We start from the raw sequence: 57,671 nt of genomic DNA, 5'->3' as shown, positions 1-57,671 counted from the left end.
TGGCGGCGCTGTTGTCCGAGCATGCCGATGTGGCCGTGCTCACCGAAGTGGAACCGCGCACTGGCTTGCACCTGCAGCCGTTGAGCGAGTCGCGGATTTGCGCCCTGGTGCCGGCCGGGCACCCGTGGACGGCCGAGAAGGCGGGCATTCGCCTGGAGCAACTGAACGAGGTGATCATGGTGCTGCGTGAGCCCAGTTCCATCACTCGGCGCACCTTCGACAACGCCTGCCTGGCAGCTGCGGTGCAGCCCAAGGTGCTGCTGGAGCTGGACAGCCGTGAAGCGGTGACCGAAGCCGTCGCCGCCGAGCTGGGGGTGGGGGTGGTGTCGTCGATGGAAGTCAGCCAGGACCCGAGGGTGCGTGCGGTTGCGCTGCAGGGCGAGGGGCTGGTGAACCGGCACATGCTGGGCTGCATGGAGCGGCGCCGATCGCTGCGATTGATCCAAGCCTTTTTCGAGCTGGCGCCCTGACGGTTTTTGGTGGAACGATGGGTTTTTGCGCTATAAACTCTGCCCCCAAAGCGCCGGCCAGTAGACGTTTGGGCGCGATGGATAGAAGAGAGTGAGTCATGGGCGCACAGTGGAAAGTCAAACATAAAGAAGCGGCAGCCAATGCCAAGGGCAAGATCTTCGGCAAGCTGGTGAAAGAAATCACCATCGCCGCCCGCAACGGCGCCGACACCGCCACCAACGCCCACCTGCGTCTGGTAGTGGAGCAGGCCAAAAAGGCTTCGATGCCCAAGGAAACCCTGGACCGCGCCATCAAGAAAGGCGCTGGCCTGCTGGGTGAAACCGTGCAGTACCACCGCGTGACCTACGAAGGGTTCGCGCCGCACCAGGTGCCGCTGATCGTTGAGTGCGTGACCGACAACATCAACCGCACCGTGGCGGAAATCCGCGTGGCCTTCCGCAAGGGCCAGCTCGGCGCTTCCGGCTCCGTGGCCTGGGACTTCAACCATGTCGGCCTGATCGAAGCCTCGCCGGACACCCCGGACGCCGACCCGGAAATGGCTGCCATCGAAGCCGGCGCCCAGGATTTCGAAGACGGCGAAGAAGAGGGTTCCACCCTGTTCATCACCGAGACCACCGACCTGGATGCCGTGCAAAAAGCACTGCCGGAACAGGGCTTCACCGTGCTGTCGGCCAAGCTGGGGTATATCTCGAAGAACCCGGTGAGCGGCCTGACCGACGAGCAGATGGCTGAAGTTGAAGCCTTCCTGGAAGGCCTGGACAACCATGACGACGTGCAGGACATGTTTGTCGGCCTGGCGGGCTGATCTGTAGCTATGAATGTGATCTAAATGTGGGAGCGGGCTTGCTCGCGAAGGCGGTGTATCAGTCAATCATTCGGGCGACTGACACTCCGCCTTCGCGAGCAAGCCCGCTCCCACATTGGTTTAGGGGTGTTGTATAGAGACAAGGGTGGTTTCGATTTCGCTGAAGGCTGGTCGTGCGAGCACATCCGGCTGGCAGCACCGTTCCTGCAATGTGATCAGCGCTTGATCGACCGACCCCGTCTCGACCCGCTCCAACAATTCCCCCAGCAACACCCCGAATGCCCTGACCTCGATCCGCTGCAATGCGCGGGTTTCCTCGGTATCCGCCGTGGCATGGAACGACGCCGCGCCAAAATCCCCCAGCAGGCAATCGCCGGCTTCATTCCACAGGATGTTGTGGCCGTAGAGATCGCCGTGGGTGATGCCATGCCGGTGCAAGTGGGCCGCCACCGAAGCAATCCCCCGCGCCATGCGCAGCGCTACTTCGAGACTAAAGCGACTACCCGGCTCATAAATGTCGCGGGTGCACGACGCCAGGCTCGGCAGGGCCGCGAGGTTGCGGTAGCTTGGGTCGATCAGGTCCATGACCAGTGCAGCCTGGCCCTCCGGATGGCCGACCACGCGGCCTTCGACCTTGATCAGGTTCGGGTGCAGCCCGGCCGCGATGCAGGCCTGCATTTCGTGCAACGGCGAGCCATCGCTGGTGATCGTGCCTTTGTACAGCTTGACCGCGACCGGCTTGGCGGCGGGCTTCCATAGCGCCTTGCGGATAATGCCCGAAGCGCCTTCGCCCAGCACCTCGGCCAGTTCCAGGTCCGACCAGGCAATATCCGGCGTCGCGTCATCGGCCGACACGTCCACCGCCATTTCCACCGGGTTGCCCGCGTAGGCCAGCCAGGTCAGGCTTGGCAGCGTCAACAGCCACTGTGGCAACTGGGTAAAGCGATTGGAGGCGATGCGCAGCAGTTCCAGGTTCTTGCAGTTGACCAGGCTCCGGGGCAGCGCCGTGAGCCGGTTGCCGGCCAGCATCAGTTTTTGCAGCAAGGGCCGCTCGCCCAGTTCGTCCGGCAGTTCGCTGATGTGATTATCGGTGAGGATCAGCCAGCGCAACAACGGCGGCAACGCAGCGGCGGGCACGAGGCTGATCTGGTTAGCCTTGAAGCCGATCATGCTCAAGTTGGCGCACTGGCCCAGGCATTCCGGCAGTTCGGTAAAGGCGTTCTCCGAGCAGAACAGCACGCGCAGGTGCGTGAGGCGGTGCAGGTCGTCGGGCAGGCGGCTCAGGGTGTTGCCCGTGAGGTTGAGAATTTCCAGCGAGTCGGCCAGTTCGAAGATTTCCGGCGGGAATTCAGTCAGTCCGCAGGACAGGTCCAGGCGTTTGATGCCGGCCAACTGGCCGGCCTTGAGTTGGGCGAGGGTATTCATGAACGGCGCGATCACTCGGCAAGGGTGCGTAAATGGCGCTCATGATACCGGGTCGGGCGAGTGTTGCGGGCTCACCGATTGCAATTGGCCCAGGCGGCTGGCGGTGCGGGCCAGGTCGATGGCCTGTCCCTCCAGCGACTCTGCCAAGGGCTGCCGACCGATCAGGGTGAGGCGCTTGTCCTGATCGTAGAGCACGTCCACCAGGTTGATGAAACGCTGCTGCACAGCAATCGGGCTGTCGGCCAGGTGCGGCAGCCCGTCGATGATCCAGTGGTCGAAGTCCTGGCACAGCAGCAGGTAATCCATCACGGCAGTGAGCTGCTCACACAGATCATTGAAGGTAAAAGCGAGGGTGCGCCCCTGGCGGCTGCGGCAGGTCAACTGGCGGGTGCCGACGGGCAACGGTTGCGGCGGGCAATCGGCGGCGGGCAAGCCAAGGGCTTCGCGCTGCGCCAGGCTGCCGGGCCACACGTACTGGCCGCCGGTGAAGCGCTGCTGCGCGTGGGCCTGGGGCAGGCTGCGAAAGTCTTGCGGCGAGCTGACCTCCAACACCTCCATGCGCGCGGCGATCAGGTCGATCACCGGCTTGAACCGCTGGTGATACAGCGGGTTGGGCAACAACCCTTCGGGCGCGTAGTTGGAGGTCACCAGCACCAGCACGCGGCGCTGGAACAGCGCCTTGAACAAGCGGCTGATGAGCATGGCGTCGCCGATGTCGTGGACATGAAACTCGTCAAAGCACAGTACGCGACAGCCCGCCAGTAGCTCATCCAGGGTGACACCCAGGGCATCGTCATCGGCCTGATGCTTGAACATGCCCCGGTGCAATTGGGCGAAGAACGCGTGGAAGTGTACGCGTTGTTTTTCGGCAATCGGCAGGGCCTGGAAAAAACCGTCTAGCAGCCAGCTTTTGCCACGCCCCACCGGGCCGTGCAGGTACAGGCTGCGGGTGGGCTGGCCCGCGAGCAGGTGCCCGGTTTCGCGGGCCAGGGCGGCAATCGCCTGGGTCTGGCCCGCGCTGAGGGTATAGCCCTGTTGTGCGGCCTTGGCCTGGAAAAACGCCGGGATCGGCGACGCAGCCAGGGCTTCGGCGGGTTTGCCGAGCAGGCGCCGGATAAGGGAAAGCACGGCCAATACACGTCACTCTGTCTTTCGATGGTCACCTACTTTAGGGCGCCCGTCACGATTTGACCAATAGAGAAGGGTGCCACCACCTATCTCGAAAAGGCATGGCGCAACGCTGAATCCGCCGAGACTGGCAGTTTCCCTCTGAATGGCTAACCTCATACACAGCAGTCACCCCTGTATAAGGAATTGGGGCAGTGAAGGGACGAGCGGTATTGGCAGTCATGGGCGCGATGCTCTGCAGCACGGCTTCAGGTGCGCAGCTCCAGGTGGAGGTGCGGATCGACGTGCAGCGGGGTTGCCAGTTGGTGGGCACCACCCGCAGCGCTGGCATCGAGCAACTTGGCGTACTGGATTTTGGCAGCGGCCCGCGTCTGGATGACCCGGCCGGCCCCCTGAGTGCGGCCCTGATCAGCCAGCGGCAACCGCGCCTGGAATGCAACCCCGATACCCCTTACCAAGTCCGCGTCGACGGCGGCCTGCATGGCGGCACGGGCGAAGTGCGCTACCTCGCCGCCGCAACGCCATCGTCCAGCAAACCCATTCCCTACCGTCTTTACGCTGACGCCGCGCGGCGCATTCCGCTGCCGGTGAATGAGCCGCTCAGCGGTCGTGTGCCTGATACCGGGAGCGTTGACCTGCCGCTGTACGGGCGCATCGAGCCGCTCAAGGAAATTCCCGCCGTTGGTCGCTACAGCGACCTGCTCAAGGTGACCGTCACATGGTGAGTCGCAGCCTGGCCCTGGCGGCGTTCGGCGGCTTGTTGCTGCTCGCCGATGACGCCTGGGCGGCGGTCGCCAGCGGGCAGATTCATGCGCGCCTGGTGATCACCGCCAGTTGCCAGGTCAGCAGCGTTGAAAGTGCGCCGGTGAGTCCCACAGGTGGCACAGCGCTCCTGGACTTCGGCAGCCAGGGGCCGACCTGGAACAACACCTTGGCGGCGGGCGTCACCGACGGCGACAAGGCGCCGCTGTCAGTGTCATGCAACCCTTCGGTGGTCAGCAGCTTTACCGTGACCATCGACGGCGGCGCCCACGGTGACGGCACCACGCGGCGTCTGAGCAACGGCACCCAGACCATACCGTATCGACTTTCGGCCGATCCGTTGGGACACAGCACCTACAACATCGGCCAGCAGCGAAATTTCGTCGTGACCCGGGGCGCGCAGATACCCATTCCGGTATTCGGCTCGGTGGTGGCGAATACCAGGGCCTTACCGGCCGGCATCTACACAGACACCCTGACGGTGACTCTGGATTGGTAAACCATGAGGATGGATATCATGCATGTACTCGTATCGCGTTTAGGCGTTTGTGCGCTGGGCCTGGCAATGGCCTCCAGCCTCAATGCGGCCACCACCGTGACCGGCCAGATCACCTCCAGCCTGACGCTGATCGCCAGTTGCCAGGTCAACGGTTCTGGCGCGGCCAGCGGGTTGAACTTCGGTAGCCTCAACTTCGGTACTACCAACAGCCTGTTCACCAATGCCGACGCCCAGTTGCTGGGCGGTACCGGTACGGGCGGAGCGTTGTCGGTGCTGTGCTCGGCGGGGACTGCGCCGACCATCAAAGTGCGTGCGGGGGCCCATGACAATGCCTCCGCCGGCGGTACTCGGGCGCTGGCCGATGGTCTCGGCAACTTTGTGCCCTATGACTTCTACACCGACAGCGGGCATTCCTCGCTGCTGGCCATCGATGGCGTGATCGCCCTCGCCACCAGCACCGGCGTGGCGCAAACCGTGAATCTCTACGGTCGTGCGGTGGGCAAGGCGGGGCTGCCGGCGGGCACCTACACCGACACCGTGGCCGTGGAACTGACGTTCTAGCGTCATGACCCGGTCAGGGTGGGTGAGGGCGTTGCTGGTGTGCGGGCTGGTGGTGCCACTGCCGTTGTCGGCGGTGACCAGCCAGAGCTTCCAGGTGAGCGCCACTGTCACCCCCGGCTGCCTGGTGGTGGGGGGCGGCTCCAACTATGGGGCGCTGACCTATGGCAGTTATTCGGCGCTGTCCACCAGTACGGTGAGCGCCGCCCTGATCGGTGGTGTGACCCTGCAATGCACGCCGGGGGTGACGCTGAGCATGAGCGTCAACGGCGGCCTGCACAGCAACACCGGGCGCAATTTGCAGCTCAATACCGGCACTGCACGGGTGGCGTATCAGTTGTTTCAGGATGCAGCGTTCAGTCAAAGCCTGGGGATCAGTCAGAGCGTCAACGTGACCTACAGCGATGCAAACAACATCAGCCTGCCGATCTACGGGCGGGTGCAGTTACCGGGCAACCAGCCTGGGGGGACGTACAGCGACACGTTGCAGGTGCAATTGTCGTGGTAGGGCTATGGGTATGAGGAGTGGTTTTATGTGTTCACCTTCCCGGCGGTTGTGGGCCGCGGGTTTTGCTGTGTTGGCGGGGGCATTGAGCAATGTGGTGGCGGTGCAGGCGGCCAGTTCGGTGCTGATCTGGCCGATCGACCCGGTGCTGGAGGCCGACCAGCAGGCCAGTGCGTTGTGGCTGGAAAACCGTGGCACGGAGACGGCCAACTTGCAGATTCGTGTATTCGCCTGGAGCCAGAACGGCTTCGACGAGCAATACCAGAACCAGCGCGACGTAATAGGCAGCCCGCCGGTAGCGAAGATCGAGCCGGGGCAGAAACAGCTGGTGCGCCTGACGCGCACCCGTGAAGTGCCACCCGGGCAAGAGCTGGCCTACCGTATCATCATCGATGAAATCCCTTCGCCCTTGCAGGTGCCGACCCCACCGGAAGGCAAGAACACGGCGGCGGCGATTCGCTTCCAGATGCGCTATTCGGTGCCGTTGTTTGCGTATGGCGCGGGTCTGTGGAGCAAGGAAGACGCCACGCGCCAGCGCGATCCCAAGGGCGCCGGCAAACCGGATCTGAGCTGGCGCAAGGTCTCGGTTGCCGGGCGCAGTTACATCGAAGTTCGCAACCAGGGCGCCGTGCATGCGCGACTCACCGACGCGTCGTTCAAACAAGGCGGTCAGACACGACCTGTGGCGGACGGCCTGCTGGGCTATGTGCTGCCGGGCGCGACGATGCGCTGGCCGGTGCCGGAGGCGGTGTCAGCCGACCAGCCGTTGCAGGTGCGGATCAATGGCGCGGCACAGGTGGAGGCCCTGGCGCCGGCGCGATAACGGAGTAGGCAGCGGGACGGGGTAAACCCGGGTTCAACAGGATGGAGATGTCCATTGAAGGACACAACGCCATGTGTGAGTCGTGGTCGGGCTCGTTGTATGTGGCCGTCGGTGGCAGTGGTGAGCGGGCTGTGGGGCGCGATGTTGGCGCTTCCGGGGGTGGCTGGCGACCTGCCGCCGCCCCCGAGCAGTATGGAGGCTGTCGCCGATGCACAGCTGTTTCTGGAACTGGTGGTCAACCAGATGGACACCGGCCGCGTCATCGCGGTCGATCAACGGGCGGGCGAGCTGTATGTGCCCGTCAGCGCGCTGCAGGACGTCGGCATGAAACTGCCCGGTGATCCCACCGGCAGCATCGCTCTGGACAAGCTGCCCGGCCTGCACAGTGACTACGACAGCAACGGCCAACGCCTGTTGCTGGATGTGCCGCCGTCGTGGTTGCAGGAACAGTTCATCGGCAACCGCAACACCTACCCGCGCACTCAGGCCATGAGCAGCTTCGGTGCCTTGCTCAACTATGACCTGTACTTCAACGACACCGACGAAGGTGGCAGCTACCTGGCCGGCTGGAACGAAGTACGGCTGTTCGACACGTGGGGCACGTTGTCCAACACCGGGCAATACCGTCAAACCCTGTCGGGCAATGTGAGCAACAGCACCCTCGACAACGGCTATCGCCGTTATGACACGACGTGGCGTTTCTCCGATGACGAACGGATGCTCACTTACGAGGCTGGCGACGTGATCAGCGGGTCGCTGCCCTGGAGCAGTTCGGTACGTCTGGGTGGGGTGCAGTTCTCGCGGGATTTCGCGGTGCGACCGGACCTGGTGACGTATCCGTTGCCGCAGTTTGCCGGCGAGGCGGCGGTGCCCTCGTCGGTAGACCTGTTTATCAATGGCTACAAATCCGAGAGCGCCTTGTTGCAGCCGGGGCCGTACACCCTCACTAACGTGCCCTTTATCAACGGTGCCGGCGAGGCGGTGGTGGTCACTACGGACGCCTTGGGGCGCCAGGTGTCGACCACGGTGCCGTTCTATGTCACCAGCACTTTGCTGCAAAAGGGGCTGACGGATTTCTCTGTGGCGGCCGGGACCTTGCGCCGCGATTACACCGTACGGGATTTCGCCTATGGGCCGGGCGTGGCCAGTGGCACCTTTCGCTATGGCTACTCCGACAACCTGACCCTGGAAAGCCACGCCGAAGCGTCAAGTGACCTGACCCTCGGTGGCCTGGGCGGCAATCTGCGTCTGGGCAACTTCGGCATCCTCAATACAGCCCTCAGTCAGAGCCAGTTCGACGGTCGCAATGGCCAGCAACTGAGCCTGGGTTATCAGTACAACAGCACGCGCTACAGCCTGTCGTACCAGCGTGTGGAGCGGCACAACGAATACGCTGACCTGACCTTGGTGGACACCCCTTACGCGAGCCTCAGCAAGCGCAGCGAACAGGTTACGCTCAGCCTCAATCTGGAACGTTTCGGCAGCCTGGGCGTGGGCTATTTCGACGTGCAGGCCGCGGACGATTCGCGCACGCGTCTGCTCAACCTGAGCTGGAGCAAGCCGCTGTGGCGCAATACCAGTTTTTACCTGTCGGCCAACCGTGAGGTCGGCGACAGCAACTGGGCCGTGCAGGCACAACTGGTGATCCCGTTCGACCTCAATGGCAGCCTGGCCCTGAGCAGCGAACGCAGCAAGGACGGTGCCAGTCGCCAGCGCATCAACTACAGCAGCTCGGTGCCCAGCGAAGGCGGGGTGGGTTACAACCTCGGCTACGCCCAGGGCGACGGGCCGACCTATCGCCAGGCCGACCTGACCTGGCGCTTGCAGTCGGTGCAGTTGCAGGCCGGTGTATACGGCAGCAGTGATGCCGAGACGCGCTGGGCGGATGCCAGCGGTTCGTTGGTGTGGATGGGCGGCGATACCTTCGCCGCCAACCGCATCAACGATGCCTTTGTGGTGGTGAGCACCCAGGGTTTCGCCGGGATTCCGGTGCGCTACGAGAATCAGTTGGTGGGCCAGACCGACCGTAACGGGCACCTGCTGGTGCCCTGGAGCAGCGCTTACTACCGTGCCAAATATGAGATTGACCCGCTCAACCTGCCACCGAATATCCAGAGCCCGAACGTGGAGCAGCGGGTGTCGGTGCGCCGGGGCAGCGGTTACCTGCTGGAGTTTCCGCTGCGTCGGGTGATCGCCGCGAGCATCACCCTGGTGGACGGCCAGCACCAGGAATTGCCCTTGGGCAGCCTGGTGGTGCACGAGCAAAGCAACACCCAGGCGGTGGTGGGCTGGGAGGGTCTGGTCTACCTGGAAAACCTGGCGGCCCACAACACATTGCAGGTCACGATGGTGGGCGGGCGTACCTGCCAGGCGACCTTCGAGATGGACGTGCAACAACCGGACGTGCCCCTGATCGGGCCGTTGGTTTGCCAATGAGCGACTGAACAAGGAGCGGGCGAGTGAGGGGCAAGGGATGGCTTTACAGCGTGTTGGCGAGCGCCAGCCTTGGGGTGTCGGGGCAGGCGATGGCACTGTGTTCGGTGGTGGCGACGACACCGGCCAGCTTTGGCTCGGTCAGTTCGATCAACGTGCGCACGGCCTCGCAAGGCAGTTCGACCCAGAACGCCGGCTTGAGCTGCGGGGCGTCGCTGATCGCGTTGGGCACCAGCGATCACTTCTACCTGACCATCAGCTCGCTGACGGGTGGCCTGGTCGGCCCCACCGGTGATGTGATCGGCTATACGGTCTACGGCAACAACACCACCAACTTTCCGATCAATCGTAACAGCCAGTTCGACTTCGGCCCCAATGGCCTGGCTACCGCTGCCGGGCTGTTGAGCGGGCCGGGCAACAAGACCATGCCGCTGTACTTCGCCAGCATCACGGGCAGCAACGTGGCGGCGGGGGTCTACACCGAAGTGCTGAACCTGGCCTGGAGCTGGGATTACTGCATCGGCCTGGGGGTAGGGTCCTTGTGTGTGCTGCGTGACAGAAACCTTACGCCCCAGACCCGCACGCTGACGGTGAGCATGACCGTCACCAACGACTGCCAGATCACCGCGCCCAACATCAGCTTTGGCAGCGCACCGGTGATCAGCGCGTTTACCCCGGTCACTGGCCAGACCATCAGCATCTCCTGCACCAAGGGCAGTGCCTACAGTGTAGGTTTGAGCGATGGCCAGAACGCGGTCAGCGTGGGCGGGCGCCGGCGGATGATTTCGGGCAGCAACTACCTGGCTTACGACATCTTCAAGAGCGCCGGCACCACGCGCTGGGGCAGTGTCGGCGCTGCACGGCGAGACAGCTCCACCGCGGAGGTCAACCCGGGCAACGGCCTAGGCACCGGTAGCCAGGTGTTCAACTACAACGCCAAGATCTACACCGACCAGGCCACGCCGCCGGGCGGTACCTACCTCGACAACGTGGTGCTCGACGTGGGGTTCTAGAACTTGATCGTCTGCTTGATCAGCCGCGCGGTCGGCTCGTCATTGGGGCTGACCATCGCGTAGTTGTAGCCGGCGCCGGACCAGTATTCGGCCTGCAACCCGTCGGCGCTGCGGCTGCCTCGGGGCAGGAAGTTATTTTCCGGACCCGGTGGGCGGATGTAGAAACTGATCTTGTGGCCTTCACGGTTTTCATACATCACCATCGCCGCCGCCCCGGATTCGGTGGTCAGCAGGCGCCCGCTGACCGGCGTGAAACCGGAGGCGCTGAGGTCGGGAAGGCGGTGGGCCTGGTTGAAGTAACGGTCGAGCCAGGCCTGCATGTTGCCGCTGCCCTGGGTGTTGTAGTCGGCGGGCAGGATGCCGTCCTGAGCAAACAGGCGAAATGCCTGCATCGCATCGGCCATTGGCAGCATCGGCGGTTGAGTGACCTCGCGGGCATGCCAGCCGCCAATGCCGCCGAGGCTGACGGCGATCAGCAACACGGCGGCCGTTGCCAGGTGGCGGCGGGACTGGTGCCGGATACGCTGGCGAATCAGCGCAGGGTCCAGCTCAGGGTTGGCCGGTTGCTGCAAGGCACCGCTCAATGACGCGCGCAACAATTGCGCATCCTGTTGCCAGGCCTGGACCTGGGCGGCGACGTCGGGGTGGGCGGCCAGGTAGGTTTCGAGCACACGGCGATCACTCTCCAGCAGTTGGTGGTCGACGTAGGCATGCAAATCGCGTTCGCTGGGGGGCAGGCTGATCATTTGAGTATCCGCAGGGAAGGACTGGCTATTTCGCCATCACTGAGTTGACGCAAGGCTTGGCGCGCCCGGGACAGGCGCGACATCACGGTACCGATGGGCACGTCGAGGATCTCGGCCACCTCCTTGTAGCTCAAGCCTTCGACCGACACCCACAGCAGCAAGGCGCGCTGTTCGGTGTTGAGCTGGTCGAAGGCTTGCAGGGTCGATTGGGCCATCACCGTGCGTTCGACCGACGGTTGCGCGTCATCGCGGCCAGTGAAGAATTCGAGCATGCGCGCATAGCGCCGGCTGCGACGGTGCGCATCAAGGAACTGGCGGTAGAGGATCGAGAACAGCCAGGCGCGCAGGTCGCCTTCGAGGCGTTTGTCGGCCCAGCGGATGATCGCCCGTTCCAGGGTCGATTGCACCAGGTCGTCAGCGCTGCTGGTGTTACGGGTCAGGGACACGGCAAAACGCCGCAACCTGGGGATGAGTTCACGTAACTGTTCGTCGAGTTCATGCATGGTCGGCTGGCTGATCACTACGCTGGGACTGGAGAGACGTCCGGCGTTGAAGGTTATTCCCCGCTCCTAAAAATAAATCCGGGGCCAGGGAATAGAGCAGATCGGCGTTCGTCTTAATGCTCCGACCTTATGTTCCACCCCTAAGGCCTTTGGCCCTGGAGTTTCTTCATGGTAGATCACTCATCACCGCCTCGTCCTCCGTTGAGCACGGCGAGCCTGATCGCACGGCTCATCGGTATCGGCGCCGTGGTTGCGGTTGTTGCCGGGGCATTTGCCTACGTCAACGGCACACTTGACCCACAGCGCCTGCGGCCCAAGACCCTGGTCAATGCCCTGGAAACCAATAACGGTATCCACCCGGGCTTCCGGCGCAACCATGCCAAGGGTGTGTGTGTGGCAGGTTACTTCGAGAGCAGCCCAGAGGCGCGTGCGTACTCCAGCGCCCAGGTGTTCAGCGAGGCCAAGACCCCGGTGATCGGTCGGTTTGCCTTGCCCAGCGGTAACCCTTATGCACCGGACAGCAGCGTGCCGATCCGCAGCTTTGCGTTGCAATTCAGCCAGGCCAACGGCCAGCAGTGGCGGACCGGGATGAACAGCATGCCGGTGTTCCCGGTGGGCACGCCGCAGGCGTTCTACCAGATGCTGCAAGCGGGCGCGCCCGACCCGGCCACCGGCAAGCCGAACTCGGCGAACATGCCGGCGTTCTTTGCCGCGCACCCTGAGACCGCGCCGTTTTTGGCATGGGTCAAGACGGCCAAGCCGTCCGCCAGCTATGCAACGGAAACCTATAACGGGATCAACGCGTTTTTCCTGGTGGGCGCCGATGGCAAGCGCCAGGCGGTACGTTGGGGCGTCGTGCCCCAGAGCCTGGACGCGCCGGGTGATGTAGCACCGGCGGGCAGCGACTTCCTGGAAAAAGACCTGGTGCAGCGCCTGGCCTCGGGGCCGTTGCGCTGGCAGTTGAACATGACGCTGGCCAACCCTGGCGACCCACTGGACGATGCCAGCAAAGCCTGGAGCGGCGAACACAAGGTGTTGAACGCCGGCACCCTGGTACTGCAGAGCAGCCAACCCCAAGCGGACGGCGATTGCCGTGATATCAACTTTGATCCACTGGTTTTGCCCAGTGGCATCGAAGCCTCCAACGACCCGCTGCTGGCCGCACGCTCGGCGGCGTATGCCAGCTCGTACGTGCGCCGCGCCGGTGAAGTCAGCCCCTTGCACAGTGCCCCTCAGGAGTCGAAGCCATGAATGGTCAACCGCGGTTTTTTGCCCCTCTGGCGCGCCTGCTGCACTGGCTGATGGCGTTGATGATCATCGCGATGCTGTTTATCGGCGCGGGCATGGTGGCATCGGTGTCGGAGCGCCATGAGTGGCTGATCCACCTGCACAAACCGCTGGGGATCGCGATCCTGGCTCTGGTGATCGTGCGGTTGGTGGTGCGCTTTTCGACGCGTCAGCCGCCGTTGCCGACGGACTTGCCCCTGTGGCAAGTGCTGGCAGCCAAGGCGTCCCACTTAGTGCTGTATGCGTTGATGCTGGTGTTGCCGGTGCTGGGCTGGGCGATGATCTCGGCGGCGGGCGACCCAGTGATGCTCAGCAGTTCGGTGCAATTGCCTGGGTTGGTGGGGGCCAATGCGCCGTTGTTTGCGGTGTTGCGCAAGGCTCATGGCTTTCTCGCCTACCTGTTGTTCCTGACGGTGTTGTTGCACCTGGCGGCGGCGTTGTTCCACGGGCTGATTCGACGCGACGGTGTGTTGCAAAGCATGACCGGCAGCAAACGCTGACCGTGTAGGCGCCGGCTTGCCGGCGATGGCGTCCTTGAAATTTCTGCCGTTATCAAGGACCGCATCGCCGGCAAGCCGGCTCCTACAAGGGGTTAGCGCAGGGTGGTCACGATGTCGGCGACGGTGCTCAATACGTCCTTGCCCAACTGCTTGGATCGTTCACCGGACCAGCCGGTTTTCGGGTTGGGGGCGTCGTCGTTGTCCTTGAAGGGCATTTCCAGGGTCAGGGACAAGCAGTCGTACTTCTCGCCAACGGCGTTGCAGGCCAGGGTCATGTTGGCTTCACCCGGCAGGTCGCGGGTGTAGCCGTGGGTGGTCTGGAAGTCGCGGGTGAGGGCGCTCAAGTGGCTGCGAAAGTGTTTTTCCAGCGCCTCGATGCGCGGGGTGTAGCCGGGGTTGCCTTCGCAGCCTGCGGTGAAGACGTAGGGGATTTCTTCGTCACCGTGGATATCGAGGAAAAGGTCCACGCCGTACTTGTCCATTTGCTCCTGGGCGAACAGCACTTCCGGGCTGATTGCCTGGCTGGCGCTCTGCCAGGCGCGGTTGAGGTCCTGGCCCATGGCGTTGGTGCGCAAGTGGCCGTGGAAGGCGCCGTCCGGGTTCATGTTGGGAATCAGGTACAGGTCGGCCACGGACAGGAGTTTTTTCAGTTCGGCGTCACCGTCCTGTTGCAGGCGCTCGATGATGCCTTCCATGAACCACTCGGCCATGTGCTCGCCGGGGTGTTGCTGGGCGATGATCCACACGTTACGGCGGCCTTCGCCGCCTTTGCCTCGGCGCAGCAGTGGGATGTCACGGCCTTCGGCACTTTTGCCGGTGGCCAGCAACTGGGAGCCAGCACGGTTCAGGGCCTGCTCGATCAGCCAGTCATGACGCTCGCGGCTGTAGGGCTCGAAGTAGGCGAACCAGGCACGCTTTTCACGGGTTTCCAGGCTGATGTGCAGGGTCTCGCCATCAAAGCGCGTGGGCACACGGAACCAATTGATGTGGTCGTAGGACGCCACTGCGTTGTAGCCACTCCACGCGTGCTTATAGGAAGACTGGCCCGCATTGCTCAAGCGGAAGGTGTGGGTGTGGCCCACGTGCATGCCTTCGGCCTTGAAGTGGAACCATTGGAAATGCGGGCTGCGGGTGTCAGGTTTGATCGCCAGCAGCAATTGATAGGCGTCGCTGGCATCCAGGACCTGGATGTTGCCGCTGTCAAAGTCGGTGCTGATCTTGATGGAGGTCAAGGCCACGGTCATGGTCGGTTCGCCTGGGTAGCTGTGTTGTGGCAGATATCTTACACAGGAGTCAGGCGAAATCTTGATGCAAAATTGTTGCACGGGGGAGGGGGGCGTCGTCCTTGACGCGACAGCAGCTTAGAATCTATGAGATTGATTCTCAAGCGCTATTTCTTAAAGATCCGGGCTAGAGCGCTCGTTCGGCTTTCTTTTGGCGATGGTCTTTTGCTACCATGCGCGCCATCAAGCAACACACAGTCTTCATTAGCCTGAAGCCACGCCAGGGAAACTGGCAAAAAAAAGACCCGGCCAAAGAGCCGGGTCAAAAACCGTGATTAGCCTGATGAGGAGATATTCCAAGAGTCCGACCTAAGGTCCCTTGGTCTATCGACTGATCTCGCGATCAGCTACGTCCAATAATAATCATTATCATTTGCAAGTCAAATGTTTTTATCCGTGGGATAGAAATATTTTTCTTTCGCGCCCGTTACACGTTTGCCGGTGCCTGCTGCGCCTGCAACGACCGCTCCACCATCGCCTTCGCCATATCGATCAAATACACCGCTGAAAATGCCAGGTCGCGTTGATTGCCGTGATGGTTGCTCGCGGACTCATAGGCCGTGGCCGCTGCACTGCGCAGCAGGTCGGAGGCATGCACCAAGGCTTCCTCCTGACTGATGCCGGGCTTGATGGCAAACAAGGTGTCGTCTGGTATGGGGGCCGACATGTCTTCTTTCAGGTAATAGTCCAGTGCGCGTTGGGCGGCACCGCTGTTGCGCATGTCGTGCAACTCATCGTTTCCAGCGGTTTCAGGCAATAGGTACGGGCTTGTCGTCATAAGGATCGGTACTCCGGTGGGGTGTCGAAAACCATATGACCGATGATAGTACGTATCGTATTTATGTCGTTTTATGGATTACTACAAACTGTTTATTGCCCTGAAAAATACGCGACGTATTGTCAGGCCCCATGGATAACTGGATAGCGTTGGTCAAGGCCAACATGAAAGACCGCAAGGTCACGCAGGATCAACTGGCTGAACGCCTGGGCATGTCCCAGGGCGGTGTCGGCCACTGGTTGAACAAGCGCCGCGTGCCGAGCCTGGAAGACATGAACCGGCTGTTGCAGGCCTTGGGGCTTGGTGACCTGGAAGTGGCGCTGGAGATCCGCGAACGAAGCGCCCCGCACGAGCCGTCACCGGCGAAACACTACAACCCGTATTTCCGTTACCCGGTCAGCGACTGGAAAAGCCTGTGCGAAACCCGTGAAGAGCGCGCCACCTATGACACCCGGCGCTTCGAACTGACGGATCAGCGCTGCGCCGGCGCGGCGTTCTGGCTGCCCGTCACCGGCGACGCCATGGCTGCCCCCAGCGGCTTGAGCATCGGCGCCGGCATGATGATCCTGGTGGACCCGGCCGTCGAAGCCGAGCCCGGTAAGCTGGTGGTTGCGCAATGGGCCAACAGCACCCGCGCTACTTTCCGCCAGTTGAGGGAAGAGAGCGGCCAGCTTTACCTGATGCCACTCAATCCAACGTATCCCAAGCAGCTGTTCACCGACGACTGCCGTATCCTCGGCGTCGTCGTGCAAGCCATGGCCAAGTTCTAGCCCGCCGTTTCCAGCTCCACCAGTGCGCTGCCTTCGGCGACCATTTCGCCTTCCTGGCAAAACAGTGCCTTGACCACCCCGGCCTCGGGCGCGCGAATGCTGTGCTCCATCTTCATCGCCTCCAGCACCACCAGTTGCGTGCCGGCTTCCACGGTTTGCCCCACTTCAACCAACACGCGCACGATGCTGCCGTTCATGGGCGCTGTGAGGCCGCCCTGGTGAGACTGGTTGGCCTCGACTGCGGCAATCGGGTCGAACAGGCTGATGGCGTGCATCTCGCCGTCCCAGCGCAGGAACACGCTGCCCTCGCTGCGCACGGCCAGAAGGTCGCGACGCACGCCTTGGCGCTCGAACGACAATTGCTCGCCGCGCAAGGCGAAGGCATCCCCCTGCAACGTCACCAACCGATCCTGCCCATTGCAGCTCAGGTGCAGGGAAACCTCCGCGGGTAGCCCCGCCCGGAACCCTCGGGTATCCGCCCAAGGCCCATCACCGGCCGGTAGGCTCTGCATAAACGCGGCGCCCGCCGCCTGCCAGAACTCATCGCTCAAGGCACCAACGGCCGGCAGCAATTGGTCCTGGTAACGCGGAATAAACCCGGTATCCAGCTCGGCGCTCGCAAAGGCCGGATGGCCGATGATCCGACGCAGAAAGCCCAGGTTGGTCTTGAGCCCGCCCACGGCAAATTCATCAAGCATGCTCAGTAACCGCAGGCGCGCCTGTTCACGGTCCTGGCCCCAGGCGATCAACTTGCCGAGCATTGGGTCGTAGAACGGCGACACGTCGTCTCCCTGCGCCACACCGCTGTCCACACGCCGCCCGGGGCCTGGGGCAGATTCGCGGTACAGCGCCAGGTGGCCGGTGGCTGGCAGGAAATCATTCGTCGGGTCTTCAGCGTACAAGCGCACTTCAATCGCATGGCCGATCAGCGGCACCTGCTCCTGGGTGATCGGCAGCGCCTCGCCCTGTGCGACACGGATTTGCCAGGCCACCAGGTCCAGCCCGGTAATCGCCTCGGTCACCGGGTGTTCCACTTGCAAGCGTGTATTCATCTCCATGAAGAAGAATTCGCCACGGGCATCCAGCAAGAACTCCACGGTGCCGGCGCCCACATAGCCGATGGCCTGGGCGGCGCGCACGGCGGCCTCACCCATGGCTTTGCGCTGCTCGACGCTCAGGCCCGGCGCCGGGGCTTCTTCCACCACTTTTTGGTGGCGACGCTGAATCGAACAGTCGCGCTCGTTGAGGTACAGGCAGTGTCCGTGCTGATCGGCAAACACCTGGATCTCCACGTGGCGCGGCTTGAGCAGGTATTTCTCCACCAGCATTTGCCCGTTGCCGAAGGACGACAGCGCCTCACGCTGGGCGGAGGCCAGGGCTTCGCCCAGTTGGCTGACCTCCTCGACCACCTTCATGCCCTTGCCGCCGCCACCGGCCGTGGCCTTGAGCAATACCGGGTAGCCAATGCGTTCGCAGGCGGCACGGAAGGTGTCCAGGTCCTGGGCTTGCCCGTGATAACCCGGCACCAGCGGCACACCCGCGGTTTCCATCAGCGCCTTGGCGGCCGATTTGCTGCCCATGGCATCGATGGCCGAGGCGGGCGGGCCGAGAAAGATCAGGCCCGCCGCTTCAATGGCGCGGGCGAAGCCGGCGTTTTCCGACAAGAAACCGTAGCCCGGGTGGATCGCCTGGGCGCCACTGGCGTGTGCGGCAGCGATCAGTTTGTCGATTTGCAGGTAGCTTTCAGTGGCTTTGCTGCCGCCCAGGTCCACGCGAATATCCGCTTCGCGGCTATGGCGCGCGTCGCGGTCGATGGCGCTGTGCACGGCCACGGTGGTCAGGCCCATGGCTTTGGCGGTGCGCATCACGCGGCAGGCAATCTCGCCACGGTTGGCCACCAGCAGGGTGGTCAGTGTGCTCATGAGCGTGGCTCCTGTGCTTGCCAGATGGGCGGGCGTTTTTGCAGGAACGCGCGCAAGCCTTCCTGGCCCTCGGCGCTGACGCGAATCCGCGCAATGGCGTTTTCGCAATAGCGGCGCAGGGCGGGTGTGAGCGCGCCGTTCCCGACTTCACGCAACAGGTCCTTGCTGGCACGCATGGCGGCCGGGCTGTTCTGCAACAGGTTGGCGACCCACAGCTGCACCTGCAGGTCCAGCTCGCTGGCGGGGTAGCTGTCGGCCAACAAGCCGATTTCCCGCGCGCGTTGGCCGTCGAAACGTTCGGCGGTCAGGGCATAACGCCGCGCCGCGCGTTCGCCGATGGCCTGCACCACGAACGGGCTGATCACCGCCGGTGCCAGGCCGATGCGTACCTCTGACAAACAGAACTGCGCGTCATCGGCGCCAATCGCCATGTCGCAGCAACTGATCAGGCCCAGCGCACCGCCGTAGGCCGCGCCTTGTACCACCGCCAGCGTAGGGATCTTCAACTTGGCCAGGTTGTACATCAGCTCCGCCAGTTCGCGGGCGTCATCCAGGTTGGTGTGGTAATCCAGCTCGGCCGATTGCTGCATCCAGGCCAGGTCGGCCCCGGCGCTGAAATGCTTGCCGCGCCCGCGCAGCACCAGAAAGCGCAGGGACGGATCGCCCTGCACCTGGTCGAGGGCGATGATCAGTTCGCGGATCATCTCGGCATTGAACGCGTTGTTCTTGGCTTCGCGACTGAGCCACAGGGTGGCAAAGCCACGGCTGTCGGTGATCAGTTCGAGGGTGTTGAAATCGCTCATGGGGTACAGCTCCATTTACATGCGGAACACGCCGAAGCGGCTCGGCTCGATGGGGGCATTCAGCGAAGCGGACAGGGCCAGGGCCAGCACGTCACGGGTCTGCAGCGGGTCGATCACGCCGTCATCCCACAGGCGGGCACTGGAGTAGTAGGGGTGACCCTGGGTTTCGTACTGGTCGAGGATCGGCTGCTTGATCGCCGCTTCTTCCTCGGCACTGAACCCGTTGCCGGCCCGTTCAGCCTGTTCACGCTTGACCTGCACCAGCACGCCGGCGGCCTGTTCGGCGCCCATCACGCCAATGCGTGCATTCGGCCACATCCACAAGAAACGCGGGTCATAGGCGCGGCCGCACATGCCGTAGTTGCCGGCCCCGAAGCTGCCACCGATGATCACGGTGAACTTCGGCACTTTGGCGCAGGCCACGGCGGTGACCAGCTTGGCGCCATGTTTGGCAATGCCTCCGGCCTCGTACTTCTGGCCAACCATGAAGCCGGTGATGTTCTGCAGGAACAGCAGGGGAATCCCGCGCTGGCAGGCCAGTTCGATAAAGTGCGCGCCTTTCTGCGCGGCTTCGGCAAACAGGATCCCGTTGTTGGCAAGGATCGCAATCGGGTAGCCGTGCAGGTGCGCAAAACCACACACCAACGTGGTGCCGAACAACGCTTTGAATTCATCGAACACCGAACCGTCCACCAGCCGCGCGATCACTTCGCGCACGTCGAACGGCTGCTTGGCATCGGCCGGGATTACCCCGTACAACTCTTCGCTGCTGTACAGCGGCGCCACCGGCGTGCGTTGCAGCAGTTCGCCCTGTTTGCGCCAGTTGAGGTTGGCCACACTGCGTCGCGCCAGGGCCAGGGCGTGTTCGTCGCTGTCGGCATAGTGGTCGGCCACGCCGGAGATCTTGCAGTGCACATCGGCACCGCCGAGGTCTTCGGCGCTGACCACTTCACCCGTGGCTGCCTTCACCAAAGGCGGGCCGGCGAGGAAGATGGTGGCTTGCTGGCGCACCATGATCGCTTCATCCGCCATGGCCGGCACGTAGGCACCACCGGCCGTGCAGGAGCCCATGACCACCGCGATCTGCGGGATGCCCTGGGCGCTCATGTTGGCCTGGTTGAAGAAGATCCGCCCGAAGTGCTCACGGTCCGGGAACACTTCGTCCTGGCGTGGCAGGTTGGCGCCGCCGGAGTCCACCAGGTAGATGCACGGCAAGCGGTTCTGCTCGGCGATGGTCTGGGCGCGCAGGTGTTTTTTCACGGTGAGCGGGTAATAGGAGCCGCCTTTGACCGTGGCGTCGTTGGCAACGATCATGCATTCGACGCCTTCCACACGGCCGATCCCGGCGATCACCCCGGCTGCCGGTACGTCTTCGCCATACACCTGATGGGCGGCCAGTTGGCTCAGTTCCAGGAACGGCGAGCCCGGGTCCAGCAGGCGGTTGATACGTTCGCGCGGCAGCAGTTTGCCCCGCGAGGTGTGCCGCTCCTGGGCCTTGGCGCCGCCCCCTTGCTGCACGTGGGCGAGCAGGGTGTGCAGGGCATCGACCTGCTGGCGCATGGCGGCGCTGTTGGTGGCGAACTCCGCCGAGCGTGGGTTGAGCTGGGTGTGCAGGGTGGCCATGGCGCGCTCCTTCAGCGGGTTTCGTTGAAGAGTTCGCGGCCGATCAGCATCCGGCGAATCTCACTGGTGCCGGCGCCGATTTCGTACAACTTGGCGTCGCGCAGCAGGCGGCCGGCGGGAAACTCGTTGATGTAACCGTTGCCGCCGAGAATCTGGATGGCGTCTAGGGCCATTTGCGTGGCGCGTTCGGCGCTGTACAGGATCACCCCGGCGGCGTCCTTGCGTGTGGTTTCACCGCGCTCGCACGCCTGGGCCACGGCGTAGAGGTAGGCACGGCTGGCGTTGAGCTGGGTGTACATGTCGGCGACCTTGCCCTGGATCAGCTGGAATTCGCCGATGCTCTGGCCGAACTGCTTGCGGTCGTGGATGTAGGGCACGATCAGGTCCATGCACGCCTGCATGATCCCGGTGGGGCCACCGGAGAGCACCACGCGTTCGTAGTCCAGGCCGCTCATCAACACTTTCACGCCGCCGTTGAGGGTGCCGAGGATGTTTTCTTCGGGTACTTCCACGTCATCGAAGAACAGCTCACAGGTGTTGGAGCCGCGCATGCCCAGCTTGTCGAACTTGTTGCTGCGGCTGAAGCCCTTCCAGTCGCGCTCGACGATGAACGCCGTGATGCCGTGGGCGCCTTTCTCCAGGTCGGTCTTGGCGTAGATCACATAGGTGTTGGCGTCGGGGCCGTTGGTGATCCAGGTCTTGCTGCCGTTGAGCACGAAGCGGTCGCCGCGTTTGTCGGCGCGCAGTTTCATCGACACCACATCGGAGCCGGCATTCGGCTCGCTCATGGCCAGGGCGCCGACGTGTTCGCCGCTGATCAGTTTGGGCAGGTACTTGAGTTTCTGTGCGTGATTGCCGTTGCGGTTGATCTGGTTCACGCACAGGTTGGAGTGGGCACCGTAGGACAACGCCACCGAGGCCGACCCCCGGCTGATCTCTTCCATGGCCACCACGTGGGCCAGGTAACCCAGGCCCGCGCCGCCGTATTCTTCCGGCACGGTGATGCCCAACAGGCCCATGTCACCGAACTTGCGCCACAGGTCGGCGGGGAACAGGTTGTCGCTGTCGATCTGTGCCGCGCGAGGTGCGATTTCCTTGGCTACGAAGTGCTGCACCTGTTCGCGCAGCATGTCGATGGTTTCACCGAGGGCGAAGTTCAGGGACGGGTAACTCATGGACAGGCACCTTAATGTGGGCGTTGTTTTTGTGTGGGTGGCGCGCCAGGGGAGGGCGCTCACCTTTACGTTAACGTAAGCTTGCGTTACGGCGCTGTCAATCGTAGTTTACGTTTACGTCAACCTACAAAAAAGACAACAGGGGTCGTTATGGATCAACCGAATCAGAGCTACAGCCGTGGCTCTCAGGACAAGACCTTGCTGGCCATGACGATTGGCCAGGCGTTCGATCGCACCGTTGCGCAATTTCCCGAGGGCGAGGCCCTGGTAGTGCGCCATCAACAATGTCGCTACACCTGGCGGCAACTGGCCGACGCCGTTGACCTGCACGCCCGTGCCTTCCTGGCCCTGGGTATGCAGACCGGTGATCGCCTGGGCATCTGGGCGCCCAACTGCGCCGAGTGGTGCATCAGCCAGATCGCCAGCGCCAAGCTCGGGGTGATTCTGGTCAACATCAACCCGGCGTACCGCAGCACTGAACTGGACTACGTGCTCAAGCAGTCCGGCTGCCGGTGGCTGGTGTGCGCCGGTTCGTTCAAGACCTCCGACTACCACGCCATGCTGCAGGCACTGAAACCGGACCTGCTTGGCATCATCAGCCTGGACCCCAACCCGCCCGAAGGCTTCATGCCCTGGTCGCAGCTGGCGGCGCTCGGGGCAGGCGTCCCGCCCCAGCAACTGCACACGCGCCAGGCCAGCCTGCACTTCGATCAGCCCGTCAACATCCAGTACACCTCCGGCACCACCGGCTTTCCCAAGGGTGCCACCCTCAGCCATCACAACATCCTCAACAACGGCTACATGGTCGGTGAAAGCCTGGGCCTGACCGCCCAGGATCGCCTGGTGATCCCGGTGCCGCTGTATCACTGCTTCGGCATGGTGATGGGTAACCTGGGCTGCATCACCCACGGCACCACCATGATCTACCCCAATGACGGCTTCGACCCATTGCTCACGCTCAGCGCCGTCGCCGAAGAGCGCGCCACCGGCCTGTACGGCGTGCCCACCATGTTCATCGCGATGCTCGACCACCCGCGCCGGGGCGAGCTGGACCTGGCCACCCTGCGTACCGGCATCATGGCCGGCGCCACCTGCCCCATCGAGGTGATGCGCCGGGTCATCAGCGAGTTGCACATGGCTGAGGTGCAGATCGCCTACGGCATGACCGAAACCAGCCCGGTGTCCCTGCAGACCGGTGCCAACGACGACGTGGAGCGACGCGTCACCACCGTCGGCCGCACACAGCCCCAACTGGAAAACAAAATCATCGACGCACAGGGCAACACGGTTGCGCGCGGTGAAATCGGCGAATTGTGCACCCGTGGCTACAGCGTAATGCTCGGCTACTGGAACAACCCCGACGGCACGCGTGAGGCCATCGACGCGGCCGGCTGGATGCACACCGGCGACCTGGCGACCATGGACGAGCACGGCTACGTGTGCATCGCCGGGCGCAACAAGGACATGATCATCCGGGGCGGCGAGAACGTGTACCCGCGTGAGCTGGAGGAGTTTTTCTTCACTCACCCTGCGGTGGCGGATGTGCAGGTCATCGGCATTCCGGATGAGCGTTATGGCGAAGAGATCGTCGCCTGGATCAAGTTCCACCCTGGCCATGTGGCCAACGAACTGGAATTGCAGACCTGGTGCAAGGGCCGCATCGCGCACTTCAAGACGCCCAGGCATTTCAAGTTCGTGGATGAGTTCCCCATGACGGTCACGGGCAAGATCCAGAAATTCCGCATGCGCGAGATTTCGATTGAGGAGCTGCGTAACGACTGCTGAATCGCGGTACATGTCTACTGCTGCGTGATGAAGGGCAGTGCCTAAAGTGGCGCATTCTTTCGCCACTTGAAGGCCATGGCTATGACCAGTACCCCTATTGACCCTCCCACGCGTCCGGTTGCAAGCGAGACCAGCCCTCACGGCCGCGTGATACAGGACAACACCCCCGCCTGGTACACGGACGCGCTGGATGAGCGCAAAACCGAATTGGCCTCATTGCAGTTGAGCATCCCGGACTGGTACACAAATGCCTCAACGGATGCGAAAGACCGTATGAGGGTGATCCATCAGCGCAGCCGGTACTCCTTGAATCAACTCGACCAGATGTTCAGGCCATTGAAAGGGCCGGCCGAGTATGCCGAACCGTTGTTGGTGGCTGCGATTGAAAAGAAATTCGGGGAGCGCCTGGACGTCAGACAAGTATTTTTCGCCCGCAAGATGGAGCAGAAAGTATGCGAAACCGATCCCCGAGAGGTCTCGACCCGCCAGGTCAGCGAGTTGGCACCGCAATTCTATTTCTACCGGGGGATCAGCTTGCTGGGGGCTGCGCTGAACAATTTCACCCAAGAGGAAGCGAGTGAGCCGGTCTGTGCAGATTGTCACCTGGTCACCCTTTACGACTTTTCCAGCGCTTCACGCACCCGGCTTCCTGCTCCAGGCAACGTCCAATCGGTCAGGCTGAGTATCAAGGCGTATGAATTCGCCACACTGTGCAGGGAACTGGATCTGGGCAGCTCGTACAGCGAGTATGTACGAAGCTTCATCAATAGCCGGATACGTATCACCAGCACGGAAGCGGGCATCGGCAAGCTGTACAGCACGTTGATCCTCAGCCACCGGCATCAGTTGGAGTTGGCGGCAGAGATTGCCTTGATGAAAGGTGATATCCAGCCCGATGGCCACCAATTGATCATCGATCTTCTGCGAAGCCAGTCACAGGTGAAATGGGCGGGTGAGGAGGTCAAGTTTTCACCGTTTCGGTTATTCGCGTTCGACATCGAAAACATCCTGATCATCGGTCCGGTTGCATGGCGGGCGAACCTGAGGAATGCCGAATTGGTCTCCCGGCCGTGTATTGTCTACATCCCGGGGGACCCCCAGCATCCCCTCAAGTCATATGACAATATTGCCGCGTTTACCGACCACCTGACGACGCGTCTGTGTCGGGTCCAATACCGCACTTTCTTCAGCCAGTTCGTGCCGCTTTCCAGCCAGGATGCATTCTTCACTCGGCTCAAGGCCTTTCTGGATCCGGAGGCCCGTCACGCCGACGATGGGGACTTTGCGCCCGCCCAAAAGGGGCGGGTCAACCGGCATGGTAGCTACGCCTCTTCATGGCGTGATGTGTGGGCAGATTGCGCGGTAAGGCGCATGCAACTGACCGTGGAAAATGCTCGCGCCAGTGTGGTGCCTACCCGGGATGTGGATGAGCGTGTCTACAACGCCTGGTTGTGGTCGTTCGGCAGTCGTGCGCTGGACATTCTCAATCTTGCCTCGTTCGTGGTGCCTTTCCTGGGGGAGGCGATGCTGATCGTCGCCGCCGTGCAGATGACCTACGAGCTAGGCGAAGGCATTGAAGCCTGGTCACAAGACGAAACCAAAACCGCCTGGGCACACTTTTCGGCGGTGGCGCTCAACCTGGCGGGGCTGGCCGTGCCACACGGGCTGATGGCAGCCAAAGATGCCCCTTTCATCAAGCGCCTGGTGCATGTGGAATTCGGTGGACGCAAGCGCTTGTATGCATTCGACCCCGCACACTACCTGCACCGGATAACGCTGCCTGAGGGGCAACGACCCGATACCCAGGGCCTGTATCGTCATGAAGGCGAGCTGTATTTGTCAGCAGGCGGGGGCAATCATTACAAGATCCGGCCCAGCGGCGAGCCCAATGAATTCAGACTTCTGCACCCCGATGGCGATTCACGTTATGCACCACGCGCTCGACACAACGGGGAAGGGGCCTGGGTGCACGAGTTCGAGCAGCCTTTGACATGGGATCGCAAGACTCTGTTACGGCGCATTGGCCATTCGGTCGATCACTTGAGCGATAACCAATTGGAACTCGCCAGGGCGTTCAGTGGTGTGTCGAATGATGAGTTGCGAAGTGTGTTCATCGATCATCACGCGCCCGCGCCTCTGTTCAAAGACATGCTTCGACGATTTGAGTGCGACAACAAATACCAAAGGGTTATCGACCAGCTAAAGCACCCGGACCCTGTGGTTTTTGGTCGGATCGACTGGCGGATGCAAGTGCAGTTCTTGATGGAAGGCGGCCTGTGGCCCGAGTCGCGGGTATTGGTAGCGTTGGACGCAGAGGGGCATCAGGTATGGCGCTCAGCCGTCCCGAAGGACTCCACTCAAGTTGTTGAGCTGACGCACGAACAACTCGACAGTGGTCTGCTGTTCCGGTCCTTTGTCCAGCAATTGACGGAGCCTGAAATGCGTCAGTTGTTGGGTGAGGATCTGATGACAGAGCGAGAAGTTAGCGAACTTTACCTGCGTACCCGAGACGTTTCAGATGATGATTCGGTTGCGCGTTCCCAGACGCGGGAAGATGAAAGCGCCGACCCGTTGAGGCAGCACTTACGCAGGCCGCATGCAAGGTTCGTGAGGTATCGAGACCGTTTGCTGAGCGCGGCCAATAGCAACAGAAGCCGGCTGGTCAAGCGCGAGTTATCAGGGGGTGATGTGTCTAACGACGCCAACATTCAACTGATACAGCGCGACTTTCCTGGCTTGCCTAAATGGGTAGCCGAAGAAATTGTGGCCCACGCCAACGTTCGGGAGCTGGCTCGCATGAAGTCTGCGTCGCGCTTGCCGCAGCGGTTGGCCGAGGAGGCGCGCGTGTACCTGCAGAAGGCGCGGGTCATGCGGGCGCAGGCTGATCTTCTATTCGACAATCAACTCACATTGGACGGTGTGCACTTGGCATTGCACAAGATGGCCTCTATTCCCGGGCTGCTCAAAGAGACGTGCATCGAGCTTCGCGCGGGCACCTACGATGGCGCTTTGCTGGACAAAGTGGGTGATGTCGGCGGCGCTCGACAGCTTCGTCTTATTCAGACCGATTTGACGGAATGGAAGCTCTGCAGCAGCCCGGAAAAAGTCGAGTACTGGCGCCGCGATAAGGACGCCTTCTTCAACGCCCTGTGGATGGCGAGCAGTGGCGAGTTCACCGGTTGGTCGGTCTTCAACGCGGCTGCGCAACGGTTGAAGAGGCAACTGGCGGAACAGCCTCTGAGTGAGTTGCAAAGCCGGCAAGCGCTTGGCATGCAAGTGATCAAGCCCGGTTTCAAATCACCCATGCGCCTGGCTGACGGACGCGTGGGCTATCCGCTCAGCCCATTGGGCGGCGCTACTGAGCGTCCCCGGGTGTGCTGGATGAAAGCGATGTCGCTCTATCCGTCAAGGTCCATGCAAGAGGTTGAGACGATGCTCGGCCTTGAGGGGGTTGATGACAGTATGCTCCTGGCGAAGCTGACCCAACTTGAAGAAGAGTTTGCCGCATTGGATCAAGCGCTGGTCAGTTGGCAGCAAGAAGGAGGGGCGGGCTACGCAAGCGCCAGGCGCAGAGTGACGGGGACCATCAAGGCAGCCTGGCGCAGAACGGGTGCACAGGCATTGGCAGGGGACCAGACACCGATCGGCTATGTGCTGGATCTTTCGGATGAAAGCGTGGGCGAGTTGCCGGCGCTCAACGCCAACATGGATCACGTGGGGCACCTGGTTCTGCGTCGAATGGCGCTATCGGATGCCTCACAGCCGTTCCTGCGTGCCTTCGGCGGTTTGCGCTGGCTGAACATGAGTGATAACAACCTGACGCAACTGCCGGAGTTCGCCAATGCAGGTGCCGGGCTGACAAAGCTCAATCTGAGCAGCAATGACATTCAGCTGACCGAACACAGCCGCCTGCGCCTGGAAGGGATGCAGAGCCTGAAGATTCTCAAGCTTGGCGGCAATCGCCGCTTGGGCTGGCGAGCGGATTTGCGCAGGCTGCGAAACCTCAACCAGCTTTATCTGCCAGACACCGGCACCACTGCATTTCCTGCAGGCGCCGAACAATTGCCTAACCTGGCCCGCATTGATCTGCATTCAAACCAGATCACCACGTTGCCTGAATACGCGTACCAGCATCTTGAACGTATCAATGTGCATGACAATCCCTTGTCGGCGGCCACGCTCGCCCGGCTGGATCAGCGTTTTAACCCGGTGCAGTGGGATGAGCACATCTCCGTGGACGAAGCACGGGGCTTATGGCTGGAGGGGGTGTCTGCGGACCAACGGGCACGGCGCGGTGAAGTGTGGGATGAACTGCGGGGTAGCCCCGAATCGGCCGCTTTTTTTGCAGTGGTGGCTGACATCACCCGCAGCGCCGAGTACGTCAGCGAAGTGACTCGCCCAGTACTGGCTGAGCGGGTGTGGGACATGCTGACGGCGACCAGTGAAAATCAGGCTATTCGCGAAGCGTTATTTACCGCCGCCGATGATCGGGTGACCTGTGGTGATGGCAGTTCGGTCGAGTTCATGAACCTTGAAAGTGAGCTGATGGGGGCGAGGGCCGTTGAACTGGCAGAAACGGACAATGCCGAAGGCGCGCTGATCGCCACCGCCAGGCAGCTGTTTCGTTTAGCGCTGGTCGACGCCATTGCCCTACGCGATGTTGCGGCAAGAGGGCCGGGGTTTACCGAGCAGGTTGAAGTCGTATTGGCTTATCGAACGCGGCTTGCCGCCCCTCTGGAATTGCCGGTCAAATCCCAGGGTATGTTGTTTCCCCAACAGGCCAACGTGGACCAGGCGACGCTCGATGCGGCGTATGAGCAGGTACTCCGGGATGAGCGCAACCCTGAGCTTGAGGAAGAATTTTTTGTCGGGCGCACGTTCTGGGAGAAGCACCTGCGTACCCGTTACTCGCAAGCGCTGAGCGCGCTGATGGCACCTGAACTTGGTGTGATTGATGAGAAAAGTGCGGCTTTGTTCGAACTCTCGGACTTGCAAGGTCAGCCGGACGCAGGAGAGGGAAAGGAATGGCAGGCTAGGCACGGTGCGGCCGCGGACCACCTGGCGGGACTGTTGGGTAAACGCAGGGATGAAATCCTGGTGAACGGCTCGATGCAAAGCGCATTTTATGAGCGAGAGCTCAACAGCTTGGGCGCTGAGCGCCACCTGTTGGAGCAGCGAGCCTTGAAAACCTTGACGCGCAGGGTACTGAACAACTCCGCAGCCACGACCGGGACATCCCTCTGAATCAAAGGGCCAGACAGCACAAAGGGGACCCGAAGGTCCCCTTTAATTTGTCGTTGCGTGCTCTTTTTTTATTATTGAGGGGCGGCCTATTGTTGTTTTTGGCAGCCGTGACCCTTTACCGCTGTTTTGGGCGACCCCCATCCGGGGTCAAGAGCAAACGTATTTTTTTGAGCGCTGATCTGCTTCTTCGCACGCGATCCAACCAGTGGGTAGCTACCTTGAGGTAGTTTTGTTCTTCTCTAACCGGTTGCGGGTTTCGGCACGCCGTACCCTGCGAAGCACATCTTCTCCAAAAAAATCTGTTAGCTGCGTCTCTGCCGTGTTGTTCTTGTTATGTCAGAGTCGTTTCGTCTTATTTTTATTAGGTTTGGCGCTTTTTATTCTTGTTATGCCATAGAGATAGCAGAAGCCGTGCCAACTTTTAAAAGTCCTTTAAAATCAATGGTTTGATTTTTGTGTAAGGTTTGGCCTACGGCAAATGCGACAAAATATGTTCCCGTGTTACTCGTTATGTAAGGCGGCGGTAACACATTGTCACGGCTAAGGGACTCAACTGGCGTTACGCGCCTTGGCCACGCGTGACCCCGTCGGCCGGCCCAGCACAGTGCTGATCTGTTGGCCCGCGTCGATCAAGGCCTGCAGGTCGATACCCGTCTCGATACCCAGGCCGTCGAGCAGGTACACCACGTCTTCAGTGGCGACGTTACCGCTGGCGCCCTTGGCGTAGGGGCAGCCGCCGAGGCCTGCAATAGAGCTGTCGAACACGCTGATGCCTTCCAGCAGGCTGGCGTATATATTGGCGATGGCCTGGCCATAGGTGTCATGGAAGTGACCGGCCAGCTTGTCCCTGGGCACCTGTGCACCCACCGCCTCGAACAGGCTGCGCGTGGCGCCCGCCGTGCCGGTGCCGATGGTGTCGCCCAGTGAAACCTCATAGCAGCCCATGGCGTACAGCTCCCGGGCGACCGCCGCCACTTGCTGCGGCGCGACCTGGCCTTCGTAAGGACAGCCCAACACACAGGACACATACCCACGCACGCTGATGCCGTGCTGTTTGGCGGCCGCCATGATTGGCGCAAAGCGCTCCAGGCTTTCACTGATGGAACAGTTGATGTTGCGCTGGGAAAACGCCTCGGAGGCTGCCGCAAACACGGCCACTTCCTTGACTCCAGCCGCCAGCGCATCTTCAAAGCCGCGCAGGTTCGGTGCGAGGGCGCCGTAGGTCACCCCGGGCTTGCGCTGGATCTGTGCAAACACCTCGGCGGAGCCGGCCATCTGCGGCACCCACTTGGGCGATACAAAGCTGCCGACTTCGATGTAACCCAGGCCCGCCGCGCTGAGGGCGTCCACCAGCCGGACCTTGTCGGCCACGCTGATGGGCTGGGATTCGTTCTGCAAACCGTCGCGCGGGCCGACTTCAATCAGGCGCACATGGGAGGGGAGGGACATGGCAGTTACCTTCTGATCAATGGCCAACCTGGCTCATGGTGTGGGCCAGGGCCTGGGTGCAGCGCTCTTCGGCGGTATCCAGTTCCAGCTTCATCTGTTCGATGTCCAGCAGCTGTTGCTCCAGTTGTTCACGGCGCTCGGCGATCTTGGCCAGCATGCTGTTGAGCTGGATGTGGTTGCCGCTGGTGGGGTCGTAGAGTTCGATCAGCTCGCGGCACTCGGCCAGCGAGAACCCGATGCGCTTGCCGCGCAGGATCAGCTTGAGGGTGACCTTGTCCCGCGCCGAGTAGATGCGCTCCTGGCCCCGGCGCTCGGGGCTCAGCAGGCCTTGTTCTTCATAGAAACGGATGGCGCGGGTGGTGATGTCGAGCTCGCGGGCGAGGTCGGAGATGCTGTAGGTGGTGCTCATGGCGGCGCTCAAGAAGGTCTTGAGCGCTAGGCTAGTGTCTGCTTGACGTTAACGTCAAGCAAATCACTTTTGGATCAATTCACCTGTGGCGAGGGAGCTTGCTCCCGCTGGCCTGCGCAGCAGGCCTGTCTTTTGGGGCCGCTTCGCGCCCCAGCGGGAGCAAGCGCCCTCGCCACAAAAACGGTCAGGGTTGTTTGCCATCGAGTTTCTTTTCATGGGCCGTCACCTGCTGGCACAGCTCGATCATTTGCTCGCGCATCCAGCGGTTTGCCGGGTCCTGGTCGGTGCTTTCGTGCCAGTACAGGTGGGTTTCCACCGGTGGCACGTCATTGACCGGCAAGTTGAACCAGTGCAATTCATGGCGACGGGCGAAGCGCTCGGGCACGGTCATCACCATGTCGGTCTGCTGCAGCACCTGCGAGGCCATCAGGTAATGCTGGGAGCGCAGGGCAATCTTGCGTTGCAGGCCCATCTTGCCCAGCGCCAGGTCGACATGGCCCAGGCCGTTGCGGCGGCTGGAAATATGGATGTGGGTCAGCCCCAAATAATCATCGAGGGTCAGTTTGTCCTTGCTCGCCAGCGGATGGCCCTTGCGCATGGCGCACACGTAGCGGTCCTCCATCAGCTTGACGTGGCGCACCTGCGGGTCGGTGTTGAGCGGCGCATCCACGGCAAAGTCCAGGCGCCCGGCCGCCAGTTCCTTGGTGGTTTCGCGGCGTTTGGACAAAAAGCTCTCGATCACCACCGTCGGCGCCAGGCGGCGCAGGCGCTGGAACAGCAACGGCAGGATCACCGCCTCGGTCAGGTCGGTCATGCTGATGCGGTAGGTCTTGGCCGCCTGCTGCGGGTTGAAGATGCGGCTTTCCTGCACCGACACTCGCAGCAACGACAACGCGTTGCGCACCGGGCCGATGATGTTCTGCGCCATGGGCGTGGGCACCATGCCTTGGGCGGTGCGCACGAACAGCGGGTCGTTGAAGGTCTCGCGCAGGCGGGCCAGAGCGTTGGACACCGCCGGCTGGGTGATGCCGACGATCTGCCCGGCGCGGGTCAGGTTGGCTTCGGTGTAGATCGCGTCAAAGACGATGAAGAGGTTCAGGTCGACCTTGCTCAGATTCATTTCGTTGCGCTCTTATTGTTAGGTGTCCATACGCCGATCATATATCGGTGATGAATGTTAATACACGCCGAGAATAGGCTAGGTAAATTATCAGCGCTGTTCTAGCATCGATTGCATGACCTAAACAACCTCTCAGAGAAGGGAGCTGCTCATGGATTTCGCCTATTCGCCCAAGGTTCAGGAACTGCGTGAACGCGTCACCGCGTTCATGGATGCTTACGTTTACCCGGCCGAGCCGGTGTTTGAACGCCAGGTCAGCGAAGGTGACCGCTGGCAGCCCACCGCAATCATGGAAGAGCTGAAAGCCAAGGCCAAAGCCGAAGGCCTGTGGAACCTGTTCCTGCCCGAATCCGAACTGGGCGCTGGCCTGACCAACCTTGAATACGCACCGCTGGCCGAGATCATGGGCCGTTCGCTGCTGGGCCCGGAGCCGTTCAACTGCTCCGCCCCCGACACCGGCAATATGGAAGTGCTGGTGCGCTACGCCAATGAAGAACAGAAACAACGCTGGCTGGAGCCACTGCTGCGCGGCGAGATTCGCTCGGCCTTCGCCATGACCGAGCCGGACGTGGCTTCCTCAGACGCCACCAACATGGCCGCCCGCGCCGAACGCCAGGGCGACGAGTGGGTGATCAACGGCAAAAAGTGGTGGACCTCCGGCGCCTGCGACCCGCGCTGCAAGATCCTGATCTTCATGGGCCTGAGCAACCCGGATGCGCCGCGCCACCAGCAGCACTCGATGATCCTGGTGCCGGTGGACACTCCTGGCGTGAAGATCGTGCGCCCGCTGCCGGTATTCGGTTACGACGACGCGCCCCACGGCCACGCCGAAGTGCTGTTCGACAATGTGCGCGTGCCTTACGAAAACGTGCTGCTGGGCGAAGGTCGGGGGTTTGAAATCGCCCAGGGCCGCCTTGGCCCGGGCCGCATCCACCACTGCATGCGCTCCATCGGCATGGCCGAGCGTGCGCTGGAACTGATGTGCAAACGCTCCGTCAGCCGTACCGCGTTCGGCAAGCCCTTGGCACGCCTGGGCGGCAATATCGACAAGATCGCCGACTCGCGCATGGAAATCGACATGGCCCGCCTGCTCACCCTGAAAGCGGCGTACATGATGGACACCGTGGGCAACAAAGTGGCGAAAAGCGAAATCGCCCAGATCAAGGTCGTGGCGCCGAACGTGGCCTTGAAGGTGATCGACCGTGCGATCCAGATCCATGGCGGCGCCGGGGTGTCCAACGACTTCCCGCTGGCCTATATGTACGCCATGCAACGCACCTTGCGCCTGGCCGACGGTCCGGACGAAGTGCACCGTGCGGCGATCGGCAAGTTCGAGATTGGCAAATATGTACCCAAAGAGCTGATGCGCAGCGGCCAGTAAGTTAGACCGAGCCGCCTGCATTCGCGAGCAAGCCCGCTCCCACAGTTGACCGCATTCCAATGTGGAAACACGGTCAGAATGTGGGAGCGGGCTTGCTCGCGAAGAGGCCAGTCTGAACAACCTATAAGCCCTGGGTTCAGTAAACCCACACCTCCACCCGCCGATTCTTGATCCGCCCCTCATCCGCCGTATTCGCCGCCACCGGCATCTGCGCGCCAAACCCCTGGATATCACGCAGCACCACACCGTTCTTCACCAGCTCACGGCGCACGGCCATCCCACGTAATTTCGACAGCAACGCCGCGCGCTGCGGGTCATTCTTGGCATCGCCAAACCCCACCAGCGTGACCTGCTTGTCGAGCTTGCCGTGGGTTTTCAGGTAGGCCACCACCCGCTGCAGGTCCTGGCGCGCCTTGTTGTCCAGGCTCGCGCTGCCTTCTTCGAAACGGAAATTCACGCTCAGGCGCTGGGCCTCACGGGCGATCGCCTGGTATTCCACCGGCATCGAGGCGCGCGGTTCCACACCCATGGCTTGTACCTGCTGCGCGATAAACCCATTGGCGGCCACGATCGCCTGGCCCTTGCTGCTCTGGGCGAAGTTCACCAGCGCCTTAGCCCACGGGTTATGGCTCGACGGTGGCAGGTAAAAGAACAAACGGCGCGACAGCGGGTAGTCTTCGGTGGCGATCAGGCTGTTGAGCGGCAGCATCGGTTGTGAATCACCGTCGACAATGGCCACCGCCTTGGCCTGGCGCACGTAGGGCAGGCCGATAAAACCGATGCCCTGAGGGTCCTGGCTGACCGCGTCGGACAACTGCTCGCTGGATTCAAAGCGTTTGGCCGACGGTGCAAGGGGTTTGCCACGCAGGCGCAAGACCAGGTCCTTGAAGGTGTCGTAGGTGCCGGACTGATCATCCCGCGCATACAGATGAATGGCCCCGCCGACGCCGCCGAGGGCTTCCCAGGTGCTGATTTCACCGTTGAAGATTTGCGCCAGTTGCTCGGTGTTCAGGGTATTCAAGGGGTTTTGCGGGTTGAGAATGATCGCCAGGCCGTCGATCGCGATCACTTGCTCGGCCTCGGGGCTTTTCAGGTCGCCCAGGGGTTCAAGATCGACCAGTTCGCTGTCCTTGATCGGGCGGGACGAGGCCGCGAGGTCCGCCGCGGCTTTTTTCAGCGAGCTGAAACCAGTGCTGGAACCGTGGGCGGCCACCTCGATGGTCACCGTCTTACCCGCGCGGGTCTTGCCGACTACCCGTTGTTCATTGGCGCCTTCGGCCGGTTCGCTGTGTACGCCTTGCAGGCCCTGATGCTCCATCAACCCCTTGACCAGGGCCGGCCCCAGCGCTGCGCCAATGGTATTGGAGCCCTGCACACGTAGCGCGGGGCCTTGATCGGGAACGGGAAGGGGGGCAGACACGGCAAACAGGGGATACAGCACCAGCAGGAACAGAACGCGCAGCCTCATGCCGGCACCTTCTCAAGCCAAAGGGAGTGCCGCGAGAATAAGTCAGGCAGGTTGCAAAGATATGACTGCTGCACTGGGGAACACATTGTGGGAGCGGGCTTGCTCGCGAATGCACTGGATCAGTCAATAAACCCTTGACTGACACACCGCTTTCGCGAGCAAACCCGCTCCCACATTTAAACCAAGGACAGCCAGAAATCAGCTCAGTTCAAGCCAGATCGGCGCATGGTCCGACGGTTTTTCCAGCCCGCGCAGTTCGTAGTCCACCCCCGCGTCCTTGACCCGCGACACCAGGCCGTTGGACGCCAGGATCACGTCAATGCGCAGCCCACGCTTGGGCTCGTCCTCGAAACCACGGCTGCGATAGTCGAACCAGCTGAAGCGGTCGGCCACTTCCGGGTTGAGGTGACGGAAGCTGTCCACCAGGCCCCAATTTTTCAGGCGGGCCATCCACTCGCGCTCTTCGGGCAGGAAGCTGCACTTGCCGGTCTTGAGCCACCGTTTGGCATTGTCGGCGCCGATGCCGATGTCGATGTCTTCGGGGGAGATGTTGATGTCGCCCATCACCACCAGTGCCTGCTCATTGCTGAACTGGCTTTCCAGCAATTGCTGCAGGTCTTCGTAGAAGCGCTGCTTGGCCGGGAACTTGGTGGGGTGGTCGCGGCTTTCACCCTGGGGGAAGTAGCCGTTCATGATGGTGATCGGGTGGCCGTTTTCATCGGCGAACGTGCCCCAGATAAACCGACGCTGGGCGTCTTCTTCATCGCTGGCAAAGCCTTTGTGCAGGCTCAATGCAGGCTGACGCGACAGCAACGCCACGCCGTAGTGGCCTTTCTGGCCGTGGTAATACACGTGATAGCCCAGCGCCTGTACTTCGGCCAGGGGGAACTGGTCGTCATGCACCTTGGTTTCCTGCAGGCCGATGACGTCCGGTTGGTGTTTTTCGATCAGCGCCGCCAGCTGATGAGGGCGGGCACGCAGCCCGTTGATATTGAAAGAGACGATTTTCATGGTCGGCAGTCCAGTCTGGCAAAAGGGCGATGCTAGCCGACAAGTCGGACGGGAGCCAGCGTGGCGGTAGGGCAGATGCGCTGCTAATGTCTGGGAACGACTCGTACCGCGCAGGTTCGTACCCATAAGAACGCCATCTTTTTCAGTGGCGCCCAGGGAGATTGACCGTATGCCTGAAACTTCGACTGCCGTTGCCGAAATCCGCTTGCTCAACAGCGATTATTCCCGTGAAGCGCGCTCCTTGCTGTATCAGGCTTACCGGCATGAACCGACCTTCGCTTATATCTTCGAAGCCGAGCGGCCCGGCTATGAACAACGGGTGCGTGCCACGGTGCGCGAGTTGGTCAAACAACACTTTTTCCAGAAGCTGCCCGCCATTGGCCTGTTCGTCAATGATCGCCTGATCGGCATCGCCCTGATCGCGCCACCGCAACGACGCCTGGGCATCACCGAAAGCTGGGCCTGGCAGATTCGCATGTGGCTGAGCACCGGCGTGCGTGGCACGCGGCGTTACCTCGACTACCATCACGCGGTGCTGGCCTGCCTGCCCGGCGAGTCGGTGCATGTGCTGCCGTTGCTGGGCATCCACCCGCAATTCCAGGGCAAGCACTACGGTGAACAACTGCTGGAGGCGGTGCACAACTGGTGTGCCGAAGACCCGCATTCCTCAGGCGTGGTGCTCGATACCGGCAACTCGCGCTACCTGGAGTTCTACAAACGCCAGGGCTACCAGGAAATTGGAGAAGTGGCTGTAGGGCCGGTGCTTGAGCACGTGTTTTTTCATCCCAATCCCCAGTCGTTACATGCTGCAACGGCTTAGGACAGAATTATTCAGACAATTCCCAATTCAAAGAAACTCCCTAGCTCGTGTAGCATCCGTGCCTATGAAGTTTCCAGGAAGATATACCAGCGGCTTGATTCTGCTGTTCACAAGCTGCAGCGTTTTTGCGCAAAGCGAGTTGGACGTGCGCATCAAACCCTCAAACGACGCGTTGAAAGCCAACATCGAAGGCTACATCGGCGGGGTTGGCGATCGTGATGAAGAAGCCTTGCTGCGGTTCAGCCGTGGCGCAGAGGAGCAGGCGCGCAAGGCGGCCCAGGCCCTGGGCTTCTATCAGCCGCAGATCGAGAGTGACGTGAAGGGCGGCAAGAACCCGCGCCTGATCCTCACCATCGACCCCGGCGAACCGGTGCATTTGCGCAACGTGACCATTCGGGTCGATGGCCAGGCCGCGAACCTCAAGGGGTTTCGCGTGCCCGCCAGCGACGACCTCAAATCCGGCGCCGTGCTCAACCACGGCCACTATGAAGACGCCAAGCGTCTGATCCAGAACCAGGCCTCGCGCTACGGCTTTTTCAGCGGGCGCTTCACCAGCCAGAAGTTATCCGTCGACCCCCAGGCGGGCGTGGCTGACATCGAACTCATTTACGACAGCGGCCCGCGCTACACCATGGGCAACGTCAGCTTTACCGGCGACACCCCTTTTGATGAGGACCTGCTGCAACGCATGGTGCCGTTCAAAAGCGGCACACCTTACGACTCTGAACTGATCGCCGAACTCAACCAGAACCTGCAAGGCAGTGGCTTTTTCGAAGGCGTGCGCGTGGACGCCGCGCCTGCTGCTGCGTCCAACGATGTGATCCCGGTGACCGTGCAACTGGAAACCCGCAAGCCGCGCACCATGGGCCTGGGCCTGGGGTTCTCGACTGACGTGGGCCCGCGCGGCAAGGCAAACTGGACGCGCCACTGGGTCAACCCCCAGGGCCACAGTTACGGCTGGGAGGCCGAGCTGTCGGCGCCGCGCCAGAACGTTGGCCTGTGGTACGACGTTCCCCTGGACCCGCCGCTCACCGACAAATTGCGTTTCGCCGGTGGCTACCAGAACGAAGAACTGGCGGGCACCGACACCTTGAGCAAACTGCTCACCGTCGGCCCCGAATGGCACAGCAAGTTGCCCAGTGGCTGGACCCGGGTGATCTCCCTCAAGTACCAGCGCGAAGAATATCGCCTGGGCAATGACTCGGGTCTCAGCAACCTGGTGATGCCCGGTGTCAGCTATTCCTACCTGCGCAGTGACAACCGCATCGACCCGCACAATGGCTATCGCCTGATGTTCGACACCAAGGTGGCCAAGGAAGGGCTGGGCTCCGACACCAACCTGCTTTACGGCACCGCCACCCTCAAGGGCTTGACCACCTTGTGGGACAACCATCGCTTCCTCGCCCGGGCACAGGTGGGCGGCAGCGCCACCAACGGCTACAAGTCGGTGCCGCCGTCGCTGCGTTTCTTTGCCGGTGGCGACCAGAGCGTGCGCGGCTACGAGTACCAGACGCTGTCCCCGGAGAACGATCGCGGTGACCGTATCGGCGGCCGCTACATGATGGCCCTGAGTGCCGAGTATCAATATTCCATCGCCGATAAATGGCGGATCGCCACGTTCATCGACCAGGGCAACTCCTTCAACACCCTGGAGATGCCCAGCCTGAAAACCGGCGTCGGCGTCGGCATACGCTGGGTTTCGCCCGTCGGCCCGATTCGCCTTGACCTGGCCCATGCCCTCGAAGATCCGGGCGGCATTCGTTTGCACTTTTCCATGGGGCCTGAGCTGTGATGCGTGGTTTGAAAATAGCGGGGCTGGCCGTGTTGGCGGTCCTGGCGTTGGTGCTGTTGGCGTTGTGGAGCGTGCTCGGTACCCAGGCAGGCAGTCGCTGGGCTCTGGGCCAGGTGCCGGGTTTGAGCGTGGAAAATTTCCAGGGCCGCCTGGGCGGCCAATGGCGTGCTGACCACCTGGTGTGGCAGCAGGACGGCAGTCGTGTGGAACTCACCACGCCGACGTTCGATTGGTCGCCCGCGTGCCTGTTGCGCATGACCCTGTGCATCAACACGCTCGACGTTGAGCAGGTCAGCCTGCAATTTCCGCCAGGCACCGAGGAGAGCAGTGGGCCGATTCAGCTGCCTGAATTGAAACTGCCGGTTGCGATCCAGTTGGGCGACGTTCGCGTCGGTAGCCTGCTGTTTAACGGCAGCGAAGAACTCAAGGGCTTGCAACTGGTGGCGCACTGGACGGCCGCCGGCCTGCAGATCGACTCGGTGCACCTGCAACGTGACGGCCTGGTGCTGGACCTGGCCGGGCTGCTGCAACCCAGCGGCAACTGGCCGCTCACTGCCAGCGGTAACCTGAGCCTGCCCTATGCACCGGGCGGCGCACCTTGGACAGTGGCCCTCAAGGTCGAGGGCGACCTACTCAAGACCCTCACGCTCGACGCCGACAGCAGCGGCTACTTGCCCGCCAAGCTCAGCGGCGAGCTGCAACCCCTGGTGGAAAACCTGCCCGCCCAGGTGCACATCACCGCCGATGGCTTCAAGGCCAGCGCGGACCTGCCCGACACCCTGCAACTCAATGGGCTGGACCTCACCGCCAAAGGCGACCTGAACAGCGGCTACCAACTGCTCGGCAAAGCCGTGCTGCCCGCCGAAAAAGGCCCGGTGGATCTGCTGCTGCAAGGCAAGGTCGACGCCAAGGGCGCGCAGATCGCCGGCCTGGACCTGACGGCCGGTGACAAGCAAAGCCTCAAGCTCTCGGCCCAGCTGGATTGGCAGCAAGGTTTCAGCGCCGACGCCAAGATCGACTGGCTGGATTTCCCCTGGCACCGCCTCTACCCGTTGATCGACGAACCGCAGGTTGCATTGCGCACCTTCAATGGTGAGATCTCCTACAAGGATGGCAACTACCTGGGCAACCTCAAGGCCGATCTCGACGGCCCGGCGGGCAAATTCAATGTAGTCACACCGTTCAGCGGCGACCTCAAGCAAATCTTCCTGCCCGAGCTGAAACTCACCGCGGGCCAAGGCAAGGCCGAAGGTCACCTCAACGTGCAGTTCGCCGATGGTATCGCCTGGGACACCGCGCTGGACCTGTCGGCCCTCAACCCGGCGTACTGGGTCGCGGAATTGCCGGGCACCCTGGCCGGCCCGCTGCGCAGCAAAGGCGAGTTCAAGAACGAGCAACTCAAGCTGAACGCCGACCTCGACCTCAAGGGTCGCCTGCGCGGGCAAACGGCCGTGCTGGCCGCCAAGGCCGAAGGCGCGGGTGAGCAATGGACCCTGGCCAACCTGGATATCCGCCTGGGTGACAACCGCATCAATGGCAGTGGCAGTCTGCAACAGCGCCTGGCCGGGCAGATCGATATCAAGCTGGCGCGCCTGGCCCAGTTGTGGCCGCAGTTGCGTGGGCAAATCAACGGCCGACTCGACGTGGCCGGCAGCCTGAAAGCCCCGCAAGGCAAGCTCGACCTCAAGGGCCAGCAGCTGGCGTTTGCCGACAACCGCCTGCAAACCCTCACGCTCGACGCCAGCCTCGACAACGCTCAGCGCGCCAAGCTCGACCTGAAGGGCAGCGGTATCCAGTCCGGTGACACGCAGGTCGGCACCCTTACCGCCAGCGCCCAAGGCGACATCAAGCGCCAAGAGGTCCAACTGGGCCTGACTGGACCGCTGGTCAAGCTGGCCCTGGCGCTGGACGGCAACCTCGACAAGGGCAACTGGCGCGGGCGCCTGGCCAGTGGCGATGTGCAAGCCGGTGGCCAGGACTGGAAGCTGCAAGCGCCGGCGAAGATCGAACGCCTGGCCGACGGTAAGCTGACCTTCGCCGCGCATTGCTGGGTGTCCGGCCCGGCCAGCCTGTGCGGTGAAGACCAGCGCCTGATGCCGGAGCCCAAGCTGCGTTACCACCTCAAGCAGTTCCCCATCGACAGCCTCGCGGCGTTCTTGCCCAAGGACTTCGCCTGGCAGGGCAAGCTCAACGCCGACGTGCAGCTCGACTTGCCCAACAGCGGCCCCAAAGGTGTGGTGTCGGTGGACGCCAGCGGTGGCACCTTGCGAGTCAAAGACAAGGACCAGTGGCTGGATTTCCCGTATGACACGCTGAAGCTGGAAACCACCCTGAACCCCAAGCGCATCGACACCCAGTTGAATTTCCAGGGTGGCAAGCTCGGCGAGCTGCTGTTGCAGGCGCAGATCAACCCGTTGCCGAAGAACAAGCCGATCACCGGCACCTTCAACCTGACCGGCCTGGACCTGGCCGTGGCGCGGCCGTTTGTGCCAATGGTGGAAAAGCTCAACGGCAAGCTCAACGGCAGCGGGCGCATATCCGGAGGCCTGCTGGCACCGCAGGTCAACGGCAACGTGAACCTGATCGGCGGCGAGATCTCCGGGCCGGAACTGCCGGTCAGCCTCGAAGGCTTGAACGTGCAGGCGCTGATCGCCGGCGAAAGCGTGCAACTCAATGGCGGCTGGCGCAGTGGCAAGGCCGGGCAGGGCAACCTCAATGGTCATATTGGCTGGGGCCAGGCCCTGGTGGTCGACCTGGCGCTAAAAGGCTCGCAACTGCCGGTGACGGTAGAGCCTTACGCCGTATTGGAAGTCGCGCCGGACCTGAAGATCAGCCTCAAGGACGACAAGCTGGCCATCGCCGGCAAGGTGCAGATTCCGCGCGGTGACATCACCGTGCGCGAGTTGCCACCGTCGACGGTCAAGGTGTCGGATGACACGGTGATCGTCGGCAGCCAGACCGAGGAAGGCAAACCACCGATGGCCATGGCGATGGATATCGACGTCGCAGTGGGCGAAGACCAGCTCAACTTTTCAGGCTTCGGCCTCACCGCCAAGGTGCAGGGTCACGTGCATATCGGCGACAACATGGACACCCGTGGCGAGCTGTGGCTCAACGATGGTCGCTACCGCGCCTACGGCCAGAAGCTCGACGTGCGGCGTGCACGCCTGCTGTTTGCCGGGCCGCTGGACCAGCCGTACCTGGACATCGAAGCGATCCGCAAGACCGACGACGTGGTTGCCGGTATCCGCCTCAGTGGCAGCGCCGAACAGCCCACCACGCAGATCTTCTCGGAACCGGCCATGAGCCAGGAACAGGCACTGTCCTACCTGGTGCTGGGGCGTCCGTTGAGTACCACCGGTGAGGACAACAACATGCTCGCCCAAGCCGCGTTGGGCCTGGGCCTGATGGGCAGCGCCGGGGTCACCTCGGATATCGCCAAGAACCTGGGCATCCAGGACTTCGAACTCGATACCCAGGGCAGCGGCACCACCACGGCGGTGGTCGCCAGCGGCAAGATCACCGAGAAGCTCAGCCTGCGTTACGGGGTGGGGGTGTTCGAGCCGGCCAACACCATCGCGCTGCGCTACCTGTTGAGCAAGAAGGTGTACCTGGAAGTGGCCAGTGGCGTGGCCAGTTCACTGGATATTTTCTACAAGCGCGATTTCTGACGCCGCCGCGTCACCAGCCAGCAGCTTGTCCAGGTACTGCGCCGGTGTGCTGCCCAGCAAGCTGCGGAACATATAGATGAACGCGCTGGCACTGCGATAACCCAGGTCCAGCGCGATTTCATTGATCGACACACCTTGTGCCAGCCGGCAGATCGCCTCATCGACCCGCACCTGCAAACGCCACTGGTGGAAGGTCACGCCGGTTTCCTCTTTCATGCGCCGCGCCAGCGTGCGGGCACTGGCACCGATGCGTTCACCCCAGGCTTCCAGGGTGTCGTTGTTGTCCGGGCTCTGCAATATGGCATCGCACACCCGGCGCAAGCGACGGTCCATGGGCATCGGCAGGTTGTGCGCCTGGGGCTTGGCGCGCGCCAGCAGCTGCACGAGCAGGGCGGAGGCCAACGCCCGTGGCTGTTCGTCGGCCATGGCGCCATCGAACAGCATCAGGATCAATTCGCGCATCAACGGTGTGACTGTCAGCACGCAGCAATCTTCCCAGTGCCAGGGCACGGCGCTGGGGTCGAGGTACACTGAGCGCATGGAAATTTCACCGACCATGCGCACTTCATGGGTGATGCCCGGTGGAATCCACAAGGCGCGCATCGGTGCCAGTGTCCAGGCGCCGGTCTCGGTGGACACGCGCATCAACCCCTGGGGTGAATACATCAACTGGATCCGCTGGTGGGAGTGGGGCTGTTGCCGCGCCCCCGACGCGTACTCGAACGCGCGCACCACCAGCGCGGGGTCGTCGTCAGCAAATTCCTTGTAGCTGTTGGCCGCTTTTTGGGGGAGATGATCGTGGCCGGCAGAAAAGCGCCAATTCTGTCCTTTCATCGATATTTGTTGTCCTGAAGCCAAGTAAATGGACTGGCAAAATTAATGCAAATTAATCGCATTTACAACCTGTCAGGTCCCTTGAACGCCATGAGCAGAAGCCTCGTTGAACGCTTGTCCTACGCGCCGCTGTGCCAGTTCCGCTTCAACCGATTGATCCTCAAGCATGTTCTGCTCGCACCCCTGGCTCTGGGGGTGGCGACGGTGCATGCACAATCGGCGCCGATGATCCTGCCCCAGACCCAGATCGTGGCCGACCCGGTCCAGGACACAGCGAGCACCGAAGGCAGCGACAGCTACAAGCCGGCACTGGTAACCGTCGGCAAAGTGGCCGCGCAGCCCAAGGACATCCCGGCCTCGGTGACCACCATCACCCGCCAGCGCATGGACGACCAGCACATGACGTCCGTGGACGAGGCCCTGCGCAATACCCCGGGGATCACCGCCGTGACTTACGGCGACGGCACCAGTTATTTCCAGTCGCGGGGTTACCCGGCCGAGGTGCAGTTTGACGGACTGCCGGCCAACAATGGCCTGCAATACCTGCCGCAATTCGACCTGGCGCTGTACGACCGCGTCGAAGTGCTGCGCGGCCCCGCCGGCTTGCTGCAAGGGTTCGGCAACCCGGGCGGCACGGTCAACCTGGTGCGCAAGCGCCCGCAGGATGAATTTGCCTTGACCGGCTCGGTATCTGCCGGCTCCTGGGACCGTTACCGCACGGCCTGGGATGTCACCGGCCCGTTGAACGACAGCGGCACCGTCAAGGGCCGCTTCGGGTTCGCCGGCGAAGATGAAAACGCCTTCGTCGACAAGACCGGCTCGGACCAGGGCCTGCTCTACGGTTCCCTGGCCTTCGACCTCGACCCGGACACCCAACTGACGGTCGGCGCCGCCCACCAGAAAATCAGGCTCGACGGCTTTGACTATGGTCTCTCGACCTACACCAACGGCAGCTTCGTCAATGCCAAGCGCTCGGGGTTCTACGGCACCGACTGGAGCCATGCCGACACCGACATGACCGAGCTTTACGCCGACCTGGTGCATCAGTTCGGCAACGGTTGGCAGAACCGCACGGCGATCAACTACCGCACCTCCGACGTCGCCTCCAAGTACGGCTATGTGGACGGCCCGGTCAACCTCGACAACACTGCCGATTACTGGCTGCAGCGCCAGCATGACCGTTACCGCTGGCTGGGAGTCGACTCCTACGTCAGTGGCCCGTTCGAGCTGTTTGGGCGAACCCACGAGCTGATGGTCGGCATCAACTATGCCAGCACCCACCAGCGCAGCGTGTCCGGAGGCACCAGTGGCGGGGTGGTGGATGTGTTGAACATCAACCAGCCGAACGTGGATATTCCCTACACCTTCGGCACCACCTCGGACACCTCCCAGGTCGGTGTCTACGGCCAGGTCACCTTCAAGCCTACCGACGGTCTTTCGCTGATCATCGGCGGGCGCCAGAACCACTACGAGAGCTCGCGCCAAACCCGGCTGCCCAGCGTGCAACCCACCGTGGACGACCCGACCCAGAATAAATTCACCCCGTATGCCGGCATCGTCCAGAACCTGGGGTATGGCCTGTCCGCCTACGCCAGCTATTCGGATATATTCACCCCGTCCCAGGCCTTCCAGAGCACCTTCAACGGCAGCGTGCTCAAGCCGCGCACCGGCAAGCAGGCCGAGGTCGGCCTCAAGGGTGACTGGTTGGACGGCCGCCTGGGGGCATCCGTGGCGGTGTTCCAGATCGACGACAAGAACCGTCCGATTGCCGACGACGCCCACCCGACGTACTGGGTCGCCCAGGGCCAGGCCCGCACCCGGGGTGTCGAGACCGAGCTGACCGGCAAGCTCCTGCCGAACTGGGACGTGCAGGCCGGCTACACCTACCTGCAAAGTGAACTGCGTGGCCAGGCTGCCGTCGCTGGCACGGCCCAGGACGCCGAGGAACCCAAGCACCTGCTCAAACTGTGGAACACCTATCGCTTCCAGGCCGAGCCACTGAACAACTGGCGTGTCGGCGGCGGGGTGCGCGCGCAAAGCCGCACCACGCGCAACAACACCAGTTACCAGGGTGGCTACGCGGTGATCGACGGCCTGATCGGCTATCAAATCAACCCGCACTACGACCTGGCGCTGAACGTCAACAACCTGCTCGACCGCACCTACTACGCCCGCGTGCCCTCCAGCTACTACGGCCTGTACGGTGACCCACGCAATGCCACCCTGACGCTGAATGTGAAATTCTGACCGCTTATGCCTTCACTCAAACCTGCTGCCGGGTTGCCCGGCACTCCGTTCGCCCTGTTGCTGTCACTGCTGCAGGGCGCCCGCGGGCTGTTGCTCCTGGCCACATTGGCCAGCCTGGTCGGTGGCCTTGGCGCCACCGCCATGGTCGCGCTGATCAACCAGGCCCTGGGCGCCGGGGATGACCAGCTCAGTCACCTCGGCCTGCAATTTGCCGGGGTGGTGGGCGGTGTGCTGCTGTTGCGTCTGCTCTCCCAGGCGCTGTTCATGTACCTGGGCCAGCGCGCCAAGGCGCAGGTGCGCCTGCGTGCCATCGGGCACATGGCGCAGGCGTCCTACGCGCACCTAGAGCGCTACGGAGCGGCCCGGCCCCTGGCGATCCTGACCGGCGACCTGGACACCCTGGTGGTGTTTTTCCTCAACCTGCCGACGCTGCTGACCCAAGGCACCGTGATCCTCGGCTGCCTGGCGTACCTGGGCTGGCTGTCGTGGCAGCTGCTGGTGTTCGCGCTGCTGGCGGTGGCCCTGGGGGCGCTGGGTTTCCTATTGGTCAATGGCCGCGCCCTCGACCTGCTGCGGCGCTCGCGCCAGCGAGAGGACGACTTGATCCAGCAGTTCCGTGCCTTGTTCGACGGTGCCAAGGAACTCAAGCTGCACCGGCGACGGCGACAAGTCTTTGTCGAGCAAACCCTCGCGCGCCCGATCGAATCGGTGCGCCGCCAGCGAACCCTCGGCTATGTGCTGTTCAGCGCCGCATCCAGCTGGGGCAGCCTGGTGCTGTTCGGGTTTATCGGGCTGACCCTGTTCGTGCTGGCCCGGGTGTTTGCCGTCGACGGGCATGTGGTTTCCGGTTATGCGATCACCTTCCTTTACATCATCCTGCCCATTGAAAGCCTGCTGGGAGCGATCCCGGTGATCGGCTCGGCGCGTGTCGCGCTGGAACGCATCGCCCGGCTCGACAGCGACCTGCCGCTGGAACCGATCGGCACGGCCGAGCCTGATCAGGGGTTTGAGCGCATTGAATTGCGGGGCATGACCCACCAGTACTTTCGTGAAAAGGAAAACAGCCTGTTCCAGCTCGGTCCGGTTGACCTGGTGTTCACCCCCGGCGAAATCACCTACCTGATCGGCGGCAACGGCAGTGGCAAGACCACCCTGGCCAAATTGCTGGTGGGGTTGTACGAAAGCGAGGCGGGTACGCTGCTGCTGGATGGTTCGCCCGTCGATGCCAGGGGCCGCGATGCCTACCGCCAGTGCTTCTCCACGGTGTTCAGTGATTTCTACCTGTTCGACAGCCTGCTCGGCGTGCTGGCGCCGCACCTTGAATCGCAGGCGCGCCTGCTCTTGCGCGAGCTGCAACTGGAGCACAAGGTCAGCATCGAAGACGGTGGCTTCACCACCCTCGACCTGTCCCAGGGCCAGCGCAAGCGCCTGGCGTTGTTGGTGGCCTTGCTGGAAGACCGGCCCTTCTACGTGTTCGACGAGTGGGCGGCCGACCAGGATCCGGAATTCAAGGAAGTGTTTTATAAACGCCTGCTACCCGACCTCAAGGCGCGCGGCAAGGCGGTGCTGGTGATCACCCACGATGACCGCTATTTCAACTTGGCCGACCGCCATATCAAGCTGGACATGGGCAAGATCGTTGCGCACAGCCACAGGAGCGACTCGATTGATGAGCCGGTTTGAACCGCCGCTGGCCCAGGCCGAGGTCCTGTTTCGCCTGGAGGGTGTCAGCGTGCGCATGGGCGCGCGAACCTTGCTGCACCCCCTCGATTTGCAGTTGCACAGCGGGCGAGTGTACGGCCTGGTCGGGCACAACGGCTCGGGCAAGTCGACCTTGCTCAAGCTGCTGGCGCGCCAGTCGATCCCCACGGCGGGTAGGCTGACGCTGGCTGGCCAGCCATTGCCGCAGTGGTCTTCACGGGCCTTTGCACGGCAGATCGCCTACCTGGCGCAACAACCGCCAGAGGTCGACGGCATGCGGGTGCGTGAGCTGGTGGCGCTGGGGCGTCACCCCTGGCACGGCGCGCTCGGTCGCTTCAGTGCCCAGGATCGCCAGTGGGTGGAGGAGGCGATGTGCGCCACGGAGGTCGCGCAGTACGCCGAGCGTGCCGTGGACAGCCTGTCGGGTGGCGAGCGCCAGCGTGTCTGGATCGCCATGCTGGTGGCGCAGAACTGCCGCTGCATGCTGCTCGACGAACCCACCTCGGCGCTGGACATCGGCCACCAGGTCGCCGTCCTGCAACAGGTGCGCAACCTGTGCACCCAGCGTGGCATGGGCGCGGTGATCATCCTGCACGACATCAACATGGCGGCGCGCTTCTGCGATGAAGTCATTGCCCTGGGCGAGGGGCGGTTGCTGATGCAGGTGCCGGCCGCCGAAGTGTTGCAGGATGATCATTTGCAACGGATCTATGGCACGCCGATGGGGGTGTTGCGCGACCCCGTGAGTGGCCGCCTGGTCAGTTTCCCACGATGAACCGTCGTCAACTGCTGCAAGCCTTGGTGTGCGCCGGACCTGCCGTGTGGCTGGCTCGTGCGTCGGCGGCCGACGGGCCGAGGCGAATCGTCTCGCTCAGCTGGGAGCTGACCGAAACCCTGCTGGCCCTGGGCCACACACCGATTGCCATGGCGCTGCCCGACTGGTACCGGCGCACGATTGTTGAACCGCCGCTGGCCCAAGGGGTGGTCAATGTCGGCCTGCTGTACCAGCCCAACTTCGATGTGCTGCGCGACCTGAAGCCAGATCTGTTGATCCTCACGCCGGGGCATTCCAACTTGAAACCGGCCCTGGAACGCCTGTGCCCCACGCTGACCCTGGGCGGCTATATGGACAGCCCGCAACCCTACCCGGCATTGCTCGACGACACCCGCACCCTGGCCCGTGCGTTGGGTGAGTCGGCCCGCGCCGAAGCGTTGATCGACGAGGCCCGGCGCCGTTTCGAGGTGCCCCTCGCGCCACCGCTGACGGCGCTGCCGACGATCGTGGCCGACGCCGTCGATGGGCATTTTCTGCGGGTGTACGGCCAGGGCAGCCTGTTCGATGCGGTGATGCAGTCGCTCGGCGTGAGCAATGGTGCGCAGGCTGCCGGTTGGTCGAGCAACCGCGCGGGCAATGCCCTGGTGCCGTTGCAACGCCTGGCGTCGGCACCGCTGGCCAACCTGTTGCTGGTGGGGCCGGTGACCGCTGATGTGCGTGCGGCCTTGCAGGCCAGCCCGGTCTGGCAGGCGTTGCCCTGTGTGCGCCAGCACCGTGTAGCGGAACTGCCGGTGATCGCGCCCTACGGTGGGCTGGTGTCGTTGCAACGCTTTGCCCGTGCGTTGCACGTGGCCTTGGCACAGATCGAGAACCCGGAGGCCGCCCATGGTTAACGCCTTACGCCAGGCGATCCCGCGTGGATGCCTGGGGCTGCTGTTGGTCTTGCTTTCGGTGGCGAGCGCGTTGGCCTTGATCCAGGTGCAGGACCTGCTGGGCAGCAGTGGCGGGTGGCAGGCCTGGTTTGCCCCGGACCCTGACGTGCTGCCCCAGGTGCTGCTGCATGCCTCACTGCTGCCACGGGTGGCAATGGCGCTGTTGTGCGGGGCTGCGCTGGGGCTGGCGGGCGCGCTGGTGCAACAGGTGCTCCGCAACCCGTTGGCAGAGCCCATGACGCTGGGGATTTTCCCGGGGGCCTACCTGGCGCTGTCGCTGTCTGCGTTGTATTGGCCGGGCGAGGTGGCCCTGAGTCGCGAGGCCGTCGCCTTGGCCGGTGGCGCCGCGGCCGTGTTGGTGGTGTTGCTGCTGGCGTGGCCGCAGCGGTTGTCGCCCGTGGCGGTGATTCTGTCGGGCATGGTGGTCAACCTCTATTGCGGCGCGATCAGCCTGGCGATTGCCCTGGGCAACTTCGATTTACTGCGCGGTTTGCAGATCTGGGGCGGTGGTGCGCTGGAGCAGTCCGGCTGGATGCCCAGTGCCCATCTCGCCCTGGGCCTGGTGGGGTGTGGCGTCGTCGTGTGGTTCAGCCGGCGCCCCTTGGCGCTGCTCGACAGCGGCGAAAGTACGGCCCGCAGCCTGGGCGCGAAGGTCGGCACGACACGCCTGCTGGCGGTGTTGCTGGCCGTGGTGCTGACGGCCCTGGTGGTGGCCCAGGTAGGGGTGATCGGCTTTGTCGGGTTGGCGGCGCCAGCGCTGGCCCGGCTGTTGGGCGCGCGCACGCTGTACCAGCGCCTGGTGTGGGCGGCGTGCATTGGCGCGGGACTGTTGTGGGCCACTGACCAGATTGTGTTGCAGGTGTCGAGTGCCAGCCCGTTTGCGGCCCACTTGATTCCTACGGGCACGGTCACGTCGTTGTTGGGCGTGCCGTTGCTGGTGTTCCTGCTGCCGCGCTTGCGCCAGGGGCTGTCGAGTGGCTGGCGCTTGAGCACGCACGGCGAGGCGCGATTTGCTCTCGGGCGCACGCTGGGGTTGCTGCTGCTCAGCCTATTCCTGTCGTTGGCAGTGTCGCGCAGCCTGCACGGCTGGCAGGTCGCCAGCCTGTCACAACTCAGCGCGCTGCTGTTCTGGCAGGTGCCTCACACCGTCGCTACCGCGGCGGCGGGAGGTTTACTGGCATTGGCCGGGACCTTGCTGCAACGGCTCACGGCCAACCCCATGGCCAGCCCGGACCTGCTGGGGGTGAGTTCCGGCGGTGCGCTGGGGGTGATTGCGGTGGTGTTGCTGGTGGCACAGCCTTCGGCTGCGGTGCTGTTCGTTGCCTGCCTGGCCGGCGCGTTGACGGCGCTGGGCGCGCTGCTCTGGTTTGGCCGGGGAGCGTTCACCGCGCAGCGCCTGTTGCTGGTGGGGGTGTCGGTGAGTGCCTGGGCCCAGGCGATGGTTAGCGCCAGCCTGGCCAGTGGTGACCCGCGCGCCGGGTTGATGCTGCAGATGATGATGGGCTCGCTGTATTACTTGCCGGCGTCGATAGCCTGGGCCAGTGCGGCGGTGTTTGCCTTCGGGCTGTGCCTGGTGCCGCTGTTCAGCCGCTGGTTGCTGGCGTTTTCGCTGGGGGAGGGCACCGCGGCCAGTGTCGGTGTGCCGGTCAGCCGAGCCCGCCTGTTGATCCTGTTGTTCGCCGGCGTCTTGACCACCACCGCGACGCTGTTGGTGGGCCCGCTGTCGTTCGTCGGTCTGCTGGCCCCCCCTATCGCCCGCCTGGCCGGCGCCCGTCGCCCGATGCAGCAACTGTGGCTGTCGGCGTTGTTTGGCGCCACGCTGATGGTGCTGGCCGAATGGCTGGGCCGGCAGTTGGTGTTCCCCGAGCAAATGCCCGCAGGGCTGGTCGCCACCCTGTTGGGCGGGCCGTGGCTGGTGCTGTTGATGGTGCGTCGCGGCGCACGCTGATTGCGCCGTGAGCCACCGCTTATCGGTCAATTAGCAAGCAAGCTAATTATTCCATTTGACATTCGCTGCCTAAGCAGTAACATCTTGTCATACATTCACTGCCTAGGCAGTAATAAGGTGACTTCCGATGCCCCACTTCACCCCTGACAGCTTCCGCAACTGCCACCTCGGCCTGCTACTGGGTCGGGCGGCGCTGCTCAAGGACCGCATTATCGACACCCACATGGAACCCCACGGCGTCACGGCCGCGCAGTTCAAGGTGTTGATCATCATTGCCCAGTTCGACGTCGATACCCCGGCCGAACTGTGCCGCAACCTGTCCCTGGACAGCGGTTCCATGACCCGCATGCTCGACCGCCTGGAACAAAAGGGCTTGCTGGCCCGCCAGCGTTCCGACCAGGACCGGCGCCAGGTCCGGCTGGTGCTGACCGAAGACGGCCAGCGCTTGGCAGACATGCTGCCGCACATTGGCGCGCAGTCGATGAACGAACTGGCCGGCGCCCTGGAGCCCGGCGAGTTGCAGAGCCTGGAAAGGATCCTCACGAAAATTCTAGTAGCTGCCGGTGACGCCATCGTCATCCAGCGGGTAGGTAACCAATGAAAACGCGTGCACTGAGCCTGGTGCTGGTGGCGATGAGCATGGCCGGTTGTGCCAACTTCAGCGGCCTCGACACCCAGGGCCAACGCCTCGACGCCAACACCCTGCAAACCGGTAAATCCCTGAGCGGCGTGACCCTGTCGCCAGCCGCCTGGCCCACCGCCGACTGGTGGAAGAGCCTCGGCGATCCACAGCTCGACGGCCTGATCCAGGAAGCCCTGCAAAACAGCCCCGACATGCAAGTGGCCAGCGCCCGTGCCCACCAGGCCGAAGCCGCCGCCTTTGCCGCCGATGCGGCACGCATGCCGACCCTGGACGCCAGCGCCGGCGTCAGCCGTTCGCGCTTGGCCAAGGACCAGGACCCGCGTGGTGAAGGCGATGCCTACGCCACCGTGCGTAATATCGGCGCCAGCTTCAATTACAACTTCGACCTGTGGGGTGGCCAGCGTGCCGCCTGGGAAGCCGCATTGGGCCAGGCCCGCGCCGCCGAAGTCGACCAACAGGCCGCACGCCTGACCCTGGCTGCCAACGTGGCCAAGGCCTACAGCGACCTGGGCCAGGCGCACATCGTGCGTGACCTGGCGAACGACGACCTCAAGCGCACCCGCCAGATGCTCGACCTGGGCAAGCGCCGCCTGAATTCAGGCATCGACAGCCAGTACCAGTACCAGCAGACCGAGAGCCTGGAAGCCAGCTCCGAGTCGCAACTGATCGATGCGGAAAAACAACTGCAGAGCGCCAAGATCGCCCTGGCAGTGTTACTCGGCAAAGGCCCGGACCGGGGCGGCGAACTGGCCCGGCCCAACGTGCTCAAGCCCAGCGCCGTGGCCGTGCCCTCGGTGTTGCCGGCCGAGCTGCTGGGCCGTCGCCCTGACCTGATCGCCGCCCGCTGGCGCGTAGAGGCTGCGAGCAAGAACGTGGCCGCGAGCAAGACCCGCTTCTACCCCAACCTCAACCTGAGTGCGAGCGCCGGGGCCGAGTCGTTGCTGGGCGACGCGATGTTCGGTTCGGCCAGCCGCTTCTTCAGCATTGCGCCGACCCTCTCGCTGCCAATCTTCGACGGCGGCCGCCTGCGCGCCGACCTCGATGCCCGCGACGCCGACTACGACCTGGCGGTGGCGCAGTACAACAAGACCCTGGTGCAGGCCCTGGGCGATATCGGCAACAGCCTGGTGCAATTGCGCGAAACCGGTCGGCAGATCCAGGCCCAGCAACACGCCGCGGACATCGCCCAGCAGTCCTACGACACCGGTGTGCAGCGCTACAGCTCCGGCATCGGTAACTACCTGGATGTGCTCAGCATCGAGCAGCAGTTGCTGCAGGCCCAGCGTCAGCTGGCGACCCTGAATGCTGCGCAGATCGATCTGTCGATTCAATTGATGCAGGCCCTGGGTGGCGGATACAACGCCGCAAACGTGGCAGCGGCCACCCCAGCAACGCGTACGGAATAATGTGAGGTATTAGTCATGGCCACTGCCGACAGCAACGCCGCAACAGAAAAAGACACTAACCCACGCAAGCGCAAGGTGATGCTGATCGGCCTGGCGCTGATCGTCATCCTCGGCATCGTTGGCGTGTGGGGTTGGTATGAACTCTACGGCCGCTTCAATGAAAGCACCGACGACGCCTATGTGAACGGCAACGTGGTGGAGATCACCCCGCTGGTCACCGGCACCGTGGTCAGCATCGGCGCCGACGATGGCGACCTGGTCCACGAAGGCCAAGTGCTGATCAACTTCGACCCCAACGACGCCGCCGTCGCCCTGCAAAGTGCCCAGGCCAACCTGGCCCGCACCGTGCGCCAGGTGCGCGGCTTGTACAGCAATGTCGACGGCATGAAGGCCCAGGTGCTGGCGCAACAAGCCAACGTGCAAAAGGCCCAGGACAACTACAACCGTCGTAAGAACCTCGCTGCCGGCGGCGCGATTTCCCAGGAAGAACTGTCCCACGCCCGCGACGACCTGACCTCGGCGCAAAACGCCCTGGCCAACGTGCAGCAACAGTTCAAGACCAGCAGCGCGCTGGTGGATGACACCGTGATTTCGTCGCACCCGGATGTGCAGGCTGCGGCCGCCCAACTGCGCCAGGCCTACCTGACCAATGCGCGCAGCACCCTGATCGCGCCGGTCACCGGCTATGTGGCCAAGCGCACCGTGCAACTGGGCCAACGCGTACAGCCAGGCACTGCCTTGATGGCCGTGATCCCGCTGGACCAGCTGTGGATCGACGCCAACTTCAAGGAAACCCAGCTGCGCAACATGCGCATCGGCCAGCCGGTGGACATCGAGTCGGACATCTACGGCAGCGACGTGAAGTTCAGCGGCACCGTCGACAGCCTCGGCGCCGGCACCGGCAGCGCGTTTGCCCTGCTGCCTGCGCAGAACGCTACCGGTAACTGGATCAAGATCGTGCAACGGGTGCCGGTGCGCATCCACGTCAACGCCGACGAACTGGCCAAGCACCCGCTGCGGGTAGGTTTGTCGACAGTGGTCAATGTTGACCTGCACGACCAGAGCGGCCCGGTACTGGCGCAACAAGCGCCGCAAAAAGCCTCGTTGACCACCAACGTGTACGACCGCCAACTGGCCGAAGCCGACGCCATGATCACCCAGCTGATCCATGACAACAGCGTCGCCGCGCCCAAGGCTGTGCAACGCTGATGAGCAATAACGCCTCCTTCACGCCACCCAGCCTGTTGATGGCCACTATTGGCCTGTCGCTGGCGACCTTTATGCAGGTGCTCGACACCACCATCGCCAACGTGGCGTTGCCGACCATTTCCGGCAACCTGGGCGTGAGTTCGGAGCAGGGCACCTGGGTGATCACCTCGTTTGCGGTGAGCAACGCCATTGCCTTGCCGCTCACCGGATGGCTGAGCCGCCGCTTTGGCGAGGTGAAGCTGTTTTTGTGGGCGACCATGCTGTTCGTGCTGGCCTCGTTCCTGTGCGGTATTTCCACCTCCATGCCCGAGCTGATCGCCTTTCGCGTCATTCAAGGCCTGGTGGCCGGGCCGTTGTACCCCATGACCCAGACGCTGCTGATTGCGGTCTACCCGCCGGCCAGGCGCGGCATGGCCCTGGCACTGCTGGCGATGGTCACGGTGGTGGCGCCGATTGCCGGGCCGATCCTCGGTGGCTGGATCACCGACAGCTACAGCTGGCCGTGGATCTTCTTCATCAACGTGCCCATCGGCGTCTTTGCGGTGATGGTGGTGCGTTCGCAGTTGAAGAAACGTCCAGTGGAAACCAGCTACCAGCCGATGGACTACGTCGGCCTGCTGAGCTTGATCGTCGGCGTGGGGGCTTTGCAGATCATCCTCGACAAGGGCAATGACCTGGACTGGTTCGAGTCCAACTTCATCATTATCGGCGCGGCGATTTCGGTGATCGCCCTGGCGGTGTTCGTCATCTGGGAGCTGACCGACAAGCATCCGGTGGTCAACCTGCGGTTGTTCGCCTACCGCAACTTCCGCATTGGCACCATCGTGTTGATCCTGGGCTACGCGGGCTTTTTCGGCATCAACCTGATCCTGCCGCAATGGCTGCAGACCCAGATGGGCTACACCGCCACCTGGGCGGGCCTGGCGGTGGCGCCGATCGGCATCCTGCCGGTGCTGATGTCGCCGTTCGTGGGCAAGTACGCGCACAAGTTCGACCTGCGCCTGCTGGCGGGCCTGGCGTTCCTGGCGATTGGCTTGAGCTGCTTTATGCGGGCGGGCTTCACCAATGAGGTGGACTTCCAGCACATCGCCCTGGTGCAGCTGTTCATGGGCATTGGCGTGGCGCTGTTCTTCATGCCGACCCTGAGCATCCTGATGTCCGACCTGCCGCCGCACCAGATCGCCGACGGCGCGGGCCTGGCGACGTTCCTGCGGACCCTGGGCGGCAGCTTCGCGGCGTCGCTGACCACCTGGATCTGGATTCGCCGGGCGGACCAGCACCATGCCTACATGAGCGAGAACATGACCACCTACGACTCGGCGACTCGCGATGCGTTGCAGGCGCTGGGTGGGGCAGGGCACAAGGCCTATGCGCAGCTGGACCAGATCCTCACCAGCCAGGCGTACATGATGTCCACCGTGGACTACTTCACGTTGCTGGGGTGGATGTTCATGGCCTTGATGTTACTGGTGTGGCTGGCCAAGCCGCCGTTTGGTGCGAAGGCGGGGCCGGAAGCTTCCGGCCACTGATTTCTGGATGTACGCGGTCAAAAATGTGGGAGCGGCGGTGCGACGATTCGACTTGCCGCTCCCACATTTGGATCTCTGTTCACATGGGACCAGTGGGGTTTGTGATCAGGCCCCAGGCAACGCCAACTGCGGGTTCACAAAATCAAACGCCGCCAACTGAAACCCTTGCTCATCCACCTGCAACGCCCACCCTTGCTTGTCCCAATCCCCCAGCACGATGCGCTTGGCCGCCTGGTCGCCAATCTGCAGCTTATGAATGGCGGGGCGGTGGGTGTGGCCGTGGACCAGGGTGCGCACGCCAAACTGCTGCATCACCCGTGGCACTTCCTCGGGGGTCACATCGACGATGTCGTTGGCCTTCATGCGCGTCTGCGCACGGCTTTCACTGCGCAGCTTGCGCGCCAGCTTGTGGCGGGTGCTTAGCGGCAGGTGGCGCAGGATGAACAGCACGATGGGGTTGCGCAGGATGCGCCGCAGCTTCATGTAGCCGACGTCGCGGGTGCAGAGGCTGTCGCCGTGCATCAACAGCACAGGCTCGCCATGGAGCTGCACGACACTCGGGTCCTTGAGCAAGGTGGCACCTGCGGCTTTGCAGAACGCCTTGCCGATCAGGAAATCGCGATTGCCGTGCATGATGAAAATCGGGGTGCCGCTGTCGCTCAGCTCACGCAGAGCCTCGCCAATCGAACGCTGGAAGGGGGTCATGCCGTCGTCGCCAATCCAGGCTTCAAAGAAGTCCCCCAGAATGTACAACGCCTGGGCGCCACGGGCGCGGCCGCGGAGCAGATCCAGAAACGCCCGGGTAATGTCCGGGCGCTCCTCTTCCAGATGCAAATCTGAAATAAGCAGGATCACGCTTAGATGATCTCGGCTTTCTCGACGATAACGTCTTCTACCGGAACGTCCTGGTGGCCGGCTTTACCGGTGGTCTGCACGCCTTTGATCTTGTCGACGACGTCCTGGCCTTCGGTGACTTTACCGAATACCGCGTAGCCCCAACCCTGCACGTTCTTGCCGCTGTGGTTCAGGAAAGCGTTGTCGGCGACGTTGATGAAGAACTGCGCGGAGGCCGAATGCGGCTCCATGGTACGGGCCATGGCGACGGTGTACTTGTCGTTGGAAAGGCCGTTGTCCGCTTCGTTCTGGATGCTTGGGCGCTTGTCTTTCTTTTCTTTCATGCCTGGCTCGAAACCGCCGCCCTGGATCATGAAGTTACCGATGACACGGTGGAAAACGGTGTTTTCGTAGTGGCCGGCGTTCACGTACTCGATGAAGTTGGCGACGGTGATCGGCGCTTTCTCGGCGTTCAGCTCGATGACGATGTCACCGTGGTTGGTGGTCAGTTTGACTTGAGTCATGTTCACTACTCTATTTCAGGGAATTCGTGGGTTTGGGTGCCCGGGGCACCACGACCGGTATGGCTAAACGACGGCCAAGGCGCGCAGTTTAGCGTGACCTGCAGGAATTTCGAGGTGGTTTTTTACCGCCCATGCAATAAATGCAGCAGTTTTCGGCCTCGCTCTGTCAGGTGCTTGACAGCATCGGCTATGATATCGCCTTTGTTTTGTCGGCCTAGCCCGGCCACGTACTTGTCTGTTCAAGGATCCTATGAGCAAGCCCACTGTCGACCCTACCTCGAATGCCAAGGCCGGACCTGCCGTCCCGGTCAATTTCCTGCGCCCGATCATCCAGGCGGACCTGGATTCGGGCAAGCACACGCAGATCGTCACCCGCTTCCCGCCAGAGCCCAACGGTTACCTGCACATCGGCCACGCCAAGTCGATCTGTGTGAACTTCGGCCTGGCCCAGGAGTTCGGTGGCGTCACGCACCTGCGTTTCGACGACACCAACCCGGCCAAGGAAGACCAGGAATACATCGACGCCATCGAAAGCGACGTGAAGTGGCTGGGCTTCGAATGGTCCGGTGAAGTGCGCTATGCCTCGCAATACTTCGACCAGTTGCACGACTGGGCCATCGAACTGATCAAGGCCGGCAAGGCCTACGTCGACGACCTGAGCCCGGAACAGGCCAAGGAATACCGTGGCACGCTGACCGAGCCGGGCAAGAACAGCCCGTTCCGCGACCGTTCGGTGGAAGAGAACCTGGACTGGTTCGCCCGCATGCGCGCCGGTGAGTTCCCGGACGGCGCCCGCGTATTGCGTGCCAAGATCGACATGGCCTCGCCGAACATGAACCTGCGCGACCCGATCATGTACCGCATCCGCCACGCCCATCACCACCAGACGGGCGACAAGTGGTGCATCTACCCGAACTACGACTTCACCCACGGCCAGTCGGACGCCATCGAAGGCATCACCCACTCCATCTGCACCCTGGAGTTCGAAAGCCATCGTCCGCTGTATGAATGGTTCCTGGAGCACCTGCCGGTTCCCGCGCAGCCGCGTCAGTACGAGTTCAGCCGCCTGAACCTGAACTACACCATCACCAGCAAGCGCAAGCTCAAGCAGCTGGTTGACGAGAAGC

General features: G+C 62.7%; 46 protein-coding genes (2 of these 46 cut by a window edge). 28 read left to right on the top strand and 18 right to left on the bottom strand.

Features of this window, described 5'->3' with window-relative positions; genetic code table 11:
• Together M2394_RS27625 and M2394_RS27620 are read left to right on the top strand one after the other, a co-directional pair.
• Positions 1–470, top strand: the 3' portion of a protein-coding gene (locus M2394_RS27625) for a LysR substrate-binding domain-containing protein (RefSeq protein WP_259175310.1). 388 nt of this gene lie to the left of the window's left edge; the window shows 470 of its 858 coding nt (coding positions 389–858); its start codon lies beyond the left edge, outside the window; the stop codon is at positions 468–470.
• Positions 471–568: 98 nt separating this feature from the next.
• Positions 569–1,276, top strand: coding sequence for a YebC/PmpR family DNA-binding transcriptional regulator (locus tag M2394_RS27620; protein WP_016974084.1), 708 nt, complete (start codon positions 569–571; stop codon positions 1,274–1,276).
• A gap of 120 nt (positions 1,277–1,396) precedes the next feature.
• On the opposite strand, the gene M2394_RS27615 is transcribed toward M2394_RS27620, so the two are convergent.
• Both M2394_RS27615 and zapE read right to left on the bottom strand, forming a co-directional pair.
• Complete coding sequence (locus tag M2394_RS27615; protein ID WP_259175309.1) at positions 1,397–2,701, bottom strand: protein kinase; 1,305 nt, start codon at positions 2,699–2,701, stop codon at positions 1,397–1,399.
• A 39-nt stretch (positions 2,702–2,740) separates the two neighbouring features.
• Positions 2,741–3,835, bottom strand: a complete 1,095-nt coding sequence (zapE, locus tag M2394_RS27610; protein WP_178918840.1) for a cell division protein ZapE — start codon at positions 3,833–3,835, stop codon at positions 2,741–2,743.
• 224 nt (positions 3,836–4,059) lie between these two features.
• Between zapE and M2394_RS27605 the strand changes: the two genes are divergently transcribed.
• The 7 genes from M2394_RS27605 to M2394_RS27575 all read left to right on the top strand — a co-directional run bounded on the left by M2394_RS27605 (position 4,060) and on the right by M2394_RS27575 (position 10,422).
• Entirely contained in the window at positions 4,060–4,554 is a 495-nt protein-coding gene (locus tag M2394_RS27605) for a spore coat U domain-containing protein (protein ID WP_178918905.1), read from the top strand.
• Positions 4,548–5,090, top strand: coding sequence for a spore coat U domain-containing protein (locus tag M2394_RS27600; RefSeq protein ID WP_259175307.1), 543 nt, complete (start codon positions 4,548–4,550; stop codon positions 5,088–5,090). The genes M2394_RS27605 and M2394_RS27600 overlap by 7 nt, the downstream gene beginning before the upstream one ends.
• An 18-nt stretch (positions 5,091–5,108) precedes the next feature.
• Positions 5,109–5,651, top strand: a complete 543-nt coding sequence (locus tag M2394_RS27595; protein ID WP_178918842.1) for a spore coat U domain-containing protein — start codon at positions 5,109–5,111, stop codon at positions 5,649–5,651.
• A gap of 4 nt (positions 5,652–5,655) precedes the next feature.
• Complete coding sequence (locus M2394_RS27590) at positions 5,656–6,156, top strand: spore coat U domain-containing protein (protein ID WP_178918843.1); 501 nt, start codon at positions 5,656–5,658, stop codon at positions 6,154–6,156.
• Between the two features lie 25 nt (positions 6,157–6,181).
• A complete protein-coding gene (locus tag M2394_RS27585; RefSeq protein WP_178918844.1) occupies positions 6,182–6,976 on the top strand; it encodes a molecular chaperone in 795 nt (264 codons plus the stop codon).
• 99 nt (positions 6,977–7,075) lie between these two features.
• Complete coding sequence (locus M2394_RS27580; RefSeq protein WP_259175304.1) at positions 7,076–9,412, top strand: fimbria/pilus outer membrane usher protein; 2,337 nt, start codon at positions 7,076–7,078, stop codon at positions 9,410–9,412.
• Between the two features lie 23 nt (positions 9,413–9,435).
• Positions 9,436–10,422, top strand: a complete 987-nt coding sequence (locus tag M2394_RS27575) for a spore coat U domain-containing protein (protein ID WP_178918846.1) — start codon at positions 9,436–9,438, stop codon at positions 10,420–10,422.
• Here M2394_RS27575 and M2394_RS27570 read toward each other — a convergent pair.
• Together M2394_RS27570 and M2394_RS27565 are read right to left on the bottom strand one after the other, a co-directional pair.
• Positions 10,419–11,168, bottom strand: a complete 750-nt coding sequence (locus M2394_RS27570) for an anti-sigma factor (RefSeq protein WP_259175302.1) — start codon at positions 11,166–11,168, stop codon at positions 10,419–10,421. The two genes, M2394_RS27575 and M2394_RS27570, sit on opposite strands and share 4 nt — an antisense overlap.
• Positions 11,165–11,671 (bottom strand): sigma-70 family RNA polymerase sigma factor, encoded by a 507-nt coding sequence (locus M2394_RS27565; protein ID WP_178918848.1) that lies wholly within the window; start codon positions 11,669–11,671, stop codon positions 11,165–11,167. The genes M2394_RS27570 and M2394_RS27565 overlap by 4 nt, the downstream gene beginning before the upstream one ends.
• A gap of 168 nt (positions 11,672–11,839) precedes the next feature.
• Between M2394_RS27565 and M2394_RS27560 the strand changes: the two genes are divergently transcribed.
• On the top strand, positions 11,840–12,922 hold the full coding sequence (locus M2394_RS27560) for a catalase family peroxidase (RefSeq protein ID WP_259175301.1): 1,083 nt from the start codon (positions 11,840–11,842) through the stop codon (positions 12,920–12,922).
• Positions 12,919–13,458, top strand: coding sequence for a cytochrome b (locus M2394_RS27555; protein ID WP_259175300.1), 540 nt, complete (start codon positions 12,919–12,921; stop codon positions 13,456–13,458). The genes M2394_RS27560 and M2394_RS27555 overlap by 4 nt, the downstream gene beginning before the upstream one ends.
• 92 nt (positions 13,459–13,550) lie before the next feature.
• On the opposite strand, the gene M2394_RS27550 is transcribed toward M2394_RS27555, so the two are convergent.
• Positions 13,551–14,702, bottom strand: a complete 1,152-nt coding sequence (locus tag M2394_RS27550) for a carboxypeptidase family protein (protein ID WP_178918851.1) — start codon at positions 14,700–14,702, stop codon at positions 13,551–13,553.
• A 466-nt stretch (positions 14,703–15,168) separates the two neighbouring features.
• Entirely contained in the window at positions 15,169–15,519 is a 351-nt protein-coding gene (locus M2394_RS27545; protein ID WP_259175299.1) for a DUF3077 domain-containing protein, read from the bottom strand.
• A gap of 131 nt (positions 15,520–15,650) precedes the next feature.
• On the opposite strand from M2394_RS27545, the gene M2394_RS27540 reads away from it, so the two are divergent.
• Entirely contained in the window at positions 15,651–16,289 is a 639-nt protein-coding gene (locus M2394_RS27540) for a LexA family transcriptional regulator (protein ID WP_178918853.1), read from the top strand.
• On the opposite strand, the gene M2394_RS27535 is transcribed toward M2394_RS27540, so the two are convergent.
• From M2394_RS27535 to M2394_RS27520, 4 genes are read right to left on the bottom strand one after another with little or no spacing between them, the layout of a single operon-like run.
• On the bottom strand, positions 16,286–18,211 hold the full coding sequence (locus M2394_RS27535) for an acetyl/propionyl/methylcrotonyl-CoA carboxylase subunit alpha (RefSeq protein WP_259175297.1): 1,926 nt from the start codon (positions 18,209–18,211) through the stop codon (positions 16,286–16,288). The genes M2394_RS27540 and M2394_RS27535 overlap by 4 nt on opposite strands.
• Entirely contained in the window at positions 18,208–19,014 is an 807-nt protein-coding gene (locus M2394_RS27530) for a gamma-carboxygeranoyl-CoA hydratase (protein WP_259175296.1), read from the bottom strand. The genes M2394_RS27535 and M2394_RS27530 overlap by 4 nt, the downstream gene beginning before the upstream one ends.
• 15 nt (positions 19,015–19,029) lie before the next feature.
• A complete protein-coding gene (locus tag M2394_RS27525) occupies positions 19,030–20,637 on the bottom strand; it encodes a carboxyl transferase domain-containing protein (RefSeq protein ID WP_259175294.1) in 1,608 nt (535 codons plus the stop codon).
• 11 nt (positions 20,638–20,648) lie between these two features.
• Positions 20,649–21,812 (bottom strand): isovaleryl-CoA dehydrogenase, encoded by a 1,164-nt coding sequence (locus tag M2394_RS27520; protein ID WP_178918859.1) that lies wholly within the window; start codon positions 21,810–21,812, stop codon positions 20,649–20,651.
• A 150-nt stretch (positions 21,813–21,962) separates the two neighbouring features.
• Here M2394_RS27520 and M2394_RS27515 point away from each other — a divergent pair, with 150 nt between their 5' ends.
• Together M2394_RS27515 and M2394_RS27510 are read left to right on the top strand one after the other, a co-directional pair.
• Positions 21,963–23,597: an AMP-binding protein gene (locus M2394_RS27515; RefSeq protein ID WP_259175292.1), complete on the top strand. Its 1,635-nt coding sequence runs from the start codon at positions 21,963–21,965 to the stop codon at positions 23,595–23,597.
• Positions 23,598–23,678: 81 nt separating this feature from the next.
• Complete coding sequence (locus M2394_RS27510) at positions 23,679–28,841, top strand: NEL-type E3 ubiquitin ligase domain-containing protein (RefSeq protein WP_259175290.1); 5,163 nt, start codon at positions 23,679–23,681, stop codon at positions 28,839–28,841.
• Positions 28,842–29,390: 549 nt separating this feature from the next.
• Here the strand turns inward: M2394_RS27510 and M2394_RS27505 are convergent.
• The 3 genes from M2394_RS27505 to M2394_RS27495 all read right to left on the bottom strand — a co-directional run bounded on the left by M2394_RS27505 (position 29,391) and on the right by M2394_RS27495 (position 31,819).
• A complete protein-coding gene (locus tag M2394_RS27505; protein ID WP_259175289.1) occupies positions 29,391–30,290 on the bottom strand; it encodes a hydroxymethylglutaryl-CoA lyase in 900 nt (299 codons plus the stop codon).
• A 16-nt stretch (positions 30,291–30,306) separates the two neighbouring features.
• Complete coding sequence (locus tag M2394_RS27500; protein ID WP_178918866.1) at positions 30,307–30,699, bottom strand: MerR family DNA-binding transcriptional regulator; 393 nt, start codon at positions 30,697–30,699, stop codon at positions 30,307–30,309.
• Positions 30,700–30,883: 184 nt separating this feature from the next.
• Positions 30,884–31,819, bottom strand: a complete 936-nt coding sequence (locus tag M2394_RS27495) for a LysR family transcriptional regulator (RefSeq protein WP_178918868.1) — start codon at positions 31,817–31,819, stop codon at positions 30,884–30,886.
• Positions 31,820–31,970: 151 nt separating this feature from the next.
• On the opposite strand from M2394_RS27495, the gene M2394_RS27490 reads away from it, so the two are divergent.
• Positions 31,971–33,200: an acyl-CoA dehydrogenase gene (locus M2394_RS27490; protein WP_028616890.1), complete on the top strand. Its 1,230-nt coding sequence runs from the start codon at positions 31,971–31,973 to the stop codon at positions 33,198–33,200.
• A 136-nt stretch (positions 33,201–33,336) separates the two neighbouring features.
• Here M2394_RS27490 and M2394_RS27485 read toward each other — a convergent pair whose 3' ends face one another.
• Together M2394_RS27485 and xthA are read right to left on the bottom strand one after the other, a co-directional pair.
• Positions 33,337–34,668, bottom strand: coding sequence for a phosphate ABC transporter substrate-binding/OmpA family protein (locus M2394_RS27485; protein WP_259175286.1), 1,332 nt, complete (start codon positions 34,666–34,668; stop codon positions 33,337–33,339).
• Positions 34,669–34,866: 198 nt separating this feature from the next.
• The gene (gene xthA, locus M2394_RS27480; RefSeq protein ID WP_178918872.1) at positions 34,867–35,679 is read right to left on the bottom strand and encodes an exodeoxyribonuclease III; all 813 of its coding nucleotides are present in this window, start codon (positions 35,677–35,679) and stop codon (positions 34,867–34,869) included.
• 169 nt (positions 35,680–35,848) lie between these two features.
• On the opposite strand from xthA, the gene M2394_RS27475 reads away from it, so the two are divergent.
• The 3 genes from M2394_RS27475 (at position 35,849) to M2394_RS27465 (ending at position 41,962) form a co-directional block, all read left to right on the top strand.
• Positions 35,849–36,499 (top strand): N-acetyltransferase, encoded by a 651-nt coding sequence (locus M2394_RS27475; protein WP_259175284.1) that lies wholly within the window; start codon positions 35,849–35,851, stop codon positions 36,497–36,499.
• 64 nt (positions 36,500–36,563) lie between these two features.
• A complete protein-coding gene (locus M2394_RS27470) occupies positions 36,564–38,291 on the top strand; it encodes an autotransporter assembly complex family protein (RefSeq protein ID WP_259175283.1) in 1,728 nt (575 codons plus the stop codon).
• Positions 38,291–41,962, top strand: coding sequence for a translocation/assembly module TamB domain-containing protein (locus tag M2394_RS27465; RefSeq protein ID WP_259175282.1), 3,672 nt, complete (start codon positions 38,291–38,293; stop codon positions 41,960–41,962). The genes M2394_RS27470 and M2394_RS27465 overlap by 1 nt, the downstream gene beginning before the upstream one ends.
• Here the strand turns inward: M2394_RS27465 and M2394_RS27460 are convergent.
• A complete protein-coding gene (locus M2394_RS27460) occupies positions 41,930–42,796 on the bottom strand; it encodes a helix-turn-helix domain-containing protein (RefSeq protein WP_178918881.1) in 867 nt (288 codons plus the stop codon). The genes M2394_RS27465 and M2394_RS27460 overlap by 33 nt on opposite strands.
• Before the next feature lie 90 nt (positions 42,797–42,886).
• Here M2394_RS27460 and M2394_RS27455 point away from each other — a divergent pair, with 90 nt between their 5' ends.
• The 9 genes from M2394_RS27455 (at position 42,887) to M2394_RS27415 (ending at position 55,186) form a co-directional block, all read left to right on the top strand.
• Complete coding sequence (locus tag M2394_RS27455; RefSeq protein WP_259175281.1) at positions 42,887–45,043, top strand: TonB-dependent siderophore receptor; 2,157 nt, start codon at positions 42,887–42,889, stop codon at positions 45,041–45,043.
• 6 nt (positions 45,044–45,049) lie between these two features.
• Positions 45,050–46,726 (top strand): cyclic peptide export ABC transporter, encoded by a 1,677-nt coding sequence (locus M2394_RS27450; protein ID WP_259175280.1) that lies wholly within the window; start codon positions 45,050–45,052, stop codon positions 46,724–46,726.
• Positions 46,727–46,751: 25 nt separating this feature from the next.
• The gene (locus M2394_RS27445) at positions 46,752–47,519 is read left to right on the top strand and encodes an ATP-binding cassette domain-containing protein (protein ID WP_259175485.1); all 768 of its coding nucleotides are present in this window, start codon (positions 46,752–46,754) and stop codon (positions 47,517–47,519) included.
• A complete protein-coding gene (locus tag M2394_RS27440) occupies positions 47,516–48,412 on the top strand; it encodes an ABC transporter substrate-binding protein (RefSeq protein ID WP_259175279.1) in 897 nt (298 codons plus the stop codon). The genes M2394_RS27445 and M2394_RS27440 overlap by 4 nt, the downstream gene beginning before the upstream one ends.
• On the top strand, positions 48,405–50,399 hold the full coding sequence (gene fhuB / locus M2394_RS27435) for a Fe(3+)-hydroxamate ABC transporter permease FhuB (protein WP_259175277.1): 1,995 nt from the start codon (positions 48,405–48,407) through the stop codon (positions 50,397–50,399). The genes M2394_RS27440 and fhuB overlap by 8 nt, the downstream gene beginning before the upstream one ends.
• A gap of 127 nt (positions 50,400–50,526) precedes the next feature.
• Positions 50,527–51,000 carry a MarR family winged helix-turn-helix transcriptional regulator gene (locus M2394_RS27430; protein WP_178918892.1) on the top strand — a complete coding sequence of 158 codons (474 nt, stop codon included), beginning with the start codon at positions 50,527–50,529 and terminating at the stop codon, positions 50,998–51,000.
• Positions 50,997–52,448: an efflux transporter outer membrane subunit gene (locus M2394_RS27425; protein ID WP_178918893.1), complete on the top strand. Its 1,452-nt coding sequence runs from the start codon at positions 50,997–50,999 to the stop codon at positions 52,446–52,448. Before M2394_RS27430 ends, M2394_RS27425 begins: the two co-directional genes overlap by 4 nt.
• Before the next feature lie 15 nt (positions 52,449–52,463).
• The gene (locus tag M2394_RS27420; RefSeq protein WP_259175274.1) at positions 52,464–53,657 is read left to right on the top strand and encodes an efflux RND transporter periplasmic adaptor subunit; all 1,194 of its coding nucleotides are present in this window, start codon (positions 52,464–52,466) and stop codon (positions 53,655–53,657) included.
• Positions 53,657–55,186 (top strand): DHA2 family efflux MFS transporter permease subunit, encoded by a 1,530-nt coding sequence (locus M2394_RS27415; protein ID WP_178918895.1) that lies wholly within the window; start codon positions 53,657–53,659, stop codon positions 55,184–55,186. Before M2394_RS27420 ends, M2394_RS27415 begins: the two co-directional genes overlap by 1 nt.
• Positions 55,187–55,291: 105 nt before the next feature.
• Here M2394_RS27415 and lpxH read toward each other — a convergent pair whose 3' ends face one another.
• The gene (gene lpxH, locus M2394_RS27410; protein WP_259175273.1) at positions 55,292–56,041 is read right to left on the bottom strand and encodes a UDP-2,3-diacylglucosamine diphosphatase; all 750 of its coding nucleotides are present in this window, start codon (positions 56,039–56,041) and stop codon (positions 55,292–55,294) included.
• A gap of 2 nt (positions 56,042–56,043) precedes the next feature.
• Positions 56,044–56,544 (bottom strand): peptidylprolyl isomerase, encoded by a 501-nt coding sequence (locus tag M2394_RS27405; RefSeq protein WP_123717841.1) that lies wholly within the window; start codon positions 56,542–56,544, stop codon positions 56,044–56,046.
• 250 nt (positions 56,545–56,794) lie between these two features.
• Between M2394_RS27405 and M2394_RS27400 the strand changes: the two genes are divergently transcribed.
• Positions 56,795–57,671 carry the 5' portion of a glutamine--tRNA ligase/YqeY domain fusion protein gene (locus tag M2394_RS27400; protein ID WP_178918899.1) on the top strand. 824 nt of this gene lie beyond the right edge of the window, so 877 of the gene's 1,701 nt are visible here — the first part of the coding sequence; it begins with the start codon at positions 56,795–56,797; its stop codon lies off the right edge, out of view.

Origin of the sequence: Pseudomonas sp. BIGb0164 (assembly GCF_024810135.1) — a bacterium.
GTDB lineage: Bacteria > Pseudomonadota > Gammaproteobacteria > Pseudomonadales > Pseudomonadaceae > Aquipseudomonas.
This window is presented reverse-complemented; position numbering and strand designations above follow the sequence as displayed.

What these genes read in the sequence shown, in the direction of transcription:
- M2394_RS27605 (WP_178918905.1), top strand. Translation starts at nt 4,060, where the DNA reads ATGCTCTGCAGCACGGCTTCAGGTGCGCAGCTCCAGGTGGAGGTGCGG.
- M2394_RS27535 (WP_259175297.1), bottom strand. Translation starts at nt 18,211, where the DNA reads ATGAGCACACTGACCACCCTGCTGGTGGCCAACCGTGGCGAGATTGCC.
- M2394_RS27560 (WP_259175301.1), top strand. Translation starts at nt 11,840, where the DNA reads ATGGTAGATCACTCATCACCGCCTCGTCCTCCGTTGAGCACGGCGAGC.
- M2394_RS27490 (WP_028616890.1), top strand. Translation starts at nt 31,971, where the DNA reads ATGGATTTCGCCTATTCGCCCAAGGTTCAGGAACTGCGTGAACGCGTC.
- M2394_RS27615 (WP_259175309.1), bottom strand. Translation starts at nt 2,701, where the DNA reads ATGAATACCCTCGCCCAACTCAAGGCCGGCCAGTTGGCCGGCATCAAA.
- M2394_RS27565 (WP_178918848.1), bottom strand. Translation starts at nt 11,671, where the DNA reads ATGCATGAACTCGACGAACAGTTACGTGAACTCATCCCCAGGTTGCGG.
- M2394_RS27600 (WP_259175307.1), top strand. Translation starts at nt 4,548, where the DNA reads ATGGTGAGTCGCAGCCTGGCCCTGGCGGCGTTCGGCGGCTTGTTGCTG.
- M2394_RS27460 (WP_178918881.1), bottom strand. Translation starts at nt 42,796, where the DNA reads ATGAAAGGACAGAATTGGCGCTTTTCTGCCGGCCACGATCATCTCCCC.
- M2394_RS27485 (WP_259175286.1), bottom strand. Translation starts at nt 34,668, where the DNA reads ATGAGGCTGCGCGTTCTGTTCCTGCTGGTGCTGTATCCCCTGTTTGCC.
- M2394_RS27550 (WP_178918851.1), bottom strand. Translation starts at nt 14,702, where the DNA reads ATGACCGTGGCCTTGACCTCCATCAAGATCAGCACCGACTTTGACAGC.
- M2394_RS27405 (WP_123717841.1), bottom strand. Translation starts at nt 56,544, where the DNA reads ATGACTCAAGTCAAACTGACCACCAACCACGGTGACATCGTCATCGAG.
- M2394_RS27525 (WP_259175294.1), bottom strand. Translation starts at nt 20,637, where the DNA reads ATGGCCACCCTGCACACCCAGCTCAACCCACGCTCGGCGGAGTTCGCC.
- M2394_RS27455 (WP_259175281.1), top strand. Translation starts at nt 42,887, where the DNA reads ATGAGCAGAAGCCTCGTTGAACGCTTGTCCTACGCGCCGCTGTGCCAG.
- M2394_RS27590 (WP_178918843.1), top strand. Translation starts at nt 5,656, where the DNA reads ATGACCCGGTCAGGGTGGGTGAGGGCGTTGCTGGTGTGCGGGCTGGTG.
- M2394_RS27530 (WP_259175296.1), bottom strand. Translation starts at nt 19,014, where the DNA reads ATGAGCGATTTCAACACCCTCGAACTGATCACCGACAGCCGTGGCTTT.
- M2394_RS27555 (WP_259175300.1), top strand. Translation starts at nt 12,919, where the DNA reads ATGAATGGTCAACCGCGGTTTTTTGCCCCTCTGGCGCGCCTGCTGCAC.
- M2394_RS27585 (WP_178918844.1), top strand. Translation starts at nt 6,182, where the DNA reads ATGTGTTCACCTTCCCGGCGGTTGTGGGCCGCGGGTTTTGCTGTGTTG.
- xthA (WP_178918872.1), bottom strand. Translation starts at nt 35,679, where the DNA reads ATGAAAATCGTCTCTTTCAATATCAACGGGCTGCGTGCCCGCCCTCAT.
- fhuB (WP_259175277.1), top strand. Translation starts at nt 48,405, where the DNA reads ATGGTTAACGCCTTACGCCAGGCGATCCCGCGTGGATGCCTGGGGCTG.
- M2394_RS27510 (WP_259175290.1), top strand. Translation starts at nt 23,679, where the DNA reads ATGACCAGTACCCCTATTGACCCTCCCACGCGTCCGGTTGCAAGCGAG.
- M2394_RS27475 (WP_259175284.1), top strand. Translation starts at nt 35,849, where the DNA reads ATGCCTGAAACTTCGACTGCCGTTGCCGAAATCCGCTTGCTCAACAGC.
- M2394_RS27515 (WP_259175292.1), top strand. Translation starts at nt 21,963, where the DNA reads ATGGATCAACCGAATCAGAGCTACAGCCGTGGCTCTCAGGACAAGACC.
- M2394_RS27470 (WP_259175283.1), top strand. Translation starts at nt 36,564, where the DNA reads ATGAAGTTTCCAGGAAGATATACCAGCGGCTTGATTCTGCTGTTCACA.
- M2394_RS27620 (WP_016974084.1), top strand. Translation starts at nt 569, where the DNA reads ATGGGCGCACAGTGGAAAGTCAAACATAAAGAAGCGGCAGCCAATGCC.
- M2394_RS27500 (WP_178918866.1), bottom strand. Translation starts at nt 30,699, where the DNA reads ATGAGCACCACCTACAGCATCTCCGACCTCGCCCGCGAGCTCGACATC.
- M2394_RS27425 (WP_178918893.1), top strand. Translation starts at nt 50,997, where the DNA reads ATGAAAACGCGTGCACTGAGCCTGGTGCTGGTGGCGATGAGCATGGCC.
- M2394_RS27440 (WP_259175279.1), top strand. Translation starts at nt 47,516, where the DNA reads ATGAACCGTCGTCAACTGCTGCAAGCCTTGGTGTGCGCCGGACCTGCC.
- M2394_RS27545 (WP_259175299.1), bottom strand. Translation starts at nt 15,519, where the DNA reads ATGACGACAAGCCCGTACCTATTGCCTGAAACCGCTGGAAACGATGAG.
- M2394_RS27495 (WP_178918868.1), bottom strand. Translation starts at nt 31,819, where the DNA reads ATGAATCTGAGCAAGGTCGACCTGAACCTCTTCATCGTCTTTGACGCG.
- M2394_RS27580 (WP_259175304.1), top strand. Translation starts at nt 7,076, where the DNA reads ATGTGGCCGTCGGTGGCAGTGGTGAGCGGGCTGTGGGGCGCGATGTTG.
- M2394_RS27570 (WP_259175302.1), bottom strand. Translation starts at nt 11,168, where the DNA reads ATGATCAGCCTGCCCCCCAGCGAACGCGATTTGCATGCCTACGTCGAC.
- M2394_RS27520 (WP_178918859.1), bottom strand. Translation starts at nt 21,812, where the DNA reads ATGAGTTACCCGTCCCTGAACTTCGCCCTCGGTGAAACCATCGACATG.
- M2394_RS27420 (WP_259175274.1), top strand. Translation starts at nt 52,464, where the DNA reads ATGGCCACTGCCGACAGCAACGCCGCAACAGAAAAAGACACTAACCCA.
- M2394_RS27595 (WP_178918842.1), top strand. Translation starts at nt 5,109, where the DNA reads ATGCATGTACTCGTATCGCGTTTAGGCGTTTGTGCGCTGGGCCTGGCA.
- M2394_RS27450 (WP_259175280.1), top strand. Translation starts at nt 45,050, where the DNA reads ATGCCTTCACTCAAACCTGCTGCCGGGTTGCCCGGCACTCCGTTCGCC.
- M2394_RS27540 (WP_178918853.1), top strand. Translation starts at nt 15,651, where the DNA reads ATGGATAACTGGATAGCGTTGGTCAAGGCCAACATGAAAGACCGCAAG.
- M2394_RS27505 (WP_259175289.1), bottom strand. Translation starts at nt 30,290, where the DNA reads ATGTCCCTCCCCTCCCATGTGCGCCTGATTGAAGTCGGCCCGCGCGAC.
- M2394_RS27465 (WP_259175282.1), top strand. Translation starts at nt 38,291, where the DNA reads ATGCGTGGTTTGAAAATAGCGGGGCTGGCCGTGTTGGCGGTCCTGGCG.
- M2394_RS27415 (WP_178918895.1), top strand. Translation starts at nt 53,657, where the DNA reads ATGAGCAATAACGCCTCCTTCACGCCACCCAGCCTGTTGATGGCCACT.
- M2394_RS27430 (WP_178918892.1), top strand. Translation starts at nt 50,527, where the DNA reads ATGCCCCACTTCACCCCTGACAGCTTCCGCAACTGCCACCTCGGCCTG.